Source organism: Streptomyces sp. NPDC005820, from assembly GCF_040630255.1.
GTDB lineage: Bacteria > Actinomycetota > Actinomycetes > Streptomycetales > Streptomycetaceae > Streptomyces.
This window is the reverse complement of sequence record NZ_JBEXXE010000010.1, coordinates 171,607-227,839: the sequence shown is the minus strand read 5'-3', so window position 1 is coordinate 227,839 and position 56,233 is coordinate 171,607. Positions and strand designations below refer to the sequence as shown.

Here is a 56,233-nt window from a genome sequence, read left to right as displayed (position 1 = left end):
AGCGGGAGGTTCCGGTGTGCTGCACGCGAAACTCGTGGCGGCCGATCGGCACACTGCCCTGCTGGGAAGCGCCAACCTCACCGACCGAGCGCTGTCCGACAACATCGAGCTCGGTGTCGTACTGCGTGATCCCTCCATAGTGGAGCCGCTCGTCGACCATTTTCGATGGATCCTGGGCCCTGAGAACAACGTCATGCGCCTTGCGTGAGGCAATAGGCCCCATCAGGCGAACGCGAGGGCCGGGGGCTCGTGGTCTCCCGTCCCTCGCGGGTCTGGTGCGCTACTTCAGGACGCCCGCGCCGGTCGTCGTCGGCAGCGAGGCCGGGAGGTCCTTCGCGGAGGACTCCAGGCCCGAGGTGAGGGTCGGGGTCCAGTTGACCGTCGTCTTCAGGTCCTTGGAGGACGCGGCGTTGTAGGCGGCGACGAGGTCGGTCGCCGTGCCGTTGACGAGGTTGCCGGAGCCCTTGACCGCGCCGGTGCCGTCGCCGCTGAGCAGCTTGGCGACCTTCACGCTCGACGGGACCTTCCAGTAGTTGTTCTCGGCGACGACCTGCGCCTTGGCGCGGGAGTTGATGCTGTACTGCACCGTGTAGCCGTTGAGCGGGGTGACGTCGTAGAGGTTGTTGTAGATGTGCACCTGGCCGACGCGGGTCAGGGGGGCGCGCTGGACGATGCCCTTCCAGATGTTGTGGTGGATGGAGACGCGCAGCTTGCCGCTCGGCTCGCTGTCGCTGCTGCCGATCAGCATCGTCTTGTCGTGGCTGGTGAACTGGTTGCGTGAGACGGTCACCAGGTCGGAGCTCTTGGTGATGTCGAGTTCACCGTCGTGGATCTGGTACTCGCGGCCGTAGTACTTGGGGTTGACGCCGTCCAGGTGGGGCGCGTCGGTGAAGCTGTTGTGGTCGGCCCAGACGTGGGTGGCGCCGCGCAGGGTCACCGAGTCGTAGTTGGAGTTCCAGTTGCCGTCGTCGCCGTCGGTCGGGTCCCACTGCGGGAAGCAGTCCTCGGTGGCGGAGAAGGCCAGGTTGCGGACGATGACGTTGTCCACGCTCTGGATCTGCAGCATGGCGCCGGTGAGGCCGGCGTTGGTGCCGGGGACGCCAATGATCGTGGTGTTGGCGGGCACCTTGAAGACGATGTTCTTCGCCTGCTTGGTCTGGGCGGCCGCGCGGGCCTTCTCCTGGGTGCCCGAGGGGAGCTTCGAGCGGCCGTAGGTGGCGGGGTCGTAGGCCTTGAGGTAGGCCGAGAGGGAGTAGCCGGTGCCCGAGGCGTAGTCGGAGCAGGTCAGCTTCTTGCCCGAGTCGTCGGTGTTGGCGTCGATGGTGCCCTTGATCTTGACGATCCGCGGGGTGGTGTCGGACGTCGAGCCCAGCGCCTTCACGAGCTGGGCGCGGGTGGAGACGGTGAAGGTGTGTGCGGCGTCGGCCTTGGTGCCACCTGTGGTGCCCGTGCCGGAGGAGGCCCAGCCGTCCTTGGCGGCGAGCGTCTGGTGGTACAGGTCCACGGTCCCGGCGTTCGCGCTCATCACGATCGCGCCGGCGCCGACACCGGCCGCGACGACCGCGGCGGAGACGACGAGGGTGCGGCGGGCGCGGAGGGACCGGCGGTGGGAAGCAACTGCCACGGGGGATCCTTACGGGGAGGAGCGGGGGTTACGCCCTGTCAGTGGTCGCCGGATCGTGAAGAGTTGCCGCCGGTTGAAAACTTTTTCTCCACCCCCCTACGCCACTTGGTCAAATGCCTTCACGATTCGCTCACCAGCTGCCTGAGGTGCGCAATGGGGGCGAACAGCCCCTACGGGGAGGGGAATCCACACACATGGGCAGCCGCGTCAAGATCAGTGGCGGGTACGCCGGTCTCAAGGGGCTGTTCTGAGACGACGCCCGGCCCCGCCGGTCAGCGGCGGCCCCCGCCCGGGCCGCCGCCGAAGCCGCCGCCCTCCGGCGCGTCCCCGGCCGTGACCGAGGCGACCTCCTCGGCCGAGCCGAGCGTGCCGGCCCGGGTGTAGAGGCCGCCCGTGCCGTCGGTGGCGGAGGTCGAGCCGCCGGAGTAGATCCGGTAGGTCTCGCCGGACTTGATCGCGGACGACGAGTAGACGACGTTCTGGATCTGCTTGGCGGTGACGTACGTGGCGACGATCCCGCCGTCGGCGTCGACCACGTGCAGGGTCGTGCCCGCCGGGACGGAGGAGTCGAGGGTGGCCGACAGCCAGCCCTGCCCGGAGTCCTCGGCGGGGGCGACGGCCATGCCCGCGCTGCCCGCCGCGAGCAGCGTGCCGCCGCTGACGGTGAGGTCGCCGTTGACGTCGAGGGCGCCGTTGCCGCCCTGCTGGGGGCCGTTGACGACGATCGTGCCGCCGGTGATCTCGGCCGTGCCGTTGGAGTCGAGGCCGTCGCCCTCGGAGTCGACGACGAGGGTGCCGCCGCTGACGGTCACCTTGTAGTCGCCGACGCCCTCCCCACCGCCCCGGCCGCCCCCTTCCGCGGCCCCGCTGCCGCCGGAGGCGTTGATGCCGTCGTCGCTCGCCACGATCGACACCGAGCCGCCGGCCACCACGATGTCCTTGCCCTCCAGGCCCTCCTGCGCCCTGGTGACCTTCACCGTGCCGTCGTCGATGACGAGGTCGCCCTCCGCGTGCACCCCGTCGTCCCCGCTCGTGGCGGTCACGGTGGCCCCGGCGAAGTGGACCGCGCCGTCGCTGTGCACCGCGTCGTCGGCGGAGTCGACGGCGACCGTGCCGCCCTCCAGGACGCCGATGACCCCGGCCTTCAGCCCCTTCGCGGAGGTGTCGTCGGCGGGCTCCGCACCGCTTCCGCCACCGGCGGCGACGGTCAGCCGGCCGCCGGTGACGACGAGGTCGGTGGCCGCGAAGACCCCGTCGCCCCGCGCGGTGACGTCGATCGCGCCGCCCGCCACCGACACATACCCGCGGTCCTCGTCGTCCTCGTCGTCGGACGTCAGCCCGTCGCCGCCCGCCTCGACGGTGAGCTCGCCGTCCTCGACGACCAGGTAGTCCTTGCCGCGCACCCCGTCGTCGGCGGCGGTGACCCGGATCGTCCCGGAGGCGAGGACGAGCCCGTCCTTGCTCACGATGCCGTCGCCGCCGTTGCCCTTCACGGTGAGCGTGCCGCCGCCCCCGACGGTGAGATCACCGGCGCTGAACAGGGCCGCACTCACCTCGGCGTCCTCGGCGTAGGACGGGGCGTCGGAGAGGGTGTTCGTGCTGCCGTCGGCGAGGACGACGACCAGGGCGTCCGCCTCGGTGGCCGCGAGGGCCGCCCCGGTGGAGCTGGAGATCCTCGCCCCGTCCAGCACGATCCGTACGGTCGCGTCGGGCGCGTCCACGACGATCCGCCCGTCGGTGAGGGTGCCGGCGATCCGGTACGTGCCGGCCGAGGTGATCGTCACGGTCGCCCCGCTCACCCGCGCCCCCTCGCCCGTCACGGTGGCGGAGTCCCCGTCGAGCGCGATGTCCACGGCGCCTGCGGAGTCCTCGCCGAGGTCGGCGTCATGGGCCTTCTCGTCGGCGGCGAGGACGGCGGCGGCGCTCTGGGCGCCCTCCACGGCCGTACCGGAGGAGGCCGACTCCGCGGCCTCGGCCGTCTCCTCGGTGCGGTCCGAGGAGCAGCCGGTCAGGGCCGCCGCGGCCAGGGCGAGGCCGGCGAGGGCGGCGGCGAGCCTGCGCCGTACCGTGGTTGCGATGCTCATGCGGGGCTCCCGTCGAGTGCGGTGGGGAAGTGCCGGCGCAGGACCGGCAGCCAGCGGTGGGCGGGGAGTTCGGGGCGCAGGGCGGCGAGCCCGGTGCCGTACTTGGAGACCGTGCAGGGGCGGTGGCCGAGCGACCACAGCAGCCGGTCGGCGCCGGAACCGGCCCGTCCGGCCTTGGTCTCGACGACGGCCCGGTCCCCGGCCGCCAGCACCCGCGAGCCGTCGGGCAGCGCCCAGACCAGCCCGGTGTCGACCGTCATCCGGCTGCCGTCGCCGGGCAGCAGCAGGGTGGTGCGGCGGTACGTCGTCGTCAGCGCGGGGCAAAAGCGCAGGTCGCGCGAGTCGATACGGGCGGCGGTGAGGACGGCGTCGACGAAGGCGCGGCCCGCCGGGTCGAGACGGCGGTCGTCACCGTCGTACGGGATCCGCTGTTTGACGGTGGTGCCGCGCGGCCCCCGTGTCTTGACCTCCAGGAAGTCGAGGCCCGAGTCGAGGTAGCTGCGGACGCGGAGCTTGAAGCGGCGCCGGCGGGCACGGGCGGCGCCCAGGTAGGCGTCCAGACGCGGGGTGTCGTGGTAGAGCGAGCGGTAGCCGAAGTCCCGTCCGCCGTCGATCTCCAGGACCCGCACGCCGTCCGAGGCGTCCCCGCCGAGGCCGCCGAGCAGGAAGGGCAGGTCGGCGAGCGGCAGCACGTACTTGCGGTCCACACGGGTCAACAGCTCGGCGCGGGCCACGAGTTCGTCCAGGCTCACGGGGCGCAGGGCGCCGACGGCCGCGTCGAGGGAGTCGAGGGCCCTCACGCGGGGACCTTGCCGCGGGGCGCCCGCACCTCGCCGTCGACGACGTACCGGACCTCGACCTGGGTGGTGTCGTTGACGAGGTCGACGCCCTTGACCGACAGGTTCACCACCCGCCCGCCGAGCAGCACCTCCAGCTGGGCGCGCAGGGCGGCCTCGTCGGTGTACGCGGAGTCCAGGCGCAGGCTGCGGGTGCGGTGGCGGGCGAACAGGCGGGGGTGGTCGGCGACGTAGAGCGTGCCGACGAGCAGCGCGGTCAGCGCGAGCGGGAGCGCGGACGTCTCCTCGGGGATGCCGTTGAGCAGACCGATCGCGAGGGCCGCGAAGTAGTAGGCGATCTCGTGCTGGGCGATCTCGTACGACCGCAGCCGGATGATCGACAGCACCCCGAACAGACCCATCCCGAGGCCGATCCCGACGGCGGCCTGGCTCAGCGTCATCGCGACGGCGAGCACCCCGACGTTGATCCCGAGGAACGCGGTGACCAGGTCGCGCCGGTGATGGCGCGGGAAGTACACGGCGAAGGCCAGCACGGCGATCGCGGCCAGGTCCGTGGCGACGAGGAGCGGTTGGGTGCCCATGCCCCGACGATCGGCCAGTCGGCTGTGAGCTCTCTTGGCGATTCCTTAAGCGACTTTGAGAAGTACAGAGGAAATACGGAGGCGAAATACGGAGGCGATACGGGGGAGGTAGGGATCAAGTCCGGGGAATTGAACGGCATTTACCGTACGTCCGCTGCTAGTGTCGCTCACTTGTGCGAAGGCGGGGGCCTTCGCAGGGAGGGAAACTCACGTGGGCAGATTCGCCCTGTCGCGCGGCCGTCTCGCGGCCGCGGTCTCCTCGGTGGCACTCGCGGTCGCGGGCGGCGCGGTGCTTCCGTCACCGGCCGTCGCCGCGCCGGCCGTTCCGTGGACGGCGCCCACCGCCATCACCGGAACCGATGTCGACACCTCCGTGGAGGACGTCGTCACCGCGGCCGACGGCTCCGCCGTCGCGATCTGGGAACAGTTCGCGAGGCCCGGCGCCCGCGAACGCAAGCTGTACGCCGCCGTCCGCCCGGCCGGCACCGACACCTGGGGCGCGCCCGCCCTGCTGGCGACCACCCCCACCGAGGCCGGCACCACCACACTGCACGCCTCCGCCGACGGCACCGTCACCGCGCTGTGGACCGAGATGCCGGGCGAGACCTCACCCGGTTCGGGCCCCTTCAACCTGCGGGTCGTCAGCTCGGTCCTCGCGGCCGACAGGTCCGGCTGGTCCGCGCCGGTCGAACTCGTCGGCACCGACGCCGCCTGGGGAGACGCGGGCATCGATCTCGCCGAGGGCCCCGACGGCACGCTCACCGCGGTCTGGTCCACCCGGAAGGACTCCGGCGCCCTGAACGAGGTGTACGCCGCGACCCGCTCCGCCGACGGCACCTGGTCCGCGCCCGCACAGCTCAGCACCGCCGAGGCCGACGGCGCCGACATGGCGGCGAACCCGAGCGCCGCCGTCACCTCCGACGGCACGACCGTCGTCGTCTACAAGCAGTGGGACGGCCCGTCCGCGTCCCTGCGCGCGGTCTCCCGCGCGGCCGGCGCCACCGGCTGGAGCGCTCCCGTCGCCGCGACCGGCAGCTACCAGTCGGTGGGCGACCCCGAGGTCACGGCCGCCGGTGACGGCTCCCTGACCGTCGCCTTCCCCGGCACCGACCCCTCCGAGGACACGTCCCTCCTCACCGCTGTCCGCTCCGCCGCCGGCGCCTGGGCCGCGCCCGAGACCGTGACCGCCACGGACGATCTCGCCGGGACCCCCGAGCCGCTCATCGCCCCCGACGGCGACGTCACCCTCGTCTGGGTCGACTACACGACCACCTTCAGCACCCGCGCCGCCACCCGCGAGGCCGACACCGGCGTCTGGTCGGCCCCGCGGACCCTGTCCACGGCGTACGTCTCCGAGCAGTGGGACGCCGCCGTGGCCGCCGACGGCACCGTGCACGCCCTGTGGTCCCAGTCGGGCGGCGGCGGACGCGCGCTGCTGGAGTCCGTCCGCAGCGACGGCACGTGGAGCGCGCCCACCCAGCTGCCGGGCTCGGCGAACGCCTTCGTCCGCGGCCAGGTGTCCGTCGGCGCGGACGGCGAAGCCACCGCCGTCTGGACCGGCAACGCCGGCAGCAGCAGCGTGGGCCGGCTGTACGGCGCCAGGACCGCCTGGCCGGAGCTCGCCGTGAGCGGTTCCACCGTCCCGGCGACGGCCCCGCTCAAGGGCACGACCACCACCAGCGGGGCCTGGACGCCCACCTGGCAGCTCAGCCGGCCGGCCGTGTCCTGGTCGGTGACGCTCACCGACCGGCTGGGCGGGACCGTCCGCACACTCACCGGCACACCGGACGGCCTGACGGCCGCGGCAAGCTGGAACGGCCGTACGACCACGGGGGGTTACGCCCCCAACGGACCGCTGGCCTGGACCCTGCGGGCCACCCAGGAAGGCGCGTCCGCCGCCGTGAAGCTGGCCTCGGGAACCGTCACCGTCACCGGTGGCGCGGCCGTCGCCCACGACCTCGGCGGCGCCTCGGCCACCCCCGACGGCACCGGCGACCTGCTCACCCTCACCGCCTCGGGCGCGCTGTCCTACCAGTACGGCACCGGCGGCGGGAGCTTCTCCGGCAAGGCCACCGGCACCGGCTGGCCCACCACGGTCACGGCGGTCCCGGTCGGCGATCTGAGCGGCGACCGCTGCAACGACGTGCTGGTCCGGCTGAGCAGCGGCGCGGCGCGCCTGTACAAGCCGGCCTGCGGCGCCGCCCTGAAGCCGTCGACGTCGTACACCACCCTCGCGAGCAGCGGCTGGAAGCAGTACGACGTCCTGACCGCCCCCGGTGACGTCACCAAGGACGGCCGCCCCGACCTGATCGCCCGCAACGCCGCCACCGGCGCGGTCTACCTCTACAAGGGCACGAGCGCCGGGAAGCTGTCGGCGCGGGTGAAGCTGTACGACAACTGGAAGACGTACAAGAAGGTCGTCGGCGCCGGGGACCTCGACGGGGACGGCATCGGAGACCTGATCGCCCAGGACAAGTCCAACAACCTCTACCGCTACTACGGCAAGGGCAACGGCACCTTCTCCGCCCGCGTGAAGCTGTTCGCGAACTGGGGCGCCTCCTACAACGCCGTCGTCGGCGTGGGCGACCTCAACCGGGACGGACGGGCCGACCTCGTCGCCCGCGACACCGCCGGGAAGCTGTACCGGCAGTACGGGGACGGCAAGGGCTCCTTCGGGGCGCGGGCGCTGATCGGGTCGGGCTGGGGCGGATACAGGACGCTCTCCTGACGTCTCCCGCTTCTGACGTCTCCCGCTTCTGACGTCTCCCTCTTCGACGCCGGCACGTGACAGGGCGTCACCCGGCCGGGTAGTCCGCGCAGGACAACCCGGCCGGGCCGTGCTCCGCTGGACGTGTGCAGCTGCTCCCCGTGCCCGTCCGCCGGCTCGCCGCCTGGTGTGCGGTGATCCTGCTCGTCGCGGGCGTGGCGTACGTCGGGATCCGGCTGTGCGCCACGTTCCGTACGGCCGTCACGCCGGTGCTGCTCGCGCTGCTCGGGACCGCGCTGCTGCGGCCCCTGTACAAGCGGCTGGTGAAGGCGCGGATGCCGCGGTCGATGGCGGCGGCGCTGACCTGTGTGGCCGTCGTCGCGGTCGTCGGCGGCGCGGTGTACGTGGTGGTCGCCGCGCTGATCGACACCGGCGACCAGATCGTCGCCTCCCTGAAGGACGCGGCGAACAGCGTCGCCGAGCACTTCGGGGCGGCCGGGACCTCGCTGGACGACCTCGCCTCCAACGCCGGTGACCTGCTGACCAAGTTCGGCGGGACGGCCGCCTCCAATGTGATCAGCGGGGTCAGCGTGGTCGGCGAGACCATCGCCATGGCCGTCCTCGCCCTGCTGCTGGTCTTCTTCTTCCTGCGGGACTCCGACCGCGCCGCCGGCGCCCTGCGCTCGGTGGCGCCGGGCGGCACCGGGGACACCCTGGAGGCGATGAGCCGACGGGCCTTCGCGGCCGTGGAGGGCTTCATGCGGGGGACCACGCTCATCGCCCTCATCGACGCCCTGTGCATCACCGTCGGGCTGATCGTCCTCGACGTCCCGGGCGCCCCCGGCCTCGGGGCCCTCGTCTTCGTCGGCGCCTACATCCCCTACCTCGGCGCCTTCATCTCGGGCGCGGTCGCCGTCCTCGTCGCGCTCGCCGACCGGGGGTTCGTCATCGCGCTGTGGGCGCTCGGCGTCGTCCTCGCCGTGCAGGTCCTGGAGGGCCATGTCCTGCAGCCCGCCATCCAGAGCCGCACCGTCCAGATGCACCCCGCCGCCGTCATGCTCGCCATCACCGCCGGCGCCTCCGTGGCCGGCATCCTCGGCATGCTCCTCGCGGTGCCCCTGACGGCGGCGGGTTTCGGGGTGCTCAGCGAGCTGCGGACGCGTTACGGCGCTCCGGGGCCGTCGGAGCCGCCCGCACCGCCCGCGCCGTCGGCCTCGTAGAGCTCGAACCAGATCGTCTTGCCCTCGCCGCGCGGGGCCACCCCCCAGGTGTCCGCGAGGAGTTCGATGAGGACCAGGCCCCGGCCGGAGGAGGCGAGTTCACCGGGGCGACGGCGGTGCGGGAGGTCGTCGCCGGCGTCGGTGACCTCGATCCGGATACGGCGCGCGCCTGGGGCGCCGGTGACCTCGGCGACCAGCAGCGCGTCGGCGTCGGTGTGGACGAGGACGTTGGTGAGGGTCTCCGACAGCAGAAGGACGGCGGAGTCGATCTGGTCGGCGCTCGGCCAGTCGTGGAGCAGCTCGCGCAGCTGCTGGCGGCCCACCGCGATCCGTTCGGGTTCGGCCTGGGCGACGGTCAGCATGGTGCGGCGGACGGGGGTGCGGACGGGGGTGGCCGCCGGGCCGCAGGCCGCGCCACCGTGGCGGCACAGGAGCAGGACGGCGATGTCGTCGCCGCGGCGGTCGGCGAGCGGGCCGGGGGTGTGGTGGGAGGACGGGCCGTGCACGGCCTGGACGAGCGCGTCGGCCATTTCCTCCAGGTCGCCCTCGTGGCCCTCCAGGATCGCGCGGACGCGGCTCCAGCCGCTGTCGAGGTCGTGGCCGCCCGTCTCCAGCAGGCCGTCGGTGCACAGCATCAGCTGCTCGCCGGGCTCCAGGGCCAGCCGGGTGGTGGGGTAGTCGGCGGCCGGATCGATGCCGAGGGGCAGACCGCCGGCTGTGGCGCGGACCAGGACGGTGCCGTCGGCCATCCGCACGGCCGGGTCGAGATGCCCGGCCCGGGCCGTCTCCAGCACCCCGGTCACCGGGTCGACCTCGATGTACAGGCAGGTCGCGAACCGCAGGTCGGTGTCGTGGCCGGCCTGGTTGATGCCGTGCAGGAAGCCGGAGGCGCGGGCGAGGACGGCGTCGGGGCGGTGGCCCTCGGCGGCGTAGGCGCGCAGGGCGATCCGGAGCTGGCCCATGAGCCCGGCGGCCCGCACGTCGTGCCCCTGGACGTCCCCGATGACCAGCGCGAACCTCCCGGAGGGCAGCGGGATCATGTCGTACCAGTCGCCGCCGACCTGGAGGCCGCCGCCGGTCGGTATGTAGCGGGCGGCCAGGGTCATGCCCGGTATCTCGGGGCCGAGCGTGGGCAGCATCGAGCGCTGGAGGCCGTCGGTCAGCTCCCGCTGGGTCTCGGCGGCGCCCGCGCGGGTGAGGGCCTGGGCGAGCATCCGGGCGACGGTGGTGAGGACGGACCGCTCGTCCGGGGTGAAGGCCACGGGGTGGGTGAAGGCGGCCATCCAGGCGCCCATCGTGCGCCCGGCCACCGTCAGCGGCACGAACGCCCACGACTCCCGGCCGAAGTGCGCGGCCATCGGCCAGGTGAGGGGGTAGCGCTCCTTGTACTGCCCGGGCGAGGAGAGGTACACGGCCCGGCCGGTGCGGACGACCTCGGCGGCCGGGTAGTCCGTCTCCACCGGCATATGGGTGAAGGGTCCCTCGTCGCCGGGCTGCTGCCCGTGATGGCCGATGATCGTCAGCCGGTCCCCGTCGACCCCGAAGACGGCGAGCCCGTCCGGCGAGAACCCCGGCATCGCCAGGCCCGCCGCGACCCGCAGCACCTCCTCCGTGGACCGCGCCTCCGCCAGCGCCCGGCCCGCGTCCAGCAAAAACGCCTCCCGTGAGCGCCGCCAGTCACCGGTGACGGCGGTACGCCCGGCGGGGGTGCCGGGCCGGGGCTCGGTGACCTCCTGGAGAGTGCCGATCAGCTCGTACGCCCGCTTCTCGGGGTCGTACGACGGCTTGGAGCGGCTGCGGACCACCCGTACGACCCGCCCCTGCTCGTCCATGATCCGGATCCGCACCTCGGCGAGGGTGCCCTCGGCGACGGCGAGCTGGACCACTCCGGTGATCTCGTTCCAGTCGACGGGGTGCAGCCGGGCCCGGGTCTGGGCCTCGCTGAGGACCGTCCCCTCCGGGGGCAGCCCGAGCAGCCGGGCGGCCTCGGCGTCGACCGTGACCTGCCCGGTGGCCGTGCTCCAGTGCCACAGACCGGTCGCGAGGGAGGCGAGAACCTCTCCCACGGCGGGCAGGGGTTCGCCAGCGCGCATTGCCCCACTCTAAGAAGACGGCGTCGAAAGGTGCCACCGATGAGCGGATCGAAAGCCGAGGCCGATCACCACCGGCACTATTGAGGGGAGGCGATCTTGGGCTGCCCGGTACCCTGGGGTTTGTTTCACGTGAAACGTGCCCCCTATCCACGAAGGCTGGATGAACGACGATGCATCGGTACAGGTCCCACACCTGCGGCGAGCTCCGCTCCTCTGACGTCGGCACCGACGTCCGGCTGAGTGGCTGGCTGCACAATCGGCGCGACCTGGGCGGCATCCTCTTCATCGATCTGCGCGACCACTACGGCATCACGCAGCTCCTCGCCCGTCCGGGCACGCCCGCGTACGAGGCCCTGGACAAGGTGACCAAGGAGTCGACGGTCCGCGTCGACGGCAAGGTCGTCTCGCGCGGCGCCGAGAACGTGAACCCGGACCTGCCCACCGGTGAGGTCGAGGTCGAGGTCGGCGAGGTCGAGCTGCTCGGCGCCGCCCAGCCGCTGCCCTTCACGATCAACACCGAGGACGGGGTCAACGAGGAGCGGCGTCTGGAGTACCGCTTCCTGGACCTGCGCCGCGAGCGCATGCACCGCAACATCATGCTGCGTACGGCGGTCATCTCGGCGATCCGGCACAAGATGACGGCGCTGGGCTTCAACGAGATGGCGACCCCGATCCTGTCGGCGACCTCCCCCGAGGGCGCCCGTGACTTCGTGGTCCCCTCCCGGCTGAACCCGGGCAAGTTCTACGCGCTCCCGCAGGCGCCGCAGCAGTTCAAGCAGCTGCTGATGATCTCCGGCTTCGACCGCTACTTCCAGATCGCGCCCTGTTTCCGTGACGAGGACGCGCGCGCGGACCGTTCGCCGGGCGAGTTCTACCAGCTCGACGTCGAGATGAGCTTCGTCGAGCAGGAGGACGTCTTCCGTCCGATCGAGCAGCTGATGACCGAGCTGTTCGAGGAGTTCGGCGGCGGCCGCCATGTCACCTCCCCCTTCCCGCGGATCCCGTTCCGCGAGGCGATGCTGAAGTACGGCTCCGACAAGCCGGACCTGCGGGCCCAGCTGGAGCTGGTGGACATCACCGACGTCTTCGAGGGCTCGGAGTTCAAGGCCTTCGCGGGCAAGCACGTGCGCGCGCTTCCGGTGCCGGACGTCTCCGCCCAGCCCCGGAAGTTCTTCGACCAGCTCGGTGACTTCGCCGTCACGCTGGGCGCGAAGGGCCTGGCCTGGGTGCGCGTCGGCGAGGACGGCACGCTGTCCGGCCCGATCGCGAAGTTCCTCACCGAGGAGAACGTGGCGGAGCTGACCAAGCGGCTCTCGCTGGCCCCCGGTCACGCGATCTTCTTCGGCGCGGGCGAGTTCGACGAGGTCTCGAAGATCATGGGCGCGGTGCGCGTCGAGGCCGCCAAGCGGGCCGGCCACTTCGAGGAGGGCGTCTTCCGCTTCTGCTGGATCGTCGACTTCCCGATGTACGAGAAGGACGAGGAGACCGGCGCGATCGACTTCTCGCACAACCCGTTCTCCATGCCGCAGGGCGGCCTCGAGGCCCTGCAGACCCAGGACCCGCTGGACATCCTGGGCTGGCAGTACGACATCGTCTGCAACGGCGTCGAGCTGTCCTCCGGCGCGATCCGGAACCACGAGCCGGAGATCATGCTGAAGGCGTTCGAGATCGCCGGCTACGACCGGGAGACCGTCGAGGAGAAGTTCGCGGGCATGCTGCGCGCGTTCCGCTTCGGCGCCCCGCCGCACGGTGGCATCGCGCCCGGCGTCGACCGCATCGTCATGCTCCTCGCGGACGAGCCGAACATCCGCGAGACGATCGCGTTCCCGCTCAACGGCAATGCCCAGGACCTGATGATGGGCGCGCCGACGGAGCTGGAGGAGGCCCGGCTGAAGGAGCTGCACCTGTCGGTGCGCAAGCCGCAGCCGAAGTAGGTCACGAAGCAAGTCACAGCGAAGAGGCGGGAAACCATGGTCGGTTTCCCGCCTCTTTTCGCATTTCGGTGGCCGAGGACTTCAGGTTTCTCAGGAACCCACAGTCGTCACCGAGGGTAAGAACAGCCTTCTTACCTACCGTCCGGGGCATGACGGGAAACACCGAAGAGAACCTGCCCGAGAACGAGAACAAGCCCGAGGGTCCCGCGCACAAGCGGAACATGACGCGCCGTAAGGTCGTCATCGCGGGCGGCGCGGCCGTGGTCGGCGTCGGCGCGGCCGGCGGGCTCGCCATGACCGCCTCCGCCGACGAGGCGTCGGACGCGACGGACACCGCCTCCGCGACCGCGTCGAGCACGGCGGAGACCTGTTACAAGCTCACCTCGGAGACCACCGAGGGGCCGTACTACATCGACGCGGACAAGCTCCGCCAGGACATCACCGAGGACAAGGAGGGCATCCCGCTGACCCTCAAGCTCAAGGTGATCGACTCCGAGACCTGCAAGCCGGTCGCGGGCGCGGCGGTGGACGTCTGGCACTGCGACGCGCTCGGCCTGTACTCGGGTTACGAGTCCTTCTCCCAGGGCGGCGGTACGGCCCCCACGGACGCGCCCACCGGCGAGCCCCCGTCCGGTGAGCCCACCGGCGAGCCCCCGTCCGGCGGCACCGGCGGCGGTGGCGGCCACGAGGAGCCCACCAGCGACACCCGCTATCTGCGCGGCACCTGGAAGACCGACAAGAAGGGCTGTGTCACCTTCACGACGATCTTCCCCGGCTGGTACCAGGGCCGCTGCGTCCACATCCACACCAAGGTCCACGTGGACGGCGAGTGGACCGACGCCGGCTACGAGGGCGGCCACGCCTGCCACACCGGCCAGTTCTTCTTCGAGGAGGCGGCCGTGCTCCTCACGGAGGAGGTCGACCCGTACTCGACGAGCACCACGACCCGCACCCTGCTCACCGAGGACACCATCTACGACCAGAGCGGCACCACGGGCGGCCTGCTCAAGCTGAAGTACAACAAGAACAACATCGCCAAGGGCGTGACCGCGTCCATCACGATGGGCGTCGCCCCCGACGAGACCAACGACGGCACCAGCTGATCACGGACCGTCCGTAGGTCGATTTCCGGCCCCCTTTCGCGTGGTGTGCGAAAGGGGGCCGTTTTCTCAGCTCTCTGACAGCCTTCACACCTAACTTCCATGCGCATGACAGCTGAGCACCAGGAACCCCAACTGACGCATGAGACAAGTGATCTGACGCGCCGTCGGGTCGTCGCGGTGGGCGCGGGCACGCTCGCCGTGGCGGGACTCGGCGGCGGCGCCCTCGCGGTCGACGCGGCGGCCGGCGAGAGAACCCCCGATCCGAAAGGCGGACCGGGCACCCTCCCGGAGGACTGCTACGTCCTCACCTCGGAGACGGTCGAGGGCCCCTACTACATCGACGCCGACAAGATCCGCCGGGATGTCACGGAGGACCGCGAGGGCATCCCCCTCCTCCTCGGCCTCAAGGTGATCGACTCCGAGACCTGCCGCCCCATCCGCGACGCGGCCGTCGACATCTGGCACTGCGACGCGGTGGGCGTCTACTCCGGCTACGAGGACATGGGCAACGGCGGAGGCGGCGGCGGTCCGGCCCCGACGGGCGAGCCCCCGACCGACGCGCCCACCGACGCCCCAACCGGAGCACCTCCCTCGGGCAACCCGGGCGGCCACCAGGAGCCCACGGACGACACCCGCTACCTCCGCGGCACCTGGCGCACCGACCGCCACGGCCACGTGTCCTTCAGGACGGTCTTCCCGGGCTGGTACCGGGGCCGCTGCGTCCACATCCACACCAAGGTCCATGTGGACGGCGAGTGGACCGACACCGGCTACGAGGGCGGCCACACCTGCCACACCGGCCAGTTCTTCTTCGACGAGGAGTCGGTGGTGGCCACGGAGACCGTGGAGCCGTACGCCTCGAACACGGCGGAGCGCACCCTGCTGACCGAGGACACGATCTACGACCAGAGCGGCGCGACGGGCGGCCTGCTCAGGCTCCGCTACGACAAGCGGGACATCTCCAGGGGCGTACGCGCGACGCTGACCGTAGGCGTCGACCCCGCCACCACCAACGACGGCCAGGGCACCCCGCCTCAGCCGAGCGCCTCGGCGTCTCCGTCGGCGACCTGACGCACTGTCCGTCCGGCCTGCTCCTTCCCTTGTTCCGCCCCTCTTGTCCACCCCCTTGGAAACCTCACCGGTGTCACACAGGAATCCCGGGGGGTGATCACAGCGCCCTGGCTTCTCATAGAGGAGGAGGGAGCCGACAGGGATCGGCGGACAAGGGAGGAACGGGCCATGATTTTCGCGATAGTGCTCTCGGTACTGCTGATCATCGGAGCGGCGGCCGGCGTCCTGGCCCAACGCCGCTCCCACCGCAACCGTCCCCCGTCCGACCTGGACGCGGAGGCGGAGGCCAACCACGCCCTCGTCCGCCTGACGGGCGGCCTGGTCCCACCGGACGCCCGCTCCTGGTCGACGGCGGCGGCGGAAGAGGTGGGCGAGACACTCACGAGGGCGGCGGAATGCCAGCGCGAGGCCCGCTCCCGCCTGGCGACGGCCCGTACGGCGGCGGAGTACGCGGAGGTGACCCGCTTGGCGGGGGAGGGCCTGAACCACCTCCGGGCGGCCCGAGCGGGCCTGGGCCTCGACCCGGCCCCTGCTCTGGCGACTACGTCTCGCTAGAACCGGGCGACGCCGAACCCGCCCGTTCGGCCCGGACCAGTTCTCTCCAGTCCGCGACGAAGAGGGACATGTCCAGCCACTGGGCGAGGGTCTTCAGGTCGGTGCGGGTGGTGATGTACCAATGGCCTTCGTCGGCCACGGGGACATCACGTTCCTCCAGCACCCGAAGGATCGCCGTGGCCCACCCCTCGGCGTAGCCCTTGGCCCATCCGTCGGCCTGGTCGTCGCTCCACCTGTTGAGCTGGGAGAGTAGATCGGTCAGTTCCTTGAGCGTCATGGCTCCCCGCTGACCTGCCTCCTTCCACACCGTGCAGAGGCCGTGCACCGACTTGACCGGATTCACCCCGAGGGAAATCTCAATCATCGCCAGCTGAATCTGCCGGGCGACCAATGACTCCTCGTCCGCGTTCATGGCGCCGTCTCGTCCTCCGCGGACTCGGCGAACAACTCCTCCGCTGCGGTGGCCGTCAGGGAACGGTCGAACCAGAGGGTGAGGGTGTCGAGGTCGGAGCAGGAGGTGATGCGGTCGTGGATGCTTTCGGGGACGTCGATGCCTCGCTTGTCCAGGACGCGGAGGATCAGCGCGGCCCGGTCCTTGGTCTGGCCTTCGGCCTTCCCCTCCAGATAGGTCTCCTCGAACATCGTCCTGTGGCCCGGGAAGTGAGTCTTCATCAGCGTTCTCCATTTCTCCTTGACCGGAGTGTTCTCCAGGCCGACTTCGACCACTTCGAGCCAGTACCCCGTGATGTCAGGGTCGAAGGAGACCAAGCCACGGATTACCGCTTCCAGTATGGCGGGCGCTTTCCGGCTTTCGCAGTGAACGATGGCCGAGAGTGCCGCCAGCGCCGGGTTGCGAACGACCATCGCCTCGTCGGTCATCTCGGGGACGGTGTCCGGCCCCAGGACGAACGGACGGGTCATTTGTGTCGTCCACGCCCCCACGGCGCACTCGAACGGTCCGGCTGCCCAGGCCGCCGTGGGCCGGTCCTTGCAGACCGCCACCAGCAGCACCGGCATGTCGTACTTGGCGCGCAGATACGCGACGTAGTACGCCCAGCTCTTCCCCTTCTCGGCGTGCTTCTTCGTCTGCGCCTCGATGGCGAGCAGAAAGCTCTCACCCATCTCCGGTTCGAACTTGAGCACGGTGTCGACCCGGCGTTCCAGCGGACGGATCTCTGTGGTGTCCGGCGAGAGGGGGCGGACATCCGACTTCGTCGGCGGCGGAATTCCCAACGACTCGAAGACGGGTGCGAGGGCCTCCGGATGTTCCTGGAAAAGCCGGTGGGAGGCCTCGTGGGTGGGTGTGACCATGTGCGCAACCTAGGTCGATCAAGAAGCCGTTTGTCGGGCGAATTCAGTACGTTCACTCTTTCGAGGAACGAAGGAACGTTCACGCCGCGGTGCTGATCAGGTCGCACCAGATGTATTTGCCGCCACCGACGATGCTTTGGTGATCCGGCCGCTGTACCCAGCCCCAACGGTCCGAACAGTCCCGTACGAGCGCCAGCCCGCGGCCCGTCTCCGCGTCCCAGTGCGCGTCTCGGGAGAGGCGCGGCGGATTCGGGTCGTTGTCCCAGACGCCGATGCGGAGGGTGCGGTGTTCCGCGCGGAGCTTTATGGCGGCGGGGCCCTTGGTGTGCTGCACGGCGTTGGTGATCAGCTCTGTGGCCAGTAGTTCGGCGACTTCGGTGAGGTGGGGGAAGCCATGGGCGGCGAGGACCGCACGGAGTGTCTGTCGGCAGATACGGACGGCTCGGGGGTCGTTGGGGATGTAGAGGATGTACTCCCAGATGTCGGGGGCGACTTCGGATTCGGGCATGGGTGAGTCCTGTTCGGTGAGGGTGAGGGGGAGTGGGACCAGTGGCTCCGTCGCCGCCGTCATGGCATGACGGGGCGGTGCGCTTCCGGTTCCCGGTTTCGCAGGGTGTGCGGCGCGTCACTGACGGTAGAAGGAAAATTTAGCCTCGCGCAACCCGTTGTCGTACTCTGGTCACTCGATGTAATGGATGCGGGAGGCTCGGTGCCACGGAAACACGCGACGGTCCGACAGGAGCGGCTGGGCCGTGAACTGCGCAGACTGCGCGAGGCGGCAGGCCTGTCGGCCCGTGAGGCGGCCCAGGCACTGGGCACGATCTCGGTGACGATGAGCCGGACCGAGTCGGGCCTGATGGGGATCAGTGAGGCGCGCGTCCGACGTATGGCGACCCAATACGGCTGCACCGACAGCGAGTTGATCGACGCTCTCGTAGAGATCGCAACGGACTCGACCCGAGGGTGGTGGGAGGAGTACCGCGAGGTCCTCGGCCCGAGATTCCTCGACCTGGCAGAACTCGAACACCACGCGTGCTCACTTCAGGTGATCGCAACTGCCCACGTTCCGGGGCTCCTTCAGACAGAGGACTATGCGCGAGCGGTGTTCCGGTACTGGGTTCCCGAACTACCGGAAAGCGAGCAGGAGCTGCGGGTCGCCTACCGTGTGCGCCGCCAGCGAATCCTCTCCCGGGAGAGCGCGGCCCCGTACGTGGCGATCCTGCATGAGTCCGTGCTGCGCACCCGGGTTGCGGATCGCCGGGTTGCCCGTACCCAACTCGAAGAACTGCTCCGCAGGTCGGAGCACCCACGGGTCTGCATCCGGGTCGTCCCCTTCGACACCGACGGGTTCGGCGGAGCAAGCTCCTCGTTGGTGTACGCGGGCGGTCGCGTGCCCTCGCTGGACACCGTGCAGCGGGACACGCCGTACGGCTCGGCCTTCCTGGACGCTGCCGCTCAACTCCATGCGATGCGAACGCTCTTCCGTAAGGTGGAGTCGGCGTCCCTCGATGCTGCTCGGTCGCGGGACTTCATCCATCGTCTGGCGAAGGAGTTGTAGGCCGTGATCCAGTGGCAGAAGTCCACGTACTCCGGCGGCGCGGACGGCAACGAGTGCGTCGAGATCGCTTCCTCCGAAGGCGATTTCCTCCTCCGCGAAAGCGACGCCCCGGCGCGAATACTCCCTCTCACGCCAACCACCCTCTCCGCCCTCCTCACCCATCTCCACCCCGACCGTCCCTGAAGTCCCCCGGAATCTCCTCGCAAGCCTCCCGCCAAACCGCCGGCACGGCCCCCGTCCCGGTGCGCGCCGCGACCACGCCCCCCGCTATCGCGCAGGTCGTGTCCCGGTCCCCCCACCCTCCGACCGTCTGCCACAGCGCCTCCGTCAGGTCGTCCAGGTGACCGGCCGCCGACCACAGGGCGAAGGGGACCGTGTCCTGGGCCGAGAGCTGGGTGCCCGAGCCCAGGACCGACACCGCGTGTCGTATCGACGTCCGCTCCGGGAAGTCCGCGGCCACCGACAGGCGCGAGCGGACCTCGCTGTCCGGCACGTACCGGGCGACCTCCCGCAGGAACTCGGCGCGCTGCGGCGCCTCCTCCTCCGCGGAGGCCGCCGCCAGTGACGCGGCCACCGCCACCGCGACCGCTCCGGCGGTGGCCTCACGGTTGGCGTGGGTAGTCAGCGCCGACAGAAAGGCCAGCCGGGCCGCGAGCGCGGGCCGGTCGTGGAACCACGCCCCCAGCGGAGCCACCCGCATCGCCGCCCCGTTCCCGTGCGAACCCTGCCCGCCGAAGGCGCCCGTGGTCACCTCCCGCCAGTACTCGCCCTCCCCGATCCGGCGCAGCACCCCGTGCATCGACGGGCCGTACCCCCGGTCCGGGTCACGCTCGTACGCGGCGGCGAACTCCCGCGCCAACTCGTCCTCCAGGACCTCCCCGTGCTCCGCCAGGTGCGCGCACAGGACGAAGGCCATCGCCGAGTCGTCCGTCCACGGCCAAGGGGCCGGGCGCAGCTCCCGCGCCGCCCAGAGCCCCTCCCTGTCCTCCTCCGACCGCAGGAACCAGCCGTCCCCGAACGCGTCCCCCAGCACCAGCCCCTCCAGGCTCCTGGTCATCAGGCCCCTGCGCACGGCGTTCACCGCGTCCCCTCCCCGTCCGAAAACAGCATCCTCGTGCGCCTTCGGTCACCTGTCACCACCTTTTGTGGCGAGCCGATCCACAGCCGAGGGCCCCGCCCAGCAGAGCTGGACGGGGCCCTCGGTGTCCGGGTCGGCCAGGGCTCACGCCTCCTCCGGCCCCGCCTCCGTCATCCCGTGCACCGCCGGGATGGTCCCGAGGCGGCCCTTCTGGAAGTCCTCGAACGCCTGCATCAGTTCGTCCTTGGTGTTCATGACGAACGGACCGTAGTGCGCCATGGGCTCGCGGATCGGCCGGCCGCCGAGCAGCACGACCTCCATGTCCGGCGTGTTCGAGTCCTGCTTCTCGTCCGCGCGGACGGTCAGCGAACCACCGGCCCCGAAGACCGCGGTCTGACCCAGGTGGATCGGGCGGCGTTCGGCGCCGACCGAGCCCTTGCCCGCCAGGACGTACGCCAGGCCGTTGAAGTCCTCCCGCCAGGGGAGGGTGAGCTCGGCGCCCGGGGCGAGCGTCGCGTGGATCATCGTGATCGGTGTGTGCGTGATGCCGGGGCCCGCGTGGCCGTCCAGCTCACCCGCGATGACCCTGAGCAGCGCGCCGCCGTCCGGGGTGGTCAGGAGCTGCACGTGGCCGCCGCGGATGTCCTGGTAGCGCGGCGCCATCATCTTGTCCTTGGCCGGGAGGTTCACCCACAGCTGGAGGCCGTGGAAGAGGCCGCCGGACATGACGAGGTGCTCCGGCGGCGCCTCGATGTGGAGGAGGCCCGAGCCGGCCGTCATCCACTGGGTGTCGCCGTTGGTGATGGTGCCGCCGCCGCCCTGGCTGTCCTGGTGGTCGAAGATGCCGTCGATGATGTAGGTGACGGTCTCGAAGCCGCGGTGCGGGTGCCAGGGGGTGCCCTTGGGCTCGCCCGGCGCGTAGTCCACCTCGCCCATCTGGTCCATCATGATGAACGGGTCGAGGTGACGGTAGTGGATCCCCGCGAACGCCCGGCGCACCGGGAAGCCCTCGCCCTCGAAGCCGCTCGGCGCGGTCGTGACGCCGAGCACGGGACGCGCCACGGCCTCGGCCGACGCGGCGACACGCGGCAGCGTCAGCGGGTTCTCGACGGTCACTGCAGGCATGGTCCCCTACCTCCTTGGGCGATGTGCGGCCCAGTTTAGTTGAGCGTTGAACTTTCTGCCAGCCCCAACGACGAAAGCCCGGAGGACATTCCCTCCGGGCTCCGCCGTCCCCCGAACGAGGGATCAGTTGCTGAAGTACAGGTACTTCCAGGTGCCGTACGTCGTCGAGTTCACGCTGTCGCCGGACGAGCCGTTGACGTACACCGAGCGCATCCGGGCCCGGATGCCCGACTCACCGGGTGCCCCGAGAGTGACGGCCGACTTCCCGTTCGCGCCGACGGGGAAGTACTCCGAGTCCGCCGAGTACCACGAACCCTGGTAGTAGACCTGGAGGTCGAAGCGCTGCTGACGGCCCGGGTAGTAGGTCATCGTCGTGGTGAGCAGCGGGTCGGTGTTCTTGTGGAACCAGTAGTACGACGTCGAGCCGATCTTCGCCGTCCTGTAGTGCTTGGAGACGGCGGTGGAGATCTTGACCCGTGCGTAGGCCGTGGACTTCACGGTCTTCGGGTTGTAGCGGGAGTCGCCCGTGAAGACCGCGGTGACGGTCGTGTCGCGGGTCATGTCGACCCAGGCGGCGATGTCGCCGTGGGAGTTGACCGTCCCCTTCTTGATCAGCTTCTTCGGCTTGTCGCCGCCGAAGGGGTCCGCCCAGATCTCGACCGTGCGGTTCTTGTACGTCGAGCCGAGGTGCGCGGTGAACTTCACGTCGGCGCCGTAGTTGTACAGCTTGCCGTTGTTGTTCAGGGTCAGCGATGTCGCGGCGCGCGAGACCGCCACCTTGTCCGAGGCGGAGACCGCGATGTGCTCGGCGTCGCCCGCGTAGGTGACCTTGTAGGTGACCGTGCCGCCGGCCGGCGGGGTGTCCGTGAAGGAGTACGTGCCGTCCGCCTTGACCGTGACGGCGGCGAGCGCCTTGCCGCTCGGGCTGTCGAGGTCGGTGCGGGTGACGGAGAGCTTGACGCCCGCGGGCAGCGGGACCGTCGCCGAGAGCCTGCCGGTGACGGTGAGCTTCTTGGCGCGGGTCGCGGAGCTCGGGGCGTTGACCGTGAGCGTGGGCACGTTCAGCGTCGGCTGGGTGAGCGCCTTGAGCGTGAAGGTGCCGCTGCCCGGGACCAGCGCGAAGATCCGCGAGGAGTCCGGTGCCCAGCGCAGCGTGCCGGCGTTGTAGTCGGAGGAGGAGCCGACGGTGTAGGTGCGCAGCGGCGTCGTGGCGTTCGGCCGGTAGACCGCGACCTTGCCGGCGGCGACCTGGGCGACCAGCCCGTTCGGCGCGATGTCGGCGGCCCACGCGCCGGGGTAGGCGCCGGCCTTGGTGAACTTCCCGTCCGCCCACGCGTCCCGGTCGGTGCCGTTGACCAGCACCTCGTCGGCGCCCGGCACCAGGTCGATGTCCCCGATGCCGCTGTTCAGGGTGTAGTCGCCGTTGTACCAGGCGGTGGCCTTGGTGGTGGCGCCCGAGACGTCGACGACGGCCATGGAGTCGGTGGAGATCCCGGTCTCGCCGACGGCCAGCAGGCCCGGCCGGTTCGGGTCGGTGTCCAGCAGCGCCGGGCCCCAGATGCCGATCGAGGTGCCCTCGGTCGGGAACTGCGCCATCGCCACCGGGTCGGTGCCGCTCGCCGGGTCCACCGCCGGGTCGACGGAGCCGATGTCGCCGTCCCACTGGTCGCCGTACGAGAACCAGGCCTTGCCGCCGGCGAAGGCCAGGTGGCGCGGGCCGGTGTCGGTCGGGATCGCGTACGTGTGCCGGACGTCCAGCGTGGCCGGGTCGAGCGCGAGGATCTGGTGCGTGTTGGGCAGGGCCGCGTACAGGGTGCTGCCGTCGTCCGACAGGGCCAGGTCGCTGACGCTGCCGAAGCCGACGTTCAGGCCGACGAGGGTGCCGTTGTAGTCGGAGGCGAGGATCCGGCCGTTCGCCGCGTCGCCGACGAACACCCGCTGGAGCGCGCCGTCCACGACGAGACCGCCGGCGTTGGTGACGGTGGTGGTGGCGGCCGAGGCGGTCCCCGCCGCCACGACGCTCAGCGCCGCCGAGCTGAAGAGGACCGCGAGCGCCGTCGCGGCCGAAGTGCTGCGCATGCGCACAGTGATGAACCCCCAGTGAAAACCCGGGTTCGCCGGGTAGATGAGAGCGCCGCGCGGCACCCGACACGACCGCGGAAGAACGGTCACGCACGGGGCGCGGCTGCCTGGGGGCAGCCTATGGCATGCCTGTGACAACCGGGGAGGGATTATCCGCCGGGGGGGTGTCCGCTCAGCCGTACATCCTGCGCATCGCGAACTCCACCATCTGCTCGACCGCCTTCGCGTCGAACACCATGCGGTGTTCGCCCTCCATGTCGACGACGAAGCCGTAGCCGGTGGGGAGGAGGTCGATGACCTCGGCGCCGGTGATGACGAAGTACTTGGACTCCTTGCCCGCGTACCGGCGCAGCTCCTTCAGCGAGGTGAACATCGGGATCACCGGCTGCTGGGTGTTGTGCAGGGCGAGGAAGCCGGGGTTGTCGCCGCGCGGGCAGTAGACCTTGGAGGTCGCGAAGACCTGCTGGAAGTCCTCCGCGGCCATCTGTCCCGTGGTGAAGGCCCGGACCGCGTCCGCGAGGGAGGGCGGGGACGGCTCGGGGTACAGGGGCGGCTGCTGCCCGTAGCCGCCCGCCATCGGCTGCTGCGGCGGCTGGGCGTACTGCTGCTGGGCGCCCATGTTCTGCTCGTAGCCGTACATGGGCGCAAGCGTACCGAGACCGCCCGGCCGGTGGGGCGGTACGGGTGCCCCGGGAAATCGACAGCGACTCGACAGCGGCCGGGCGGGTCTCCGACGGCCGACCGCTCGTAGCCTCGGCGGCATGCAGGAGCACGAGCAGCACGAGCACGACCGGGGCCTGTCCTACGACCTTCCCGTCCTCGCCCGCCGCCGCATGATCCGGCTGATGGCGGGGGCGGGCCTGATCCCGCTGGCGGGATGCAGCGCGGGGACGGACGAAGGGACCTCAGCCGCCTCTTCCTCGCCGGGCACGGCCTCCGCCCCGGACGCCGCGTGCGTGACCGTCCCCGAGGAGACGGCCGGCCCGTACCCCGGCGACGGCTCGAACGGGGTGAACGTCCTCAAGGAGAGCGGTGTCGTACGCAGCGACATCACCTCCAGCTTCGGCGACTCGGCGGGCGGCACCGCCGAGGGCATGCCGCTGACCGTCACCCTCACGGTCGTGGACGCGGCCTCCGGCTGCGGCACCCCGAAGCAGGGCGCCGCCGTCTATCTGTGGCACTGCGACCGGGCGGGCGGCTACTCCCTGTACACGGAAGGGGTCACGGAGGAGAACTACCTGCGGGGCGTCCAGGAGGCCGACGAGCGGGGACGGGTCACCTTCACCAGCATCTTCCCGGGCTGCTACACCGGCCGCTGGCCGCACATCCACTTCGAGGTCTACGGCGGCCTGGCGGACGCCACCGCGGCCACCGCGATCACCAACACCTCGCAGCTCGCGTTCCCGAAGGAGGTGTGCGACACGGTGTACGCCACCGAGGGCTACGAGCAGAGCGTGACCAACCTCGGACGGCTCTCCCTGGAGACCGACGGCATCTTCCGCGACGGCTACGAGCACCAGCTGGCGGCCGTGGAGGGGAGCGTGGAGAAGGGGTACACGGCGACGCTCACGGTCGCGGTGTGAACCGTCACAGATGACCGGATCGGGGTTGCGGCTTATTACCGGCGGGTAGCATCATCGGTGCTACTAGTTGGTAAGTGAACTGGCGCGAGGATCAAGTGCCTCGCCGATCTCTCTACGGAGCCGTCGCCATGGGGCACTACAAGTCGAATCTCCGCGACATCGAGTTCAACCTCTTCGAAGTACTGGGACGCGACAAGCTGTACGGCACCGGCCCGTTCGAGGAGATGGACACCGAGACCGCGAAGAGCATCCTCGAGGAGCTCACCCGCCTCGCCGAGAACGAGCTGGCGGAGTCCTTCGCCGACGCCGACCGCAACCCCCCGGTCTTCGACCCGGAGAGCAACACCGCGCCGGTCACGCCGTCCTTCAAGAAGTCGTACAAGGCCTTCATGGAGTCGGAGTACTGGCGCCTCGGCCTGCCCGAGGCGATCGGCGGCACCACCGCCCCGCCGTCCCTGATCTGGTCGTACGCGGAGCTGATCCTCGGCTCGAACCCGGCTGTGTGGATGTACTCCTCCGGCCCGGCGTTCGCCGGCATCCTCCACGACGAGGGCAACGACGTACAGAAGAAGATCGCCCAGATCGCCGTGGAGCGCACCTGGGGCTCCACCATGGTGCTCACCGAGCCCGACGCGGGCTCGGACGTGGGCGCCGGGCGCACCAAGGCGGTGCAGCAGGAGGACGGCTCCTGGCACATCGAGGGCGTGAAGCGGTTCATCACCTCCGGTGAGCACGACATGGAGGAGAACATCCTCCACTACGTCCTGGCCCGCCCCGAGGGCGCCGGCGCCGGCACCAAGGGGCTCTCCCTCTTCCTCGTCCCGAAGTACCTCTTCGACTTCGAGACCGGCGAGCTGGGCGAGCGCAACGGCGTCTACGCCACGAACGTCGAGCACAAGATGGGCCTCAAGGCCTCCAACACCTGCGAGATGACCTTCGGCGACCGGCACCCCGCCAAGGGCTGGCTGATCGGCGACAGGCACGACGGCATCCGCCAGATGTTCCGGATCATCGAGTTCGCCCGCATGATGGTCGGCACGAAGGCCATCTCCACGCTGTCGACGGGCTACCTGAACGCGCTGGAGTACGCCAAGGAGCGCGTCCAGGGTCCCGACCTCGCGAACTTCATGGACAAGAGCGCGCCCAAGGTCACCATCACCCACCACCCCGACGTGCGCCGCTCGCTGATCACGCAGAAGGCGTACGCCGAGGGCATGCGCGCGCTGGTGCTGTACACGGCGTCCGTGCAGGACGCCATCGCGGTGAAGGAGGCGGCCGGCGAGGACGCCAAGACCGAGCACGCCCTGAACGACCTGCTCCTGCCCATCGTCAAGGGCTACGGCTCCGAGAAGGGCTACGAGCAGCTCGCCCAGTCCCTGCAGACCTTCGGCGGCTCCGGCTTCCTGCAGGAGTACCCGATCGAGCAGTACATCCGCGACGCCAAGATCGACACCCTGTACGAGGGCACCACCGCGATCCAGGGCCAGGACTACTTCTTCCGCAAGATCGTCCGCAACCAGGGCGCCGCGCTGAACTCGCTCGCCGAGGACATCAAGAAGTTCCTGGCGCTCGGCACCGGCGGCGAGGAGCTGGCCGGCGCCCGCGAGCACCTCGCCAAGGCAGCCGTCGAGCTGGAGGCCATCGTCGGCCTGATGCTGACCGACCTCGCGGCCACCGAGCAGGACGTCAAGAACATCTACAAGGTGGGCCTGAACACCACGCGTCTGCTGCTCGCCTCCGGTGATGTGATCGTCGGCTACCTGCTGCTCAAGGGCGCCGCGATCGCCGCCGAGAAGCTGGAGACGGCCTCGTCGAAGGCGGTGTCGGCCAAGGACGTGTCGTTCTACACCGGCAAGATCGCGGCGGCGAAGTTCTTCGCGGCCAACGTCCTGCCCGGCGTCACCCTGGCCCGCAAGATCGCCGAGGGTGTCGAGCTGGACCTGATGGAGCTGGACGAGGCGGCTTTCTGACATTCCGACGTTCCGGGCCATCCCTGCCCGGGGACCGGCGCGGCATGCTAGAAATGCGGCCCCGGTCCCCCACCCGGTCCCCACTCCCCCCACGGGAGCCGCCGGGCAGGGCCGCCCTCCACACCGTCCTCACGAGGGCCCGTTCCCACGACCGGGAACGGGCCCTCGTACGTCGTTAAGGTGAACCCCATGAGCGAACCCCCCCGCTTCGACCGCGGCCACACCGACGACCTCATGTCCTTCCTCACGGTGAGCCCGTCGCCGTACCACGCCGTCGCGAACGCGGCCGCGCGCCTGGAGAAGGCGGGCTTCCGGCAGGTCGTCGAGACGGACGCCTGGGACGGGACGAGCGGCGGCAAGTACGTGCTGCGCGGTGGCGCGATCGTGGCCTGGTACGTCCCCGAGGGCGCCGCGCCGCACACCCCGTTCCGGATCGTCGGCGCCCACACCGACTCGCCGAACCTGCGCGTCAAGCCGCTGCCCGACACGGGCGCGCACGGCTGGCGGCAGATCGCCGTGGAGATCTACGGCGGACCGCTGCTCAACTCCTGGCTCGACCGCGACCTCGGCATCGCCGGCCGGCTCACCCTGCGGGACGGCTCGACCCGGCTGGTGAACGTGGGCCGCCCCCTGCTGCGAGTCCCCCAGCTCGCCATCCACCTCGACCGCGCGGTCAACAGCGACGGCCTCAAGCTCGACAAGCAGCGCCACCTCCAGCCGGTCTGGGGCCTCGGGCACGACGTGCGCGACGGCGACCTCATCGCCTTCCTGGAGGAGGAGTCGGGGATCCCCGCGGGCGAGGTCACCGGCTGGGACCTGATGACCCACTCCGTGGAACCGCCCGCCTACCTGGGCCGCGACCAGGAGCTGGTGGCCGGCCCGCGCATGGACAACCTGCTGTCCGTGCACGCCGGTACGGCGGCCCTGACCGCCGTCGCGACGAGCGGCGCCGAACCGCCGTACATCCCGGTGCTCGCCGCCTTCGACCACGAGGAGAACGGCTCGCAGTCCGACACCGGCGCCGACGGACCGCTGCTCGGCACCGTGCTGGAACGTTCCGTGCTGGCGCGCGGCGGATCGTACGAGGACCGGGCGAGAGCCTTCGCGGCCACGGTCTGCCTGTCCTCCGACACCGGGCACGCGGTCCACCCCAACTACGCGGAGCGGCACGACCCGACGCACCACCCGCGCATCAACGGCGGCCCCATCCTCAAGGTCAACGTCAACAACCGCTACGCCACCGACGGCACCGGCCGCGCGGTGTTCGCCGCCGCCTGCGAGCGGGCGGGCGTGCCGTTCCAGTCGTTCGTCTCCAACAACTCCATGCCCTGCGGCACGACCATCGGCCCCATCACCGCGGCCCGGCACGGGATCCGGACCGTCGACATCGGTGTGGCGATCCTGTCGATGCACAGCGCCCGGGAGTTGTGCGGCGACGCCGACCCGTATCTGCTGGCGAACGCGCTGGTGGCGTTCCTGGAGGGCTAGGGCCTGTCCGGCGGATCATGCCGCAGACGCGGCGCTCATGGGGCGCCGCCACTTTTCTGCGACTTAATCCGCCGGACAGGCCCTAGTTCACGAGCGAGGGGGTACCCGCAGGCGGTGGCCGGAAGGGCCGGCCGTGCTACAGGGGAGGCGACACTCATGGGCCTCGGCGGGTGCATCATCCTCATCGCCGTGGGAGCGATCCTGACCTTCGCGACCGACTGGGACATGCAGGGGGTCAACCTCGACCTGGTCGGCGTCATCCTGATGATCGTCGGGCTGATCGGTGTGACCACGTTCAGCGGCATCGCCCGGCGCCGACGCGTGGTGGTGCCGCCGCCCACCACCGTCATCGAGGACGACCGGCGCAGGGAACCCCCTTTCTGACACCTCATCACGAAGCGGACTCACAGGAAAAATTCAGACAAAAGTGAGCAGTCCGTTACTCGGGACAACTTGTCGGCTTGTAGTAATTTCGTGAAGCCTTCTGGGGAAAGAGGGGCTGGGGGGCCCGCCACTTCACACCTGGGGGTCCCGGCGTGCTCGACCTCGCGCCACCGAGCGGTCCGCGAGCGCAGGACGCACGCCGTCATGCGTCCCGTCGCGCCCACGCGGCCCCCGAGGAACCGGCCGAGCGCCCCCGACTCGCCGTCCTGATACCGGCGCACAACGAGGCGGACCGCATCGGCGCCGCCATCGACGGCCTGCGCGACCAGACCCGACGGCCCGACCTCGTCGTCGTGGTCTGCGACAACTGCACCGACGACACCGCCGAGACCGCCGTCGCCCACGGCGCCCAGGTCTTCCACACCCAGGGCAACACCCACAAGAAGGCCGGCGCCCTCAACCAGGCCATCGCCTGGATGCTGCCCCACCTCGACGACCGCGACCTGCTGCTCGTCCAGGACGCCGACACCGTCCTCGACCCCTGGTTCGCCGAGACCGCGCTCGGCACCTTCAACCGCAAGGTCGGCGCCGTCGGCGGAGTCTTCTACGGCGAGGAGGGCGGCGGCTTCCTCGGACTGCTCCAGCGCATGGAGTTCCACCGCTACGCCTGGGAACTGGAGCGCACCGGCGGCAAGGCCCAGGTCCTCACCGGCACCGGCACCATGTTCCGCGCCCGCGTCCTGCGCGAGGTGCGCGCCGCCCGCCGCGCCGGGGTCATCGGCGGCGGCACGAGCTACTACAGCCTCGCCTCGCTCACCGAGGACGACGAGATGACCAAGGCGGTCAAGACCCTCGGCTACCGGGCCATGGCCCCGGCCGGCTGCGCGGTCGTCACCGAGGTCATGCCCTCCCTCGGCAAGCTCTGGCACCAGCGGCTGCGCTGGCAGCGCGGCGCCCTGGAGAACCTGCGCGACTACGGCTGGACCAAGGTCACCGCCCGCTACTTCATGCAGCAGTTCCTGATGGGCTTCGGCGCGCTGTCCTTCCTGATCTACCTCACCTTCATGGTCAGCTTCACCACGCTGTACGGCTGGCCCGGCCTCTCGCCGTTCTGGACGGCGATCGGCCTGATCTTCGTGGTCGAGAAGACCGTCTCCGTACGCCGCGCGGGCCCGAAGGCCGTCCTGGTCGCCGCGCTGATGGTCCCGGAGATGCTCTACGACCTCTTCCAGCACGCCGTCTACTTCACCTCGCTGTGGGGCCTGATGCGCCGCAGCGAGGAGAAGTGGGTGGCGACCTGAGCCCTCCGGGCCCCTGAACCCACCCCCCTCCCCCTTGGAACCTCGCTAGGAGAAGCACGATGTACGGAAGAGTGATCGGCGCCGGAACCACGGGCGCCGGCGGCGCCACCCTGGCCGCCACCGGCCTGTGGATGAACAGCATGGCGCTGGTCGTCGCCGCCACCACCCTGGTCGCCGCGGGCGTCGCCCTGTTCAAGCTGGCCCCACGCTCCCGCCGCGGCTGAGCTCGGGGGCACGGAGTCGGAATCTGCGCTGAGCGGGAGAGGCGGGGTTCATGTGCCCAGGGTGCCATCCGTGGCTGCCGAGACTCTCGGCAGGCGCACTTCGGCCCAGCGGATCCGCACACGCTGTTCAGGAACAATCCGCTGACCTCGCCTGCCCTTGCTGATCTCCACACGATCAATCGCGAGTGACAACCGGTCGCGCCGGTCGTCGTTCGTCGCCCGGGACCACGCCTCCCGAAGGAGATCTCCGTCGAGCATCGGAGAGACGTCCACATGCGGCAATGGCAGCTTGTCGAGACCGCTGCGCAGGCCCACAATCCTATTCCGGAGCAGATCCGCGAGACGGTTGTAACGATCGACCGCCGCCACGCCGTCGAATTCTCCACGCACATATCGGGCGTCTTCGAGTTCCGCCAAACGGCCCTCCTCGTCATGAATTTCGGCAGTGATCGCGTCTCGCTTGGCGACCGTCTCCGGGTCAGCTCGACGAACCCATCGATCGATAATCGCCGTGAGCAGACGATCACCTGGTGCGAGCTTCGGGAGCTTGGTGAAAAAGCTCTCCGCCACATAGTCGTCCACAGCATCTGCCAAGGCCGACGCGCCAATGCATTGATTCCCCGCTCGACGTGCCATGCACTGATAGCTGTTGCCCACTCGATGCATACGGCGCCCACAACCCGGTACACCGCAGAACACAAGGCCCGTGAGAAGCGCGGTTCTTTCGGGCTTTGGTCGACGCTTGCCCGCGTGCACGAAGGTACGGGCCTCCAACTGTCGGATGATGCGGTCTCGCTCACCGACCGTGATGATCCCCTCTCCGATCTCCACTGTGTCGAGCGTCTCGGGATTTCGGTAAGGTCGAACCCGGCTCGTGTACTTCCGCTCGCCGCCTTCCGTCTCGACGCTCTCGGTTTCGGGCATGAGGCCTGCGAAAGCCGGGGAACGCAGAAGCTGCATGATGCTTGCCGCGTTCCACTGCCCACCACGCGGGGAGAGGATCTCGTATTCGTTGAGAAGGCGCGCGATCTTCACCAACGCCGTACCGGCCAGCGCCTCGTCCGCAATCAGACGCGCATAGACGGAGTGCTCGGAATCGTGCATGAGCTTCTTGGTGCTCTGGTCGACCTTGAGCCCATACGGAGGTCGGCCGCCGATCCACTGCCCCTTGGTACGCAGATATCGCTTCGCATTTACGACGCGCTCACCCAAGTTCTCGGCCTCCGCCTGGGCCAACTCGGCAAGCATCGCGACAACCACGCGCGCCGAGTCGTTCGAGGTGTCGAGCCCGTCCACGACTGATACGAGACGGCCCCCCGATGCCTCGATGTCGTCGAGCACCCTTCCGACCTGCCCCATACCCTTGCGCGACAGACGATCCAGCTTCCAGACGATCAGCGTGCCGACGACCCCTGCTGTGACCGCCGTAAGAGCAGTGACGAAGCCCTTGCGTTCGACAGTCTTGTAGCCGGAACGCCCGCGGTCTACGTGAACCCTACGGACCGTGAGGCCGTTCCGCTCAGCCCATGAACGGCAGTCGGCCTCCTGCCGTTCGATTGCGGTCTTGCCGTCCCGGTCCAGAGACAGGCGCAGATACAGATCACACATGGCGTCCTGGCGCATCTCCGTCATGATGTCGCCGCCCTGCGCCGTACCGGCAGGTCGAACCAGACCGCCTTGCCGTCCGGGCGTGTGGGACCGTCGTAGGGGAGGCCGGGCGCGTGGCCCCAGGAGCCCTCGGTCAGGGCGTCCACCATGTACAGCCCCCGGCCTCCACTCGCTCCGCTCTCCGGCGTCAGTTCCCTTATCACCGGTGGGTTCTCGTCCCCGTCGTACACCACGACGCGCAGCCGCTCGTCCTCCACAGCCAGCCAGAGCACGGTGCCGTCCCCGCCCTTCGCGTGCACGCACGCGTTGGTGACGAGTTCGGAGGTGCAGAGGATCGCGTCGTCGACGAGGGCGCGATCCAGTCTCAACGTGTGGAGGACGGTGGCGACGAAGTCGCGGGCGATGTGGGGGGAGGTGTCGAGGGGCGGACAGATGAGGGTGTAGGAGGGCATGGGGCATCGACTCCGTGGGGGGGGCGTGAGGGGCCGCGTTGCTGTCCGGCGCCCCGGGGTTCGGCCGGGGTGGCACTGCCAACGGGCGTTGGGCGTAGCGAATTTGCGGATGAGCGACCAAGTGGGCACCCTCCGTGAGTACGTTCCGACCATAGCGACTCAGCCTGATACGCCTCGACCGATCCGGAAAAGTACGACGAACGAGGAGAACTCCATGCCCCCAAGGGCCAACCCCACCGCACGACAAGGGCGTCTCGGCAGCGAACTGCGCAAGCTGCGCGAAGCCACTGCCATCGAGTCACGGGATGCCGCCTCGTTTCTGGGCGTGAATCAGACCCAGATCAGCCATATCGAATCCGGTCGATTCGGGATCAGTGAGCAGCGGCTGCGCAGACTGGCCGGGTTCTACGAGTGCGACGACAGCCAACTCGTCGACGCTCTGGTCGAGATGGCTACGTCGCGCCCCAAGGGCTGGTGGGAGGAGTACCGGGGCGCCATGCCTCCCACCGCACTCGACCTCGCCGAACTGGAACACCACGCGACATACGTCCGAGCGTTCGAGATCGTGCACATCCCGGGAGTCCTCCAGACCGAGGACCACGTACGCGCGGCCTCACTCTTCGTCGCGCCCACCCTTCCGGAGGGGGACCGCGAGACGCGCGTGTCGTTTCGGATGCGCCGTCGGCGTGTGATCGAGTCGGGGACGCCGTACGACGTGATCATTCACGAAGCAGCTCTGCGGATGCGGGTGGGTGGCTCCAAGGTCGCCCGCGCCCAACTCGGACACCTCCTACAGGTGTCCGAGAGGAACACGATCACGGTCCGCGTCATCCCATTCGCGGCAGAGGGGTTCGCGGGGGCGGGCTTTCCCCTGCAGTACGTTGGCGGCGTCGTGAGCCAACTGGACACCGTGCAGATCGACACACCGCATGGCGCGGAATTCATCGACACGCCGGCACGGCTTAACCGCTACCGAGCCCGCTGCGAAGCCATCGACAAGGCCGCACTCCCGCAGGACGCTTCACTCGACCTCATCCGCCGTATCGCCCAAGAACTGTGAAGGAAGCCCGGTGCCCGAAAACCTCCATTGGCAGAAGTCATCGTTCTCCGGCGGCGACGCCGACACCAACTGCCTGGAGATAGCCACCACCCCCACCACCCTCCACCTCCGCGAGAGCGACACCCCCACCACTGTCCTCACCCCCACCCCCACCGCACTGACCGCCCTGATCACGACAGTGAAGGGCACGATGCCCGTCACATGAGTGACCTCACCTTCCGACGGCTCACGGCAGCCTGTGGCCCGTCGTCGCGTCCACGTGGGACGGGATCTCGTCGTGACGGTCGCCGACGGTGGAGGTGCCGGTGGGTTCGAGGACGAGGATCTCGGTGGGGACGGGGGCGTAGGGCTTGTGCTCGATGCAGCGCGGGACCGTGAAGACGGACCCCTTCGGGAGGACGACCGTCCGCTCGCCTGCCGTCTCGCGCAGGCCGATGTGGAGTTCGCCCGACAGGACCAGGAAGAACTCGTCGGTGTGGTCGTGGATGTGCCAGAGGTGCTCACCCTCCACCTTGGCCACGCGGATGTCGTAGTCGTTGACGGTGGTGACGATGCGAGGGCTCCAGCGGTCGGAGAAGGACGCGAGTGCGGTGGCCAGGGAGACGGGTTCGGTGGTCATGCCGGTCATGGTCGTTCCTGGCGCCGGGCCGGGACGAGTGCTAGGAATCGCACATGCCGCAAGGATCCTCGCACCGAACCCACCGGCCGCACCGGGTCGTGGTGATCGTCGACGAGGGGACCAACCCCTTCGAAGTCGGGGTCGCCACCGAACTGTTCGGGCTGCCGCGGCCCGAACTCGGACTGCCGGGGCCGTTGTACGAGGTGACGCTGTGCACGCCCGCGCGCGAGGTGCGGATGAATCACGGCTTCTTCCGGCTGACGGGGGTGCCGGGACTGGAGGCCGTCGACGGCGCGGACACCCTCGTCGTACCGGGGCGGCCGGACAATGTCGTACCGCGCGGGGACGACGTCCTCGACGCCATCCGTCGCGCCCACGCGCGCGGGGCGCGTGTCCTGAGCCTGTGCACCGGCAGCTTCGCGCTCGCCGAGGCCGGACTGCTGGACGGCCGCCGGGCGACCACGCACTGGATGTGGGCGGAGGCCTTCCGCGAGCTGCATCCGCGCGTCCGGCTGGAGCCCGACGTCCTCTTCGTCGACGAGGGCGACATCCTGACCGCCGCGGGCAGCGCCGCCGCCCTCGATCTCGGGCTGTACGTCGTCCGGCGCGACCACGGCGCCGAGGTCGCCAATGCCGTGTCCCGGCGGCTGGTGTTCGCCGCGCACCGGGACGGCGGACAGCGCCAGTTCGTGGAGCGCCCGCTGCCGGACGTGCCCGACGAGTCCCTGGCGCCGCTGCTGGAGTGGGCCCGGGCGCGGCTGGCCGAACCCCTGACCGTGGCAGGCCTCGCGGCGCGCGCCGCCGTCTCCCCCGCCACCCTGCACCGCCGCTTCCGCTCCCAGCTCGGCACCACACCCCTCACCTGGCTGACCGGTGAACGGGTAGCGCTCGCCTGCCGGCTCATCGAGCGGGGCGAGGAACGGCTCGACGTGGTCGCGTCGAGGAGCGGGCTGGGGACCGCCGCGAACCTCCGCGCGCGCGTACGGCGTGAGACCGGCCTCAGCCCGTCGGCGTACCGGCGGCGGTTCGGGCCGGCGGGCGGGGTGACGGTGTCGTAGTCGCGTCGGTGGGAAGTGCCGTGGCCTCGCCCCTCACCTGCTTCATCCATGCCGCCCCGACGGCCTTCGGGACGCTCTTCAGCAGACCGTCCTCCTTGGTGAAGGCGAGCGCCCGGCTGTAGCCACCGCCGCCGCAGCCGTCGGACTGGTGGAGGAGCTTCACCTCGACGGATTCGTCGATGAAGGGGGTGGTGGCGCCCTTGCGGGTGACCCTGAAGCGGACCGGCGCGGTGTCGGGATCGGGATCGTCCGGCAGCGCGAGGAACACGCGGGAGATGTCCTCCCGTTTCAGCGGGCCCTTCTCGCATCCACCCCGTGTGCACACCTCGGCGGAGGCGCCCGCGAGATCGCCGTAGCCGTCCTGCACGAAGTACACCGCGACGTCGGTCACCACACCCCAGCCGGCGCACGGCGCGGGGTCCGCGCACCCCGACAGGCCCGTGAGCAGCGCCGCCGCACCGGCCGTCAGCCCCGGCCGGTTCACCCGTCCGATCATTTCCCGCCCCCTCCGGGAGAGATCATCCCAGCCGGGGGAAGCAGTACCGGCATGAGATTCCTCGTGCGCGACCGGCTCCTGGCCTTCGGTGACGACTACTGGATCGAGGACGACCACGGCAACAGGGTGTTCCTCGTCGACGGGAAGGCGATGCGGCTGCGGGACACCTTCGAGCTGAAGGACACACAGGGGCGCGTCCTGATCGACATCCGCCAGAAGATGTTCGCCCTGCGGGACACGATGGTGATCGAGCGGGACGGCGAGCCTCTGGCCACCGTGCGGCGCAAACGGCTGTCGCTGCTGCGCAACCACTACCGGGTGGCGCTGGCGGACGGGCGGACCGTGCTGGACGTCAGCGGGAAGGTCCTCGACCGGGAGTTCGCGATCGAGTACGACGGTGAGTTGCTCGCCGTCGTCTCCCGGCGGTGGCTGCACGTACGGGAGACGTACGGCGTGGACGTCGTACGGGAGGACGCGGATCCGGCGCTGCTGATCGCGGTGACGGTGTGCGTGATCCACCTCTCCGAGAAGGGGCGGGAGGAGGACTGAGGAGGAGGAGCGGACGACCGAACGGGAGCGGGGTGGCTCCTTCCCGGCCTCCACCATGAGGATCAAAAGACAATAGGACGCTGGTGCGTCGAAGCTGGCCGGACTCCCGGCGCCCTTACCGTGAGTGATCAAGAGGGTGCGGTACACCCCGGCAGTGTGTGTCCCACACCCCATCCGACCAGCGAAAAGGAGTACATGTGAACGCTCGCTCCGGCACCCGGCGAAGACTGACGCTCGGGATCACGGCACTGACCGTGATCGCCGCGACGGCCGCCCCGGCATCGGCATCCGCCGACCCTTACGGGACCCCTCCGGTCGAGGACCACTGGGGTGTCATCACCCGAAACACCATCGGCTCCCCCGTCGCCGCTCTGCGGAAGGGTCCGTTCGGCTCGTTCGGCGTACCCGGCCCCTCGGCACGACCGCCCTACGGACAGGGCAGCCTCGGGATCGAGGTGGCCGACCACTCCACCAGCCTCACGCCGCCCAGCGAAAAAGCCAGTTTCGGCAACGAGGTCGACTTCTACGGCGACCCGGTGCTGGGTATCGACAACGTCGGCTTCCACGTCTTCCAGACCGGTGAGAACATCACCTACGGCGGCCCCGGAAACATGCCGAACATCACGTTCGAGATCAATCCGAGCCTCACCGCGGCCCCCGCCACCACCTACGCCTCGATGGTGTGGCTCCCGGACCCCTCCCCAACGGTCAACAGCTGGAGCCCGTACCTGGACGCCACGACGACCGGCAAGTGGTTCCTCACCGGCAACGCGGGAACCGTGACCGGCTGCAACCTGACCACGACCTGCACCTTCCAGCAGCTCAGGACGGCCCTCACCGACGGAGGTGCGGAGCCGACCGTCTACACCGCCGCCGTGGGCAAGGGCCGCGACTACATGTGGATCGGGGCCGTCGACGGCCTGCGCGTCAACCAGACGGTGTACGACTTCGAGCCGGACAAGGTCCGCACCCGTCCCATCGGCTGAGCCGAGAGTCCGACACGGCAGCCGGCGGGACGGATACCGCGCCGGCTGCCGCGGTCGGATCCGGTCACGGAGCTGAGGACAGGCCCCGGTGCCGAGGGGGACGTCACTCGTCCGGACCACCGGACGGGCGGCGCACCGAGCCGACCGGGATCGCCGTGAGGGTCCCGGAAACCGCCCTTCATCGTCGGCCGAGCACCCGGTCCTTCAGTGCCGGGAACTGTTCCCGGGTCGCGGCGACCTTCGCCGGGTCGAGGTCGACGGTGAGGATCTCCTCGCCGGGGCCGGCCTGGCCCAGCACCTCGCCCCAGGGATCCACCACGATCGAGTGACCCGCCTGGGGAACCCCGGCGTGCGTCCCGGCCGTTCCACATGCGAGCACGAACGCCTGGTTCTCGACCGCCCGCGCCTGGGCCAGCAGCGTCCAGTGCGCCCGGCGGCGCTCCGGCCAGCCCGCCGAGAGGACCAGGGTCTCGGCGCCGGCGTCGACGAGACCGCGGAAGAGTTCGGGGAAACGGAGGTCGTAGCAGGTGGCCAGACCGACGGTCGTCTCCGGGAGACGGACCGTCACCAGCTCCCGGCCCGCGCCCATCAGCACGGCCTCGCCCTTGTCGAAGCCGAAGCGGTGGATCTTGCGGTAGGCGGCGGCGAGCTCACCGGAGGGGGAGAAGACGAGAGACGTGTTGTAGAGGGGGCCCTCAGGGTCACGCTCGGGGATCGAGCCCGCGTGCAGCCATACGCCCGCGTCGCTCGCGGCCTTGGCCATCGCCTCGTACGTGGGCCCTTCCAACGGCTCGGCCTCGCTGCCGAACGCCTCGTAGGCGAAGGCCCCGGTCGTCCACAGTTCGGGCAGCACCACGAGGTCCGCGGTCCCGGCCTGCTCCCGCACGAGGGAGGCGACCCGCCCCCGCCGCGATTCGACCGATTCGCCCTCTTCTACGGCGATCTGGATCAGAGAGGCGCGCACACTACCACCGTCCTGGCATTCGAGTAGTCCACACGGGCCTACGATCGTCACACGAAAGCACTGCCGGGGTGCCTCACAGCAGCGTAACTTAGCGTTTCACGACACCCGCCGACAGCCGCCGACCGTCTCCGCCTCCCGCTGGCAACGCCGCCACCCGCCGCCACCATCTGCCCGTGTACCGACCGCCGAGGGGTCCCGTTCCGTGAGTCTGCATCCCACCCTCCAGCCCTACGCCGACGCCTGGACCCACTCCATCGAAGCGATATCCGAGTTGGTGCAGCCGCTCGTCGAGGGCGAGTGGAACTGGCGGACCCCGTGCCCCGGCTGGTCGGTCCGCGATGTGGTCTCGCATGTGATCGGCCTGGACAGTGAGATGTACGGCGATCCCCGCCCGATCCACTCACTGCCCCGGGATCTTTTCCACGTCACCACCGACATCCAGCGGTACATGGAGGGACAGGTCGACGTCCGTCGGCACCACACCGCGCCCGAGATGACCTCCGAACTGGAGCTGATGATCATCCGGCGCAACCGCCAGCTGCGCAACGAGTCGCGCCAGCCGGGCACGGTCGTGCGCGGCCCCCTGGGCGCGGAGCTGACCCTCGAAGAGTCCATGCGCGGCCACGCGTTCAACGTGTGGGTGCACGAGCAGGACCTGCGGGCCGCGCTCGGCCGCCCCGGCAACCTGGACTCCCCGGGCGCGCACATCGCCCGGGACGTGCTCCTCGGTGAGCTGCCGGCGGTCGTCGCCGACCGCGCCGACGCCCCGCGCAGCTCCGCGGTCGTCTTCGACGTGCACGGGCCGATCGAGTTCCTGCGCACGATCCGGGTCGACATCCAGGGCCGCGGCACCCTGGAGACCGCCCCGGCGCTGGGCCCCGCCGCCTCCTTCGCCCTCGACTGGGAGACGTATGTCCGGCTGGCCTGCGGCCGGGTGACGCCGGAGGCGGTCGCGGACCGGGTGAAGGCGGAGGGGGAGCCGCGGCTGACGGAGGCGATCCTGCGGAACTTCGCGGTGACCCGGTAGGTTCCCCGCCACTGTCCGTGGTGCTCGGTACCGTCGACGTATGAGAGCTGACGGAACCTTCAGCGTGCAGGCGTTCGTCCCGACCGGGCTGAAGCCCGAGCCGGCGGTGGCCACGGCCCTGCCGGTCGGCGTCGCGACCATGGAGAAGCGGTACGAGGGGGAGGTCGCCGGGCGTTCGGCGACCCTGTTCACGGCCGCGTTCGACCAGGCCACCGGGGTCGGCACCTATGTGGCTATGGAGTCGTTCGAGGGCGCGCTGAACGGCCGGGAGGGCACGTTCAACTTCGTGCACTCGGCGACCACGTCCGGCAGCGACCGCAGCGCGGAGTTCTTCCTCGTCGTCCCGTCCAGCGGCACCGGCGCGCTGGCCGGGATCACGGGCAGTGGAGGCCTGACCGTGGAGGCCGATGGGACGCACCGGGTGTGGTTCGAGTACGAGATCGGCTGAGCGGGGGGCGAACAGCGGAACGGGCCCGCCGTGGGGATCACGGCGGGCCCGTTCCGTAGGTACCTGCGAGCGTCAGCTGATCTTGGCGTAGCCGTAGTTGATCAGCTTCTTCACGTCGGCCGTGCGGCTCGCGGCGTCGGGAGCCGTGAGGACGGCGCCCACCACGGACTCGCCGTTGAGCGTGGCGGCGAAGACGAGGCAGTACTTGGAGTCGGTACCGGAACCGGTCTTCACACCGATCGTGCCGTTCCAGCCGAGCAGCGTGTTGGTGTTGACCCAGGCGCCCATGGTGCGGGTGGAGCCGGTCTTGGTGATCGTCTTCGCGGTGTAGGACTTGGTCTTCACGACCGCCTTGAACGTGGAGTTCTTCATCACGTTCCGGGCGAGGATCGTCAGGTCCCTCGGCGACGAGCCGTTGGTGCCGTTGCTGTTGCCGTCGAACGAGTCGTACTTCGTGTGCTTCATGCCCAGGCTGGTGGCCATGGTGTTCATCTTGGCGATGAAGTTCTTGGTGCGGGCCGCGACGGTCGTGCCGGAACCGAACTTGTCGGCGAGGGCCATCGCCGCGTCGCAGCCGGACGGCAGCATCATCCCGTACAGCAGCTGACGCACGGTGACCTTGTCACCGACGATCAGCCGGGCCGACGAGGCGCCCCTCGACACGATGTAGTCGCTGTACGCCTTCTTGATGGTGACCTTGGCGTCCAGGTTCAGGTTCGACTGCGAGAGCACGACCTTCGCGGCCATGATCTTCGTGGTGGAGGCGATCATCGTCTTGGTGTCGGGCAGCTTGCTGTAGAGCGTCTTGCCGGTCGCGCTGTTCATCAGGAATCCGCCCTTGGCGGTGATGGTGGGCGTCGTGACGGCCTGCGCGGGTGCCGCGGTGAGGACTCCTCCGGCGAGCACTGCGCCGGCCGTGGCGACGACGGCGGCGGCTCGAAGCCGGATGCCCTTGGTGGCGGTTATCAACTGAAATACCCCGATTATGTTGAATGCCCCTGAAGTGCGGCCGAGTTGGCATGGGGAAAGTTGGTGGGGCCGCACGTGTGTGACACGTAAGTAGCACAGAAGGTTGTGCGCCTGCTGGGACGAATTTCTGATTACCCCGAGCGCGAACACAGTGTGGGCGACTCGGGTTTCGGATGCTGGACGTTCCCCCCTTTGCGCCCATGTTGTATCTATCCTGTGGGCATGCCGTCGTCCGCTCCGCCCCGTCCCGCCGCAGCCCCCGACTCGCCGTCCGCCTCCCCGTCCCTCTCCCCGTCCCTCTCCCTCAAGCAGCCGCCCGCCGCCGACCGGGTCTACGCCCACGTCAAGCAGGGTGTGCTGGACCGCCGTTACGAGGGCGGCACCCTCCTCACCGAGGGCGAGCTGGCCGAAGCCGTCGGCGTCTCCCGGACCCCCGTGCGCGAGGCCCTGCTCCGCCTGGAGGTCGAGGGCCTGATCAAGCTGTACCCGAAGAAGGGCGCCCTGGTCCTGCCGGTCTCCGCCCAGGAGATCGCGGACGTCGTCGAGACCCGGCTGCTGGTCGAGGAACACGCGGCGCGCAAGGCGGTCCCCGCGCCGCCCGGCCTCATCGAGCGCCTCGAGGAACTGCTCGCCAAGCAGAAGGAACAGGCCGCGGCGGGCGACCTCGCGGCGGCCGCGGTCACGGACCGCTGCTTCCACGCGGAGATCGTCCGCAGCGGGGGCAACGAGATCCTCTCCCGCCTCTACGACCAGCTCCGCGACCGCCAGCTGCGGATGGGCGTCGCCGTCCTGCACTCCCACCCCGACCGCATCGCCAAGACGCTGACGGAGCACGAGGAGATCCTCCAGGCGCTGCGTGCGGGGGACGCCGACGCGGCCGTGGACATCGTCCACCGGCACGTCGGCTGGTTCTCCCACCTGGCCCGGGGCGAGGTCCGATGAGCGTCACCCGCGGCGGATCCCACTCCACCCTTCCGGGTGATCCCCCCGGCGGACGGCGCGCGATGGCCGTCTGGGGGATCGGCGTCTCGGTCTACTTCGTCGCCGTCATCTTCCGTACGTCGCTGGGGGTCGCCGGCCTCGACGCGGCCGACCGCTTCCATGTGAACGCCTCGGCCCTGTCGACCTTCTCGATCCTGCAGCTGCTGGTCTACGCGGGCATGCAGATACCCGTCGGCCTGCTGGTGGACCGGCTCGGCACCAAGCGGGTGCTGACGATCGGCGTCGTGCTGTTCACCACGGGCCAGCTCGGCTTCGCCTTCTCCTCGTCGTACGGCATGGCGCTCGCCTCGCGCGCGCTGCTCGGCTGCGGGGACGCGATGACCTTCATCAGCGTGCTGCGCCTCGGCACCCGCTGGTTCCCGGCCCGCCGCGGCCCCCTGGTGGCCCAGTTCGCCGGTCTCGCGGGCATGGCGGGCAACCTGGTCTCCACCCTGCTGCTGGCCCGGCTGCTGCACGGGATCGGCTGGACGGCGGCCTTCGCGGGCAGCGCGCTCGCGGGCGTGGTCGTCCTGGTCCTGCTCGTCCTCTTCCTCAAGGACCACCCCGAGGGCCACGAGCCCGAGCCGTTCCCGCACCACGGCGCCGCGTACGTCCGTCGGCAGATCGCCGCGTCCTGGCGGGAGCCCGGGACCCGGCTCGGTCTGTGGGTGCACTTCACGACCCAGTTCCCGGCGATGGTGTTCCTGCTGCTGTGGGGCCTGCCCTTCCTCGTCGAGGCCCAGGGCCTGTCCCGGGCGACGGCTGGCGAACTGCTGACGCTGGTGGTCCTCTGCAACATGGTCGTGGGCCTGGTCTACGGCCAGATCGTCGCCCGGCACCACGGCGCCCGGCTCCCCCTGGCGCTGGGCACGGTGGGCGCGACGGCCCTCGCTTGGGCGGTGACCCTGCTCTACCCGGCCGACCACGCGCCGATGTGGCTCCTCGTCGTCCTCTGCGCGGTCCTCGGCGCCTGCGGCCCCGCCTCGATGCTGGGCTTCGACTTCGCCCGCCCCGCGAACCCGCCCGAGCGTCAGGGCACCGCCTCCGGCATCACCAACATGGGTGGTTTCACGGCCTCCATGACGACCCTGTTCGCGGTCGGCGTGCTGCTGGACGCCACCGGCGACGACTACACGATCGCCTTCTCCTCGGTGTTCGTCCTCCAGGCCCTCGGCGTCAGCCAGATCCTGCGGCTGCGCAAGCGGGCGGCCCGGCGGGAACGGGAGCGGCTGGTGGCGAGCCGGGTGGAGACGGTGCACGTCCCGGCGCAGGGCGTCGGATGACAGAGGGCACGGGCGCGCGGGTGACCCGGGAAACCCGGTTGTCCGTACGCCCGTTCGGCACTTAGCGTCGAGGTCATCGACGTGTAGCTCAACAGCAGAGCGCCGGGCTTGAGACCCGGAGGGAGCGGGGGCGGCACCCGCCACGTCGGCTTATGAACAGCGACGCTGACCAGCAGCACCTCGCCCAGGCCGACCCGGGGTACGCCTCCGGGCAGTTGGCCAGGGCGCTCAGGACCGCGCTCACCCACGACGACCCCGACACCCGACGTCGTGCCGGGGAACGGGGCCGCTCCTGGCGGTCCGTCCTCGCCGGCATGGCGGAGGGCGTCCTCACGATCGGCTCCCGCACGCCCGTCGCGGGATTCCCCGCATGGGTGACGCCCGAGGTCCTGCGCGGCGGCTTCGCCACCGGCGAGGCCTGCGCCTCCGGGCCCCTGACGGCGTACGAGACCGAGGCGGCGCGGCGCGCCGGAGTGCCGCGCGAGCGACAGGCGCTGTTCGCGTACTGGCTGTCCGCGGACGGCCTGAGCCGGCTCTACGACCTCCTGGACAGCGGACGCTACGAGGTGACCGTGCCGGAGGAGGCCGCCCTGCTCACCGTGGCCTGGCTGGCCCGGGCCGGGCGGACGGACGCGGCGGCCGGTCTCGTCGCCGAACTCGCCCCGTTCGCCGGACGGCTGCGGTTCACCCCGCGGCCGGCCACCCGGGCCGTGCCCGAGGCGGACGTCGTGCACCGGCGGACCGTCGCGGACGCCGGGGAGACCCTGGCGCGGCGTCGGCCGAGCGCGGCCGTGGAGACCCAGCGGGAGGCGCTGACCGTGTGGCAGCCGTTCGCCGACGAACTCCTCGCGCACTGGCTGGAGACGGCCGACGACGAGGGCACCGTCCAGCTCCCGGAGCGGGCCGCCCACTTGGACTGGTACGTGCGCGGAGGCGATCTGCTGTGCCGCTACCGCGAACTGGCGCGCCGCCACACCCACTGCACCAAGCACCTCGACCGCAAGCAGAACCTGGCGATCCTGCGGGACGTACTGGACGAGACGGTCACCGGCCGGGGGCCGGCCCCGCGTCGGCTCGGGCTGCTGCGGCACGCCGTCACCTCGATGGTGCGGCGGCGCGGACTGCCCGGTTCCGCCCCGCACACGGCCCTGCGCCGGGAACAGGCCGCGCTGGCGGCGCTGCCCTCCCACCACGCGCTGGCCCAGCTGGTGCTGCGCCGGCTGTCCGGGCTGGAGCAGACGGCGAGCGTGGCCGATCCGGGGCCGCTGCTCGTCCCGGTGACCGAGGCCGAGGCGCGGGACACCGGGCTGCCGGTGGGCGCGGTGATCCCGGCCGGTGTCCGCCGGCCCGTCGAGGGCGCGCTGAGCGCTTCCCTGGAGACGCTGGTGGAGCGCGGTCTGGTGCCCTCCGCGGAGGTGCTGGCGGAGATCGTCCCGCAGCTGGTCGCCGTCACGGCCGCCCAGGCCTACCCGGCGGGCGCCCTGCGCACGCTGGCCGTCGCGCACCACCGCGCGTTCGCGGGCCGCCGCTCGCTGCTGTTGCTGAACCTCCAGCAGCAGGTGCGGATCGAGGAGCTGCCGTGGGTGCGGGCTCTGGCCGGGCAGCGGGCCGAGGGCGGGGCGGGCCGGCCGGCGGCGGTCGCGCTGCGGCGGCTGGGCGAGCTGGCCGTGCAGGCGTTCCCCGCGACGATCCTGCCGAACCCGCTGGTCCGCGAACTGTCCGTGCTCGCCCGCCAGGCCGACCTCGGCGCACCCCTGGTGGAGGAGCTGGCCAACGACATCTTCACGGGAGCGTTCAGCCCGAAGTTCCTCGCCTCGGCGCGGGTGGCGGCCGAACTGCTCGGCGGCGGTTCGCTCTACGAGCGCTACTACCGCATCGACTACGCGGCCGTCCGCAACCTGGCGATCGCGGAGGCGGCCGAGGCCTCCCGGACGCGCCCGCACCGGCCGCGGACCTCGCCGGGGTTCGGGCGGCTGTGCGTGGAGCGGGCGGAGGCCTTCTCGGCGGGGACCTGGTCCCGGTCCTCCGGCTGGTCGGTGGCCGGCAGCGGCAAGGTGATCGAGCAGGCGCAGATCCTCACCACGCACAACCTGGCCACCCTGGTCCACCGGGTCGGCATCGCCCCGGCCCCGGGCTGGGAGGACCTGGCGCGCCGCTGCTTCGTCACCGTGTGCCGGCTGACCGCGCAGGTGCACGGTCAGGCGTTCCCGCTGGCCACGATCAAGGACGCGGCCTACGCCTGGCGGCAGATGGTCTTCCAGCTGTCCCTGTGCACCGCGCGGGAGCGGGCCGCGATCCTGGCCTGGCTGCCCGAGGAGGCCGCCCGCCACCCCGGCCAGGTCGGCGCCCGGCTCGCCCCGGCCCTGACCGGACTGCGCCAGGTCACCGAGGGCGGCCACGCCGACGACGGCACCGGCCGCCTGTTCCTGGGCTGGACGATCGGCGGCCACTGGCTCCAGCGGGAGCCGGAGCCGTACCGCGGCTAGGCCGCGCGCGCTTCGGGGCGCGCGGCTTCGCCCGTCGGCCGGTCACGCCCAGGTGATCACGCCCAGGTGATCAGCCTCTTGGGCTGTTCCAGGATCGCCGCCACGTCGGCCAGCACCTTCGAGCCGAGCTCCCCGTCCACCAGACGGTGGTCGAAGGACAGCGCCAGGGTGGTCACCTGGCGGGGCTTCACCTTGCCCTTGTGCACCCACGGCTGGAGCTTGATCGCGCCGACCGCGAGGATCGCCGACTCGCCGGGGTTGAGGATCGGCGTGCCGGTGTCGACGCCGAAGACGCCGACATTGGTGATCGTCACCGTGCCGCCCTGCATGGCGGCGGGGGACGTCCTGCCCTCGCGGGCCGTGGAGACCAGCTCGCTCAGGGACTCCGCCAGCTGCGGCAGCGTCTTGGCGTCCGCGTCCTTGATGTTGGGCACGAGCAGCCCGCGCGGGGTGGCCGCCGCGATGCCCAGGTTGACGTAGTGCTTGACCACGATCTCCTGGGCCGCCTCGTCCCAGGAGGCGTTGATCTCCGGGTGGCGCCGGATCGCGACCAGCAGGGCCTTGGCGATGAGCAGCAGCGGGTTGACCCGCAGCCCCTGCATGTCGTACTTGTCGGGGTCCTGCTTCAGCTCCTCGACGAGCTTCAGCGTGCGCGTGACGTCGACCGTGATGAACTCGGTGACATGCGGCGCGGTGAACGCCGAGCCGACCATCGCCGCCGCCGTCGCCTTGCGGACACCCTTGACCGGGATACGGGTCTCGCGTGCCGCGTCGTACGACGCGACGGGCGCCGACGCGGGCGGGGTGACCGGCGCCGGGACCTGGGGCGCGGCCGGCGCGGACGCGGGCGCGGGCGCCTGGGCCGGAGCTGCCGCAGCCGTGGCTTCCGGGGTCGCCGCCGCGTGCACGTCCTCCCGCGTGATGACGCCGTCCGGGCCGGTCGGGACCACCGTGGTCAGGTCCACGCCCAGGTCCTTGGCGAGCTTGCGCACCGGCGGCTTGGCCAGCGGGCGCTCCTGCACGGCCGGGGCGCTCCCGTGGCCGTTCAGCTCGGACTGGACGGCTGCGGTCGCCGGCTCCTGGGCCGGGATCGCGGTGCTCTTGCGGGGGCGGCGCTTGGTGGAGGAGGCGGCCACGCCGTACCCGACGAGCACCGGCTGGCGGCCGGAGCCCTCCGGCTTCTTCGCCTCGGGTGCCGGTGCCGGGGCGGCGGCCGGTGTCTCGGCGGGGGCCGGTGTCTCGGCGGGGGCCGCGCCGCCCGCCACGTCCACCGCGATGATCGACATGCCCACGTCCACCGTGGTGCCCTCGGGGAAGTGGAGCGCGCGGACCACACCGTCGTAGGGGATGGGCAGTTCGACGGCGGCCTTGGCCGTCTCGACCTCGCACACCACCTGGCCGTCGGTGACCGTGTCCCCGGGCTGGACGTACCACTTGAGGATCTCGGCCTCGGTGAGGCCCTCACCCACGTCCGGCATCTTGAACTCGCGTACGGACGCTTCCGTCATCGTCGTCACGACCCTCTCCTCAGTACGCCAGGGCACGGTCGACGGTGTCGAGCACCCGGTCCAGCCCCGGCAGGTACTCCTCCTCCAGGCGGGCCGGCGGGTACGGGGCGTGGTAGCCGCCGACCCTGAGCACCGGGGCCTCCAGGTGGTAGAAGCAGCGCTCGGTGATCCGGGCGGCGATCTCCGCGCCGGAGCCGAAGAACACCGGGGCCTCGTGCACCACGACCAGGCGGCGGGTCTTCTCGACGGACGCCTGGATGGAGTCGAAGTCGAGCGGGGAGACCGAGCGCAGATCCAGGACCTCGAGGTTCTTGCCCTCCTCGGCGGCCGCGGCGGCGGCTTCCAGGCAGAGCTTCACCATCGGGCCGTAGGCGGCCAGGGTCAGGTCGGTGCCCTCACGGACGACCTGGGCCTTGTGCAGTTCGCCGGGGATGGCCTCGGGGTTGACCTCACCCTTGTCCCAGTAGCGCCGCTTGGGCTCGAAGAAGATCACCGGGTCGTCGCTCTGGATGGCCTGCTGCATCATCCAGTACGCGTCGGAGGCGTTCGAGGGGGAGACCACCTTCAACCCGGCGACGTGCGCGAACAGCGCCTCCGGGGACTCGGAGTGGTGCTCGACCGCGCCGATGCCGCCGCCGTACGGGATGCGGACGACGACCGGCATCTTGATCTTGCCCAGGGAGCGGGCGTGCATCTTGGCGAGCTGGGTGACGATCTGGTCGTAGGCGGGGAAGACGAAGCCGTCGAACTGGATCTCCACCACCGGGCGGTAGCCGCGCAGGGCGAGGCCGATGGCCGTGCCGACGATGCCGGACTCGGCGAGCGGGGTGTCGATGACACGGCTCTCGCCGAAGTCCTTCTGCAGGCCGTCCGTCACCCGGAAGACACCGCCGAGCTTGCCGACGTCCTCGCCCATGACGAGGACCTTCGGGTCGGTCTCCAGGGCACGCCTCAGCGACTCGTTGATCGCCTTGGCCAGTGCCATGTTCTTGATGGTCGACGTCTCCGCCATGTCACTTACCCCCGTCTTCGTCCGCGAACGACGCCTGGTAGGCGGCGAACTGGGCCCGCTCCTCGTCGACGAGCGCGTGCCCGTCCGCGTACACGTTCTCGAAGATGGCGAAGTGGTCCGGGTCCGGCATGGCACGGACCGCTTCGCGCACTCGCCTGCCCAACGCCTCGCTCTCGGCCTCGAGTTCCGCGAAGAATCCCTCGTCCGTGTGGTTTGAGGTCTCCAGGTGGCGGCGCAGGCGCAGGATCGGGTCCTTCGCCTCCCAGGCGAGCCGCTCCTCGTCACCGCGGTAGCGGGTCGGGTCGTCGGAGGTGGTGTGGGCGCCCATGCGGTAGGTGTACGCCTCGACGAGGGTGGGGCCCTCGCCGTTGCGGGCCCGCTCCAGGGCCCAGCGGGTGACGGCGAGGCAGGCCAGCACGTCGTTGCCGTCGACGCGGACGCCGGGGAAGCCGAAGCCCTGGGCGCGCTGGTAGAGCGGGACGCGGGTCTGCTTCTCGGTCGGCTCGGAGATCGCCCACTGGTTGTTCTGGCAGAAGAACACCACCGGCGCGTTGTAGACCGCGGAGAAGGTGAAGGACTCGGCCACGTCGCCCTGGCTGGAGGCGCCGTCGCCGAAGTAGGCGATCACCGCGCTGTCCGCGCCGTCCTTGGCGATGCCCATCGCGTACCCGGTCGCGTGCAGCGTCTGGGAGCCGATGACGATCGTGTAGAGGTGGAAGTTGTTGCCGTTGGGGTCCCAGCCGCCGTTGTTCACCCCGCGGAACATGCCGAGCAGGTTGGTCGGGTCGACCCCGCGGCACCAGGCGACGCCGTGCTCGCGGTAGGTGGGGAAGACGTAGTCGTCGTCGCGCAGGGCCCGGCCGGAGCCGATCTGGGCGGCCTCCTGGCCGAGCAGCGAGGCCCACAGGCCGAGCTCGCCCTGGCGCTGCAGGGAGGTGGCCTCGGCGTCGAAGCGGCGGGTGAGCACCATGTCGCGGTAGAGGCCGCGGAGCTCTTCGGGGGTGACGTCGGCGACGTACTTGGCGTACGCCGCGTTCTCTGCGTTCTTGACGCGCTTGCCCTCGGGCGTCAGCAGCTGTACGAGCTCGGGGTCGGTGCCTGGCGCGTTCCTTGCGGTCGTGCGCTTGCCGGCCGTGCTCTTGGTTCCGGCGCTGCGTCGCGGTTTGCGCGCGGCAGTGCTCTCCACGGTCACGTGTGCTCCTCCGTCGGTCCGGCATCCCGGGTTCGCCGGGTGCCAGTGCGGCTCACCTGCGCCTTTGCGGCCGCACAGGGTGGGTGCGGCAAAAAGGGCACAGATGTGACAGGTGCCCCGGCGAGCGCCCTGCAACAGGCACGTTACCCAGTGCTCCACATTTCTGTGAAACCCCTCCTGACCTGCGTTTTTACTTGGATTTCCAAGCAAATTCGCAAAATCGGGAACTCTTCCTGGTCACAGCCTTGCAGGGGGCCGGAACAAGGGCACGTTATCCCGGTGACCCAGGTCACGGGAAGAGTCCCCCGAATGCACTACGCGCGCGTGCCGCCCCGGAAAGGGCGTCACGCGCGCGTGGCTGAAATGCGAGGGCGGTCAGCCGGTGAGGCCGCTCACGGCGCCGTTGCCCTGAGTCGTGCCCTGCGTGGAGCCCGCGTCGGTACCGCCGTCACCGGTGCCGCCGTCGCCGGTGCCGCCGTCAGCGGTGCCGTCGGTCTCCGAGCCCGTCGGCTCCTCGGAGGTCCCCGGGTCGGTCTCCGTGTCGGTCGGCTCGCTGCTGGCCGTCTCGGAGGGCGTGTACTGCGGGGTGTCCGAGGGCGTGTACTGCGGGGTGTTGTACGAGCCGGAATTCGAGCCCGTGCTGTCGTCGGAGGTGTCGTCCGAGGACTCCTCGGAGGCCTCGTCGCTCGGCGACTCGCTGGACTCGGTGGTCTGGGACTGGGTGACGCTCGGCGACTCGGTGGGGTCGGTGTCGCCACTGCCCGTGGTCTTGTTGTTCAGCGCGAGCGCGACACCGGCCGCGATGGCGATCACCGCGAGGACGGCCAGGATCCACAGCTTGCCGCGGCCGCTGCCCCGGTTCCCGTGGCCCTCGAAGCCGCCGTCGTCGCCGTTGCCGTAGCCCGTGGGCAGGATCGGCTGCGGGATCTGCGAGGTCATCGAGCCGTCGTGCTGGGGCATCATCGTGGTGCTCGAGTAGGGGCCCGCGGCGGCCCGGCCGTCGTGCATCGCGACCGGGCCGGTGTTCCAGGTGCCGGTGTGGCCGCCCTGGTCGTACAGCATCTGCAGCGCGTACTGGACGAGTCCGCGCATCTCCTCGGCCGTCTGGAACCGGTCGTCGGGCTCCTTGGCGAGGGACCGCATGACGAGTCCGTCGAGCTCCGGCGGGCACTGGCCCTCGGAGCTCTGCGACGGCGGCATCGGGATGTCCTGGACGTGCTGGTAGACCACCGACAGCGGGGTCTCGCCGATGAACGGCGGGCGCAGCGCGAGCAGTTCGTAGAGGAGGCAGCCCGTCGCGTACAGGTCGGAGCGGTAGTCGACGGCCTTGCCGAGCGCCTGCTCCGGGGAGAGGTACTGCGGGGTGCCCATGACCATGCCGGTCTGCGTCATCGTCGTGGACGCGCCGTGCAGGGCGCGCGCGATGCCGAAGTCCATCACCTTGACGGCGCCGTTGTGCGTGATGATCACGTTCGCGGGCTTGATGTCGCGGTGCACGATGCCGTGCTGGTGCGAGTAGGCGAGCGCCTCCAGCACACCGGAGACGATGATCAGGGCCTGCTCGGGGCCGGGCGCCTCGGCGTTGAGGAGGAGGTCGCGGATGGTACGCCCCTCGACGATCTCCATGACGATGTACGGCACGCTCTGGCCGCCCACGAAGTCCTCGCCGGAGTCGTACACGGCGACGATCGCGTGGTGGTTGAGGCCGGCCACCGACTGGGCCTCGCGCGTGAAGCGGGCCTTGGACGTGGGGTCCTCGGCGAGGTCGGCGCGCAGCAGTTTGACCGCGACGGTGCGGCCGAGTCGTACGTCCTCGGCCGCGAACACCTCGGCCATACCGCCCCGCCCGAGTCTGCGGGTCAGCCGGTACCGGCCGTCGCCGACCAGCCCGCCGTTGCCCCAGTTCTCCGGCGCGTCTGACATACCGCCGCCAGTCGCCTCGGGGTCGGACGGGCCCTGGGGCTGCTGCTGTGCCATCAGTCCTCGCCGTCGTTTCTGCCCGCGGTGCGCGCGGTGTTGTTACGGTCTCCGTCGGCCACGCTACAGCCTCCGCGCAAGCCTCCGGTCCTGGATGAGCCCCTGCCGGGCTCCGCCTCCGGTCCGGGACGGACCGGTCATCAAACCCGTGCCCCCTGCCGGCGTGCAAATTCTGTGTACCGGCCGCAAGCCACCTGTAACGCTTCCGCGACGCTTCTTTCTCGTAGGGTCACGGAACGGGCACCGAGCTTGACGTGTCAGTGCCCTACGGCAGACTTGGCCGGGAATAGCACTTTCGATCAATGGCAGTCAACGGCAGAGAGACGCCCGGCGGCGGACGACGGCGCCGCACGGGCCTACGGGGGACGCGGAACATGAGCCAGGACGGCGCACAGGGCGCGCACGCGGGGCGGGCGCTGGCCAATGGCCGGTATCAGCTGCGCGATCTGCTCGGCCAGGGCGGCATGGCCTCGGTGCACCTCGCCTACGACTCGGTCCTCGACCGTCAGGTCGCGGTCAAGACGCTCCACACCGAACTCGGCCGTGAGCAGGCATTCCGTGAGCGTTTCCGCCGCGAGGCCCAGGCAGTGGCCAAGCTCACCCACACCAACATCGTCTCGGTGTTCGACACCGGCGAGGACGAGATGGGCGGCCTGACGACGCCGTACATCGTCATGGAGTACGTCGAGGGCCGTCCGCTCGGCTCCGTGCTCGACGAGGACGTACGGCAGCAGGGCGCGATGCCCGCCGACAAGGCGCTGAAGATCACCGCGGACGTCCTGGCGGCGCTGGAGATCAGCCACGAGATGGGGCTGGTCCACCGCGACATCAAGCCGGGCAACGTGATGATGACCAAGCGCGGCGTCGTCAAGGTGATGGACTTCGGCATCGCGCGCGCGATGCAGTCCGGGGTGACGTCGATGACGCAGACCGGCATGGTCGTCGGCACCCCCCAGTACCTCTCGCCCGAACAGGCCCTGGGCCGTGGCGTGGACGCCCGCTCCGACCTGTACTCGGTCGGCATCATGCTGTTCCAGCTGGTCACCGGGCGACTGCCGTTCGACGCGGACTCGCCGCTGGCGATCGCGTACGCGCATGTGCAGGAGGAGCCGGTGGCGCCCTCCTCGATCAACCGCGCGCTGCCGCCGGCCGTGGACGCGCTGGTCGCCCGCGCGCTGAAGAAGAACCCGAACGAACGTTTCCCGAGCGCCGTCGCCATGCGCGACGAGTGCCTGCGCATCGCCGCCTCCCTCCAGCCGGCCGCGCCGAGCATCGTCCCGGGCACCCCGGCGCAGAGCGGTTCGGGCGTGGGCTCCGCGGTGTTCCCGCCGGTCGGGCAGAACACGCCGCAGCCGCCCCTGGGCAGCGTGCAGACGCCGTACCAGCCGGCGCCGACCCCCAACCCGTACGGCGCCCCGACCCCGCCGTCCGCGTCCTACGGGTACCCGCAGCAGCCCGGCTACCAGACGCCCGCCCCGGCCTACGGCCACCAGCAGGGACCGCCCACGCCACCGGCGTACCACCTCGCCCCGCAGCCGGCCCCGGTGCCCCCGGGCGGCGGCAGGGGCAACAAGCCGGTGGTGATCGGTTCGGCCCTGGTCGCGGTGGTGGTGGTGGGCTCGTTCCTGCTGAGCCTCGCCAACGGCAGCGGCGACGACGAGGGCGGCAGCGGCGGCTCCAGCGCCTCCCCCTCGGCGACGAAGGCGGCGGACTACCGCGGCCCGGACACCTCCAAGACGATCGAGTCGACCGAGTGCTCCGAGCCGGAGGAGTCGTACAACGACCCCGACAAGGTCCGGGTGCCGGACTTCAAGTTCAAGTACATCCAGTCGGTCAAGGCCTGCTTCCAGGCCGCCGGCTGGAAGATGAAGATCAAGTACGTGGACGAGAACACGTACGGCGACGGCGCGGTGATGGACCAGTTCCCGTCCGCCGGGACGGACGTCGACCCGTCGGACGTGCCGGAGATCGAGCTGAGCGTGTCGACGGGCAATCCGGCGTCCTGACATGGCATGAGAGAGGGCCCGGCTTCGTGCCGGGCCCTGTGTCGTCTACGGCTGTGAAAGTTCGCTGCTCCTAGAGGGCTGCTCCTAGAGGTACGGGCCGCCCGAACGGCCGCCCGTGCGGGGGTCGTCGACTCCCTCGTGACCGCCCACCCCCGGCGGCAGCGCCCGGCGCATCTGCTCCAACTGCGCGCGTGCGGCCATCTGCTGGGCGAACAGGGTGGTCTGGATGCCGTGGAAGAGGCCCTCCAGCCAGCCCACCAACTGGGCCTGCGCGATCCGCAGTTCCGCGTCGCTGGGGGTGGAGTCCTCGTTGAACGGCAGGGACAGCCGCTCCAGCTCCTCGACCAGCTCCGGCGCCAGCCCGTCCTCGAGTTCCTTCACCGAACTGGCGTGGATCTCCTTCAGCCGGGCCCGGCTCGCCTCGTCCAGGGGAGCCGCGCGCACCTCCTCCAGCAACTGCTTGATCATGCTGCCGATCCGCATGACCTTCGCCGGCTGCTCGACCTGCTCCGTCACCGGGATCTCTCGGGAGTCCTCGTCGGCGTCGACGCCACCGAGTGCCATACCGTCCTGGCCCACGACCAGGATCTTCTGGGCGGTCTCCGGCGACCTATCGTTCCTCGGCATCTCCATGCCGCCATTCTCTCGCACCCCTACACCTCATCACCGTGGTGCCCCCCTTGGAGGAAGATCCACCGTTTCCGCACGACACGCGTTCGGTGTAGTCCGATATGCGGGTATTTGAGGGGAGTGTGAGTCTGAGGGGCGTGACTCGATTGCGGCGGGGGTTGTGCGCGGTGGGGGTGCTCATGCTGCCGTACGGTGCCGTGTCGTCGTACGGTGCCGTGTCGTCGTACGGTGCCGTGTCGTCGTACGCGGCCGTCTCGACGTACGGGGCCGTTTCGACGTACGAGAGCGTTTCGTCGTACGGGGCCGTTTCGTCGTACGGGGCCGTTTCGTCGTACGGGGCCGTTTCGTCGTACGGGGCCGTTTCGACGTACGGGGCCGTTTCGACGTACGGGGCCGTTTCGACGTACGGGGCCGTTTCGACGTACGGGGCCGTTTCGACGTACGGCGGTGTCTCGACGCGCGACGGGAGCGGCCCGTACGGCCGGCGGGCGACGGACGACCGTGGCCCGGCGCACGGCAGGGGCCCTGCGGCGGTCGCCTCCCCCTCCGCTTCCTCCGGCCCCTCCGCTTCCTCCTCCCCCGAACCCGACCGGGCCGGGAGCCGGGCCGGTGAGGGGCGGGCGCGGCCCGGGCGGCCGGACGAGGAGAAGAGCGCGGCGCAGGACGAGGACGGCATGGGCCAGGAGGCCGGTGACGGCGGTGACGGCGGTGATGGCGAGGACGGCACCGGTGCCACCGAGGGCTCCGGCGACCCGCAGGACCGGCCCGAAGGCGGCGACCCGGACGCCGATGCCGGGGCCGAGTCGCCGCCGGAGGCCGCCGTCGCGCCGGAGGCCTCCGCGCCGCAGGACGGTGTGCGGCCCGCCGCCGCGCCGGGGGAGCGGGCCGAGGGGCCCGTGCTGCGGATCCTGCCGCTGGGCAGCGGACTGGTCCTGATCGGGCTCGGGCTGGGCCTCGGCCTCGCCGCGCTCCGGCTGCGGCGGTCCTGAGCGGGGCGTGCTACGGCACGACCAGCAGCACCTTGCCGACATGGCCGCTGTCCTCGACGACCCGGTGGGCCGCGGCCGCGTCGCTCATTGGCAGCTCCCGGTCGACGACGGGACGGACGTGGCCCGCCGCGAGGAGGGGCCAGACGTGTTCGCGTACGGCGGCGACGATGGCCTTCTTCTCCGCGAGCGGACGGGCCCGCAGCGAGGTCGCGCTGATCGCGGCGCGCTTGTTCAGGAGGGCCGCGATGTTCAGCTCGCCCTTGATACCGCCCTGCATGCCGATGATCGCGAGCCGGCCGTTGACGGCGAGGCTCTGGACGTTGCGGTCCAGGTACTTCGCGCCCATGTTGTCGAGGATCACGTCGGCGCCCGCGCCGCCGGTGGCCGCCTTCAGCTCGGCGACGAAGTCCTGCTCGCGGTAGTCGATCAGGATGTCCGCGCCCAGCTCGGCGCAGCGCTCCAGCTTCTCCTTGGTGCCGGCGGTCACCGCGACCTTGGCGCCGACGGCCTTGGCCAGCTGGATCGCCATGGTGCCGATGCCGCTGGAGCCGCCGTGCACGAGCAGTGTCTCGCCGGGGCGCAGCTGGGCGACCATGAACACGTTCGACCAGACCGTGCAGGTCACCTCGGGGAGCGCGGCGGCCTGCCGGAGATCGACGCCCTCGGGCACGGGCAGCAGCTGTCCGGCCGGGACGGCGACCTTCTCGGCGTATCCGCCGCCCGAGAGGAGCGCACACACCTCGTCGCCGACGGCCCAGCCGTTGACTCCGGGGCCGAGCGCGGCGATCCGGCCGGAGCACTCCAGGCCGGGGTAGGGGGAGGCGCCGGGCGGCGGGTCGTAGAAGCCCTGCCGCTGCAGGATGTCGGCGCGGTTGACGGCGCCGGCCACCACCTCGACCAGGACCTCGCCCTCGGCGGGCACGGGATCGGGGACCTCGTCCCACACCAGCGCCTCGGGACCACCAGGTTCGGGAATCGTGATCGCATGCATGAAGGGGACGCTACCCCGCGCCCCGGCCGCGCGGGCCCCGGGAAATCGGGGTGCGATCACCGATGAGTTCGGCGGACAGTGAAGGTCTCCCCCTGCGTAGCCCGAGTACGCGGAAGGACACCCCATGAGTCGGCACACCGCAGACCTGGCCATCGAGACCGCGGGCCTGGTGAAGACGTTCGGCGGGACCAGGGCAGTGGACGGCGTCGACCTCGCCGTGCCGGCGGGCACGGTCTACGGCCTCCTCGGCCCCAACGGCGCCGGCAAGACGACCACGGTGAAGATGCTCGCGACCCTGCTGCGGCCCGACGGCGGCGAGGCCCATGTCTTCGGCCACGACGTGGTCCGCGAGGCCGACGAGGTGCGCGGCCTGGTGAGTCTCACGGGGCAGTACGCGTCCGTGGACGAGGACCTCACCGGCACCGAGAACCTGGTGCTGCTCGGCCGGCTGCTCGGGCACGCCAAGAAGGCGGCGCGGGAGCGGGCCGCGCAGCTGCTGGCCGCGTTCGGGCTGGCGGACGCGGCCGGGAAGCAGGTCAAGCACTACTCGGGCGGGATGCGGCGCCGTATCGACATCGCCGCGTCCATCCTCAGCACACCCGACCTGCTGTTCCTGGACGAGCCGACCACCGGTCTGGACCCGCGCAGCCGTAACCAGGTGTGGGACATCGTGCGGGCGGTGGTCTCGCAGGGCACGACCGTGCTGCTGACCACGCAGTACCTCGACGAGGCCGATCAGTTGGCGTCCCGGATCGCCGTCATCGACCACGGGCGGGTGATCGCCGAGGGCACGAAGGGCGAGCTGAAGGCCTCCGTCGGCGCGGGGTCCGTGCATCTGCGGCTGCGGGACGCCGGGCAGCGGCCGGAGGCCGAGCGGGTGCTGATGCTGGCCCTGGACGCCGAGGTGCAGCGGGACCCCGATCCGGTGGCGCTGACCGCCCGGCTCGCCGCGGCGAGCGGCGACACGGCCGCCGAGCAGGCCTCCCGCGCCCTCGGTGAACTCGCCCGGGCCGGGATCACCGTCGACAACTTCTCCCTCGGCCAGCCCAGCCTGGACGAGGTGTTCCTG

52 protein-coding genes and 1 tRNA gene (2 of these 53 running past the window's edge) are annotated in these 56,233 nt (G+C 70.6%); 29 read left to right on the top strand and 24 right to left on the bottom strand.

The genetic code is table 11. The features are described from left to right. Positions 1-208, top strand: partial view of a DISARM system phospholipase D-like protein DrmC gene (drmC, locus tag ABZ464_RS15005; protein WP_359276102.1) — the final stretch only. It extends 458 nt beyond the left edge of the window; the window shows 208 of its 666 coding nt (coding positions 459-666); its start codon lies beyond the left edge, outside the window; its stop codon occupies positions 206-208. A gap of 72 nt (positions 209-280) precedes the next feature. Here drmC and ABZ464_RS15000 read toward each other — a convergent pair whose 3' ends face one another. The 4 genes from ABZ464_RS15000 to ABZ464_RS14985 all read right to left on the bottom strand — a co-directional run bounded on the left by ABZ464_RS15000 (position 281) and on the right by ABZ464_RS14985 (position 5,086). Then, entirely contained in the window at positions 281-1,624 is a 1,344-nt protein-coding gene (locus ABZ464_RS15000) for a polysaccharide lyase family 1 protein (protein ID WP_359276099.1), read from the bottom strand. 272 nt (positions 1,625-1,896) lie between these two features. Continuing rightward, positions 1,897-3,708, bottom strand: coding sequence for a carbohydrate-binding domain-containing protein (locus ABZ464_RS14995; protein ID WP_359276096.1), 1,812 nt, complete (start codon positions 3,706-3,708; stop codon positions 1,897-1,899). Beyond that, entirely contained in the window at positions 3,705-4,508 is an 804-nt protein-coding gene (locus tag ABZ464_RS14990) for a VTC domain-containing protein (protein ID WP_359276094.1), read from the bottom strand. Before ABZ464_RS14990 ends, ABZ464_RS14995 begins: the two co-directional genes overlap by 4 nt. Beyond that, on the bottom strand, positions 4,505-5,086 hold the full coding sequence (locus tag ABZ464_RS14985; protein ID WP_359276091.1) for a DUF4956 domain-containing protein: 582 nt from the start codon (positions 5,084-5,086) through the stop codon (positions 4,505-4,507). The genes ABZ464_RS14990 and ABZ464_RS14985 overlap by 4 nt, the downstream gene beginning before the upstream one ends. A gap of 211 nt (positions 5,087-5,297) precedes the next feature. Between ABZ464_RS14985 and ABZ464_RS14980 the strand changes: the two genes are divergently transcribed. After that, positions 5,298-7,814: an FG-GAP-like repeat-containing protein gene (locus tag ABZ464_RS14980; protein ID WP_359276089.1), complete on the top strand. Its 2,517-nt coding sequence runs from the start codon at positions 5,298-5,300 to the stop codon at positions 7,812-7,814. A gap of 125 nt (positions 7,815-7,939) precedes the next feature. Next, the gene (locus ABZ464_RS14975) at positions 7,940-9,013 is read left to right on the top strand and encodes an AI-2E family transporter (protein WP_359276087.1); all 1,074 of its coding nucleotides are present in this window, start codon (positions 7,940-7,942) and stop codon (positions 9,011-9,013) included. Here the strand turns inward: ABZ464_RS14975 and ABZ464_RS14970 are convergent. Further along, positions 8,956-11,106 (bottom strand): SpoIIE family protein phosphatase, encoded by a 2,151-nt coding sequence (locus ABZ464_RS14970; RefSeq protein ID WP_359276084.1) that lies wholly within the window; start codon positions 11,104-11,106, stop codon positions 8,956-8,958. The two genes, ABZ464_RS14975 and ABZ464_RS14970, sit on opposite strands and share 58 nt — an antisense overlap. 170 nt (positions 11,107-11,276) lie before the next feature. Between ABZ464_RS14970 and aspS the strand changes: the two genes are divergently transcribed. The 4 genes from aspS (at position 11,277) to ABZ464_RS14950 (ending at position 15,769) form a co-directional block, all read left to right on the top strand. Beyond that, positions 11,277-13,040: an aspartate--tRNA ligase gene (gene aspS / locus ABZ464_RS14965; RefSeq protein ID WP_359276082.1), complete on the top strand. Its 1,764-nt coding sequence runs from the start codon at positions 11,277-11,279 to the stop codon at positions 13,038-13,040. Positions 13,041-13,261: 221 nt separating this feature from the next. Next, entirely contained in the window at positions 13,262-14,143 is an 882-nt protein-coding gene (locus ABZ464_RS14960) for an intradiol ring-cleavage dioxygenase (protein ID WP_359276203.1), read from the top strand. Positions 14,144-14,248: 105 nt separating this feature from the next. Beyond that, entirely contained in the window at positions 14,249-15,214 is a 966-nt protein-coding gene (locus ABZ464_RS14955) for an intradiol ring-cleavage dioxygenase (RefSeq protein ID WP_359276079.1), read from the top strand. A 168-nt stretch (positions 15,215-15,382) separates the two neighbouring features. Continuing rightward, positions 15,383-15,769 carry a hypothetical protein gene (locus ABZ464_RS14950; protein ID WP_359276076.1) on the top strand — a complete coding sequence of 129 codons (387 nt, stop codon included), beginning with the start codon at positions 15,383-15,385 and terminating at the stop codon, positions 15,767-15,769. On the opposite strand, the gene ABZ464_RS14945 is transcribed toward ABZ464_RS14950, so the two are convergent. From ABZ464_RS14945 to ABZ464_RS14935, 3 genes are all read right to left on the bottom strand, one after another. Further along, entirely contained in the window at positions 15,756-16,181 is a 426-nt protein-coding gene (locus ABZ464_RS14945) for a hypothetical protein (protein ID WP_359276074.1), read from the bottom strand. The genes ABZ464_RS14950 and ABZ464_RS14945 overlap by 14 nt on opposite strands. After that, entirely contained in the window at positions 16,178-17,080 is a 903-nt protein-coding gene (locus tag ABZ464_RS14940) for a hypothetical protein (RefSeq protein WP_359276071.1), read from the bottom strand. Before ABZ464_RS14940 ends, ABZ464_RS14945 begins: the two co-directional genes overlap by 4 nt. A 79-nt stretch (positions 17,081-17,159) precedes the next feature. Then, positions 17,160-17,588 carry an ATP-binding protein gene (locus tag ABZ464_RS14935; RefSeq protein WP_359276068.1) on the bottom strand — a complete coding sequence of 143 codons (429 nt, stop codon included), beginning with the start codon at positions 17,586-17,588 and terminating at the stop codon, positions 17,160-17,162. Between the two features lie 183 nt (positions 17,589-17,771). On the opposite strand from ABZ464_RS14935, the gene ABZ464_RS14930 reads away from it, so the two are divergent. Both ABZ464_RS14930 and ABZ464_RS14925 read left to right on the top strand, forming a co-directional pair. Then, positions 17,772-18,638, top strand: a complete 867-nt coding sequence (locus ABZ464_RS14930; RefSeq protein ID WP_359276066.1) for a helix-turn-helix transcriptional regulator — start codon at positions 17,772-17,774, stop codon at positions 18,636-18,638. 3 nt (positions 18,639-18,641) lie between these two features. Then, positions 18,642-18,821, top strand: coding sequence for a DUF397 domain-containing protein (locus ABZ464_RS14925; protein ID WP_359276064.1), 180 nt, complete (start codon positions 18,642-18,644; stop codon positions 18,819-18,821). Here ABZ464_RS14925 and ABZ464_RS14920 read toward each other — a convergent pair. The 4 genes from ABZ464_RS14920 to ABZ464_RS14905 all read right to left on the bottom strand — a co-directional run bounded on the left by ABZ464_RS14920 (position 18,793) and on the right by ABZ464_RS14905 (position 23,563). Beyond that, positions 18,793-19,719, bottom strand: coding sequence for an ADP-ribosylglycohydrolase family protein (locus ABZ464_RS14920; RefSeq protein WP_359276061.1), 927 nt, complete (start codon positions 19,717-19,719; stop codon positions 18,793-18,795). The genes ABZ464_RS14925 and ABZ464_RS14920 overlap by 29 nt on opposite strands. A 141-nt stretch (positions 19,720-19,860) precedes the next feature. Further along, positions 19,861-20,841 (bottom strand): pirin family protein, encoded by a 981-nt coding sequence (locus tag ABZ464_RS14915; protein WP_359276059.1) that lies wholly within the window; start codon positions 20,839-20,841, stop codon positions 19,861-19,863. Positions 20,842-20,964: 123 nt separating this feature from the next. After that, positions 20,965-22,920 carry an Ig-like domain repeat protein gene (locus ABZ464_RS14910; RefSeq protein ID WP_359276056.1) on the bottom strand — a complete coding sequence of 652 codons (1,956 nt, stop codon included), beginning with the start codon at positions 22,918-22,920 and terminating at the stop codon, positions 20,965-20,967. Positions 22,921-23,095: 175 nt separating this feature from the next. Then, positions 23,096-23,563 carry an SseB family protein gene (locus tag ABZ464_RS14905; protein ID WP_359276054.1) on the bottom strand — a complete coding sequence of 156 codons (468 nt, stop codon included), beginning with the start codon at positions 23,561-23,563 and terminating at the stop codon, positions 23,096-23,098. A gap of 121 nt (positions 23,564-23,684) precedes the next feature. On the opposite strand from ABZ464_RS14905, the gene ABZ464_RS14900 reads away from it, so the two are divergent. From ABZ464_RS14900 to ABZ464_RS14875, 6 genes are all read left to right on the top strand, one after another. Further along, positions 23,685-24,506, top strand: a complete 822-nt coding sequence (locus tag ABZ464_RS14900) for an intradiol ring-cleavage dioxygenase (protein WP_359276052.1) — start codon at positions 23,685-23,687, stop codon at positions 24,504-24,506. A gap of 128 nt (positions 24,507-24,634) precedes the next feature. Further along, positions 24,635-26,476: an acyl-CoA dehydrogenase gene (locus tag ABZ464_RS14895; protein WP_359276050.1), complete on the top strand. Its 1,842-nt coding sequence runs from the start codon at positions 24,635-24,637 to the stop codon at positions 26,474-26,476. Positions 26,477-26,665: 189 nt separating this feature from the next. Continuing rightward, positions 26,666-27,964 carry a M18 family aminopeptidase gene (locus ABZ464_RS14890; protein ID WP_359276047.1) on the top strand — a complete coding sequence of 433 codons (1,299 nt, stop codon included), beginning with the start codon at positions 26,666-26,668 and terminating at the stop codon, positions 27,962-27,964. A gap of 156 nt (positions 27,965-28,120) precedes the next feature. After that, positions 28,121-28,348: a DUF6458 family protein gene (locus ABZ464_RS14885; RefSeq protein ID WP_359276044.1), complete on the top strand. Its 228-nt coding sequence runs from the start codon at positions 28,121-28,123 to the stop codon at positions 28,346-28,348. A 152-nt stretch (positions 28,349-28,500) separates the two neighbouring features. Next, positions 28,501-29,649, top strand: coding sequence for a glycosyltransferase family 2 protein (locus ABZ464_RS14880; protein WP_359276042.1), 1,149 nt, complete (start codon positions 28,501-28,503; stop codon positions 29,647-29,649). Between the two features lie 59 nt (positions 29,650-29,708). Next, complete coding sequence (locus tag ABZ464_RS14875) at positions 29,709-29,873, top strand: hypothetical protein (protein WP_167739008.1); 165 nt, start codon at positions 29,709-29,711, stop codon at positions 29,871-29,873. 48 nt (positions 29,874-29,921) lie between these two features. Here ABZ464_RS14875 and ABZ464_RS14870 read toward each other — a convergent pair whose 3' ends face one another. Both ABZ464_RS14870 and ABZ464_RS14865 read right to left on the bottom strand, forming a co-directional pair. Continuing rightward, on the bottom strand, positions 29,922-31,496 hold the full coding sequence (locus ABZ464_RS14870; RefSeq protein ID WP_359276039.1) for a recombinase family protein: 1,575 nt from the start codon (positions 31,494-31,496) through the stop codon (positions 29,922-29,924). A gap of 5 nt (positions 31,497-31,501) precedes the next feature. Next, positions 31,502-31,933 (bottom strand): ATP-binding protein, encoded by a 432-nt coding sequence (locus ABZ464_RS14865; protein ID WP_359276036.1) that lies wholly within the window; start codon positions 31,931-31,933, stop codon positions 31,502-31,504. Positions 31,934-32,147: 214 nt separating this feature from the next. Between ABZ464_RS14865 and ABZ464_RS14860 the strand changes: the two genes are divergently transcribed. Then, positions 32,148-32,993 carry a helix-turn-helix transcriptional regulator gene (locus ABZ464_RS14860; protein ID WP_359276033.1) on the top strand — a complete coding sequence of 282 codons (846 nt, stop codon included), beginning with the start codon at positions 32,148-32,150 and terminating at the stop codon, positions 32,991-32,993. Between the two features lie 10 nt (positions 32,994-33,003). Then, entirely contained in the window at positions 33,004-33,198 is a 195-nt protein-coding gene (locus tag ABZ464_RS14855; RefSeq protein ID WP_359276031.1) for a DUF397 domain-containing protein, read from the top strand. Between the two features lie 21 nt (positions 33,199-33,219). On the opposite strand, the gene ABZ464_RS14850 is transcribed toward ABZ464_RS14855, so the two are convergent. Further along, a complete protein-coding gene (locus ABZ464_RS14850) occupies positions 33,220-33,612 on the bottom strand; it encodes a cupin domain-containing protein (RefSeq protein ID WP_359276028.1) in 393 nt (130 codons plus the stop codon). 53 nt (positions 33,613-33,665) lie between these two features. Here ABZ464_RS14850 and ABZ464_RS14845 point away from each other — a divergent pair, with 53 nt between their 5' ends. Continuing rightward, the gene (locus ABZ464_RS14845) at positions 33,666-34,670 is read left to right on the top strand and encodes a helix-turn-helix domain-containing protein (protein ID WP_359276025.1); all 1,005 of its coding nucleotides are present in this window, start codon (positions 33,666-33,668) and stop codon (positions 34,668-34,670) included. Here ABZ464_RS14845 and ABZ464_RS14840 read toward each other — a convergent pair. Then, the gene (locus tag ABZ464_RS14840; RefSeq protein ID WP_359276022.1) at positions 34,612-35,166 is read right to left on the bottom strand and encodes a hypothetical protein; all 555 of its coding nucleotides are present in this window, start codon (positions 35,164-35,166) and stop codon (positions 34,612-34,614) included. The genes ABZ464_RS14845 and ABZ464_RS14840 overlap by 59 nt on opposite strands. Positions 35,167-35,217: 51 nt before the next feature. On the opposite strand from ABZ464_RS14840, the gene ABZ464_RS14835 reads away from it, so the two are divergent. Both ABZ464_RS14835 and ABZ464_RS14830 read left to right on the top strand, forming a co-directional pair. Next, positions 35,218-35,715: an LURP-one-related family protein gene (locus tag ABZ464_RS14835; RefSeq protein WP_359276019.1), complete on the top strand. Its 498-nt coding sequence runs from the start codon at positions 35,218-35,220 to the stop codon at positions 35,713-35,715. A gap of 197 nt (positions 35,716-35,912) precedes the next feature. Then, a complete protein-coding gene (locus ABZ464_RS14830; protein WP_359276017.1) occupies positions 35,913-36,701 on the top strand; it encodes a hypothetical protein in 789 nt (262 codons plus the stop codon). A 178-nt stretch (positions 36,702-36,879) separates the two neighbouring features. Here the strand turns inward: ABZ464_RS14830 and ABZ464_RS14825 are convergent, their stop codons facing one another. After that, positions 36,880-37,665: a carbon-nitrogen family hydrolase gene (locus ABZ464_RS14825; protein ID WP_359276014.1), complete on the bottom strand. Its 786-nt coding sequence runs from the start codon at positions 37,663-37,665 to the stop codon at positions 36,880-36,882. Positions 37,666-37,867: 202 nt separating this feature from the next. Between ABZ464_RS14825 and ABZ464_RS14820 the strand changes: the two genes are divergently transcribed. Together ABZ464_RS14820 and ABZ464_RS14815 are read left to right on the top strand one after the other, a co-directional pair. After that, positions 37,868-38,692: a maleylpyruvate isomerase family mycothiol-dependent enzyme gene (locus ABZ464_RS14820; RefSeq protein ID WP_359276011.1), complete on the top strand. Its 825-nt coding sequence runs from the start codon at positions 37,868-37,870 to the stop codon at positions 38,690-38,692. Positions 38,693-38,732: 40 nt separating this feature from the next. Further along, a complete protein-coding gene (locus ABZ464_RS14815; protein ID WP_359276008.1) occupies positions 38,733-39,140 on the top strand; it encodes a DUF3224 domain-containing protein in 408 nt (135 codons plus the stop codon). 72 nt (positions 39,141-39,212) lie between these two features. Here the strand turns inward: ABZ464_RS14815 and ABZ464_RS14810 are convergent, their stop codons facing one another. Then, complete coding sequence (locus tag ABZ464_RS14810) at positions 39,213-40,109, bottom strand: serine hydrolase (protein WP_359276006.1); 897 nt, start codon at positions 40,107-40,109, stop codon at positions 39,213-39,215. A 222-nt stretch (positions 40,110-40,331) separates the two neighbouring features. On the opposite strand from ABZ464_RS14810, the gene ABZ464_RS14805 reads away from it, so the two are divergent. From ABZ464_RS14805 to ABZ464_RS14790, 4 genes are all read left to right on the top strand, one after another. Beyond that, positions 40,332-41,051, top strand: a complete 720-nt coding sequence (locus ABZ464_RS14805) for a GntR family transcriptional regulator (RefSeq protein ID WP_359276003.1) — start codon at positions 40,332-40,334, stop codon at positions 41,049-41,051. Further along, complete coding sequence (locus ABZ464_RS14800; RefSeq protein ID WP_359276001.1) at positions 41,048-42,373, top strand: MFS transporter; 1,326 nt, start codon at positions 41,048-41,050, stop codon at positions 42,371-42,373. The genes ABZ464_RS14805 and ABZ464_RS14800 overlap by 4 nt, the downstream gene beginning before the upstream one ends. 77 nt (positions 42,374-42,450) lie before the next feature. Then, positions 42,451-42,522, top strand: a tRNA-Ser gene (locus ABZ464_RS14795). Positions 42,523-42,525: 3 nt separating this feature from the next. Then, positions 42,526-44,859 carry a hypothetical protein gene (locus tag ABZ464_RS14790; protein WP_359275998.1) on the top strand — a complete coding sequence of 778 codons (2,334 nt, stop codon included), beginning with the start codon at positions 42,526-42,528 and terminating at the stop codon, positions 44,857-44,859. Positions 44,860-44,915: 56 nt separating this feature from the next. Here ABZ464_RS14790 and ABZ464_RS14785 read toward each other — a convergent pair whose 3' ends face one another. The 4 genes from ABZ464_RS14785 to ABZ464_RS14770 all read right to left on the bottom strand — a co-directional run bounded on the left by ABZ464_RS14785 (position 44,916) and on the right by ABZ464_RS14770 (position 50,548). After that, positions 44,916-46,376 (bottom strand): dihydrolipoamide acetyltransferase family protein, encoded by a 1,461-nt coding sequence (locus tag ABZ464_RS14785; protein WP_359275995.1) that lies wholly within the window; start codon positions 46,374-46,376, stop codon positions 44,916-44,918. Between the two features lie 10 nt (positions 46,377-46,386). After that, positions 46,387-47,379 (bottom strand): alpha-ketoacid dehydrogenase subunit beta, encoded by a 993-nt coding sequence (locus ABZ464_RS14780; RefSeq protein ID WP_359275992.1) that lies wholly within the window; start codon positions 47,377-47,379, stop codon positions 46,387-46,389. 1 nt (position 47,380) lies between these two features. Then, the gene (gene pdhA / locus ABZ464_RS14775) at positions 47,381-48,571 is read right to left on the bottom strand and encodes a pyruvate dehydrogenase (acetyl-transferring) E1 component subunit alpha (protein WP_359275989.1); all 1,191 of its coding nucleotides are present in this window, start codon (positions 48,569-48,571) and stop codon (positions 47,381-47,383) included. A 375-nt stretch (positions 48,572-48,946) separates the two neighbouring features. Continuing rightward, complete coding sequence (locus tag ABZ464_RS14770) at positions 48,947-50,548, bottom strand: protein kinase (protein WP_359275987.1); 1,602 nt, start codon at positions 50,546-50,548, stop codon at positions 48,947-48,949. 374 nt (positions 50,549-50,922) lie between these two features. Between ABZ464_RS14770 and ABZ464_RS14765 the strand changes: the two genes are divergently transcribed. Continuing rightward, positions 50,923-52,554, top strand: a complete 1,632-nt coding sequence (locus ABZ464_RS14765) for a protein kinase (protein ID WP_359275984.1) — start codon at positions 50,923-50,925, stop codon at positions 52,552-52,554. 84 nt (positions 52,555-52,638) lie between these two features. Here the strand turns inward: ABZ464_RS14765 and ABZ464_RS14760 are convergent, their stop codons facing one another. Beyond that, positions 52,639-53,187 carry a bacterial proteasome activator family protein gene (locus ABZ464_RS14760; protein ID WP_359275981.1) on the bottom strand — a complete coding sequence of 183 codons (549 nt, stop codon included), beginning with the start codon at positions 53,185-53,187 and terminating at the stop codon, positions 52,639-52,641. Positions 53,188-53,321: 134 nt separating this feature from the next. Between ABZ464_RS14760 and ABZ464_RS14755 the strand changes: the two genes are divergently transcribed. After that, positions 53,322-54,173: a hypothetical protein gene (locus ABZ464_RS14755; protein WP_359275978.1), complete on the top strand. Its 852-nt coding sequence runs from the start codon at positions 53,322-53,324 to the stop codon at positions 54,171-54,173. Between the two features lie 10 nt (positions 54,174-54,183). On the opposite strand, the gene ABZ464_RS14750 is transcribed toward ABZ464_RS14755, so the two are convergent. Then, complete coding sequence (locus ABZ464_RS14750) at positions 54,184-55,164, bottom strand: NAD(P)H-quinone oxidoreductase (RefSeq protein WP_359275976.1); 981 nt, start codon at positions 55,162-55,164, stop codon at positions 54,184-54,186. 124 nt (positions 55,165-55,288) lie between these two features. Here ABZ464_RS14750 and ABZ464_RS14745 point away from each other — a divergent pair, with 124 nt between their 5' ends. Next, positions 55,289-56,233, top strand: the 5' portion of a protein-coding gene (locus ABZ464_RS14745; protein ID WP_359275973.1) for an ATP-binding cassette domain-containing protein. It continues 69 nt past the right edge of the window; 945 of the gene's 1,014 nt are visible here — the first part of the coding sequence; it begins with the start codon at positions 55,289-55,291; its stop codon lies off the right edge, out of view.

Excerpts from the sequence above, each read along its gene's own strand:
- ABZ464_RS14970 (WP_359276084.1), bottom strand. The coding sequence starts at position 11,106 with ATGCGCGCTGGCGAACCCCTGCCCGCCGTGGGAGAGGTTCTCGCCTCC.
- ABZ464_RS14940 (WP_359276071.1), bottom strand. The coding sequence starts at position 17,080 with ATGGTCACACCCACCCACGAGGCCTCCCACCGGCTTTTCCAGGAACAT.
- ABZ464_RS14875 (WP_167739008.1), top strand. The coding sequence starts at position 29,709 with ATGTACGGAAGAGTGATCGGCGCCGGAACCACGGGCGCCGGCGGCGCC.
- ABZ464_RS14750 (WP_359275976.1), bottom strand. The coding sequence starts at position 55,164 with ATGCATGCGATCACGATTCCCGAACCTGGTGGTCCCGAGGCGCTGGTG.
- ABZ464_RS14845 (WP_359276025.1), top strand. The coding sequence starts at position 33,666 with ATGCCGCAAGGATCCTCGCACCGAACCCACCGGCCGCACCGGGTCGTG.
- ABZ464_RS14895 (WP_359276050.1), top strand. The coding sequence starts at position 24,635 with ATGGGGCACTACAAGTCGAATCTCCGCGACATCGAGTTCAACCTCTTC.
- ABZ464_RS14985 (WP_359276091.1), bottom strand. The coding sequence starts at position 5,086 with ATGGGCACCCAACCGCTCCTCGTCGCCACGGACCTGGCCGCGATCGCC.
- ABZ464_RS14760 (WP_359275981.1), bottom strand. The coding sequence starts at position 53,187 with ATGGAGATGCCGAGGAACGATAGGTCGCCGGAGACCGCCCAGAAGATC.
- ABZ464_RS14840 (WP_359276022.1), bottom strand. The coding sequence starts at position 35,166 with ATGATCGGACGGGTGAACCGGCCGGGGCTGACGGCCGGTGCGGCGGCG.
- ABZ464_RS14910 (WP_359276056.1), bottom strand. The coding sequence starts at position 22,920 with ATGCGCAGCACTTCGGCCGCGACGGCGCTCGCGGTCCTCTTCAGCTCG.
- ABZ464_RS14885 (WP_359276044.1), top strand. The coding sequence starts at position 28,121 with ATGGGCCTCGGCGGGTGCATCATCCTCATCGCCGTGGGAGCGATCCTG.
- ABZ464_RS14805 (WP_359276003.1), top strand. The coding sequence starts at position 40,332 with ATGCCGTCGTCCGCTCCGCCCCGTCCCGCCGCAGCCCCCGACTCGCCG.
- ABZ464_RS14955 (WP_359276079.1), top strand. The coding sequence starts at position 14,249 with ATGACAGCTGAGCACCAGGAACCCCAACTGACGCATGAGACAAGTGAT.
- ABZ464_RS14890 (WP_359276047.1), top strand. The coding sequence starts at position 26,666 with ATGAGCGAACCCCCCCGCTTCGACCGCGGCCACACCGACGACCTCATG.
- ABZ464_RS14995 (WP_359276096.1), bottom strand. The coding sequence starts at position 3,708 with ATGAGCATCGCAACCACGGTACGGCGCAGGCTCGCCGCCGCCCTCGCC.
- ABZ464_RS14930 (WP_359276066.1), top strand. The coding sequence starts at position 17,772 with ATGGATGCGGGAGGCTCGGTGCCACGGAAACACGCGACGGTCCGACAG.
- ABZ464_RS14800 (WP_359276001.1), top strand. The coding sequence starts at position 41,048 with ATGAGCGTCACCCGCGGCGGATCCCACTCCACCCTTCCGGGTGATCCC.
- aspS (WP_359276082.1), top strand. The coding sequence starts at position 11,277 with ATGCATCGGTACAGGTCCCACACCTGCGGCGAGCTCCGCTCCTCTGAC.
- ABZ464_RS14900 (WP_359276052.1), top strand. The coding sequence starts at position 23,685 with ATGCAGGAGCACGAGCAGCACGAGCACGACCGGGGCCTGTCCTACGAC.
- ABZ464_RS14870 (WP_359276039.1), bottom strand. The coding sequence starts at position 31,496 with ATGCGCCAGGACGCCATGTGTGATCTGTATCTGCGCCTGTCTCTGGAC.
- ABZ464_RS14765 (WP_359275984.1), top strand. The coding sequence starts at position 50,923 with ATGAGCCAGGACGGCGCACAGGGCGCGCACGCGGGGCGGGCGCTGGCC.
- ABZ464_RS14770 (WP_359275987.1), bottom strand. The coding sequence starts at position 50,548 with ATGGCACAGCAGCAGCCCCAGGGCCCGTCCGACCCCGAGGCGACTGGC.
- ABZ464_RS14815 (WP_359276008.1), top strand. The coding sequence starts at position 38,733 with ATGAGAGCTGACGGAACCTTCAGCGTGCAGGCGTTCGTCCCGACCGGG.
- ABZ464_RS14935 (WP_359276068.1), bottom strand. The coding sequence starts at position 17,588 with ATGCCCGAATCCGAAGTCGCCCCCGACATCTGGGAGTACATCCTCTAC.
- ABZ464_RS14780 (WP_359275992.1), bottom strand. The coding sequence starts at position 47,379 with ATGGCGGAGACGTCGACCATCAAGAACATGGCACTGGCCAAGGCGATC.
- ABZ464_RS14850 (WP_359276028.1), bottom strand. The coding sequence starts at position 33,612 with ATGACCACCGAACCCGTCTCCCTGGCCACCGCACTCGCGTCCTTCTCC.
- ABZ464_RS14865 (WP_359276036.1), bottom strand. The coding sequence starts at position 31,933 with ATGCCCTCCTACACCCTCATCTGTCCGCCCCTCGACACCTCCCCCCAC.
- ABZ464_RS14960 (WP_359276203.1), top strand. The coding sequence starts at position 13,262 with ATGACGCGCCGTAAGGTCGTCATCGCGGGCGGCGCGGCCGTGGTCGGC.
- ABZ464_RS14950 (WP_359276076.1), top strand. The coding sequence starts at position 15,383 with ATGATTTTCGCGATAGTGCTCTCGGTACTGCTGATCATCGGAGCGGCG.
- ABZ464_RS14915 (WP_359276059.1), bottom strand. The coding sequence starts at position 20,841 with ATGCCTGCAGTGACCGTCGAGAACCCGCTGACGCTGCCGCGTGTCGCC.
- ABZ464_RS14860 (WP_359276033.1), top strand. The coding sequence starts at position 32,148 with ATGCCCCCAAGGGCCAACCCCACCGCACGACAAGGGCGTCTCGGCAGC.
- ABZ464_RS14790 (WP_359275998.1), top strand. The coding sequence starts at position 42,526 with ATGAACAGCGACGCTGACCAGCAGCACCTCGCCCAGGCCGACCCGGGG.
- ABZ464_RS14945 (WP_359276074.1), bottom strand. The coding sequence starts at position 16,181 with ATGAACGCGGACGAGGAGTCATTGGTCGCCCGGCAGATTCAGCTGGCG.
- ABZ464_RS14905 (WP_359276054.1), bottom strand. The coding sequence starts at position 23,563 with ATGTACGGCTACGAGCAGAACATGGGCGCCCAGCAGCAGTACGCCCAG.
- ABZ464_RS14835 (WP_359276019.1), top strand. The coding sequence starts at position 35,218 with ATGAGATTCCTCGTGCGCGACCGGCTCCTGGCCTTCGGTGACGACTAC.